This is a genomic window from Devosia sp. P1_H9 (assembly GCF_056405135.1).
Genome location: NZ_JBFUCQ010000001.1, coordinates 1 through 56,203 on the forward strand (window position 1 = coordinate 1; position 56,203 = coordinate 56,203).

At 65.3% G+C, this 56,203-nt stretch carries 52 protein-coding genes and 1 other RNA gene (1 of these 53 cut by a window edge); 9 read left to right on the forward strand and 44 right to left on the reverse strand.

The window, feature by feature from the left end; genetic code table 11:
* Positions 1-280: 280 nt before the first annotated feature.
* Positions 281-2,440, reverse strand: a complete 2,160-nt coding sequence (locus AC1DYL_RS00005) for an esterase-like activity of phytase family protein (protein WP_477171585.1) — start codon at positions 2,438-2,440, stop codon at positions 281-283.
* A gap of 161 nt (positions 2,441-2,601) precedes the next feature.
* Here AC1DYL_RS00005 and AC1DYL_RS00010 point away from each other — a divergent pair, with 161 nt between their 5' ends.
* A complete protein-coding gene (locus AC1DYL_RS00010) occupies positions 2,602-5,001 on the forward strand; it encodes an ATP-dependent helicase (RefSeq protein WP_477171586.1) in 2,400 nt (799 codons plus the stop codon).
* Positions 5,002-5,005: 4 nt separating this feature from the next.
* On the opposite strand, the gene AC1DYL_RS00015 is transcribed toward AC1DYL_RS00010, so the two are convergent.
* The 3 genes from AC1DYL_RS00015 to AC1DYL_RS00025 form a co-directional block, all read right to left on the reverse strand.
* Positions 5,006-5,458 carry a nuclear transport factor 2 family protein gene (locus AC1DYL_RS00015; protein ID WP_477171587.1) on the reverse strand — a complete coding sequence of 151 codons (453 nt, stop codon included), beginning with the start codon at positions 5,456-5,458 and terminating at the stop codon, positions 5,006-5,008.
* 82 nt (positions 5,459-5,540) lie between these two features.
* On the reverse strand, positions 5,541-6,002 hold the full coding sequence (locus tag AC1DYL_RS00020) for a DUF5680 domain-containing protein (RefSeq protein ID WP_477171588.1): 462 nt from the start codon (positions 6,000-6,002) through the stop codon (positions 5,541-5,543).
* Between the two features lie 13 nt (positions 6,003-6,015).
* Positions 6,016-6,951, reverse strand: a complete 936-nt coding sequence (locus AC1DYL_RS00025) for a DMT family transporter (protein WP_477149070.1) — start codon at positions 6,949-6,951, stop codon at positions 6,016-6,018.
* A gap of 170 nt (positions 6,952-7,121) precedes the next feature.
* Between AC1DYL_RS00025 and cls the strand changes: the two genes are divergently transcribed.
* The 3 genes from cls to AC1DYL_RS00040 all read left to right on the forward strand — a co-directional run bounded on the left by cls (position 7,122) and on the right by AC1DYL_RS00040 (position 10,242).
* Positions 7,122-8,570, forward strand: a complete 1,449-nt coding sequence (gene cls, locus AC1DYL_RS00030) for a cardiolipin synthase (RefSeq protein ID WP_477171589.1) — start codon at positions 7,122-7,124, stop codon at positions 8,568-8,570.
* Between the two features lie 19 nt (positions 8,571-8,589).
* Entirely contained in the window at positions 8,590-9,303 is a 714-nt protein-coding gene (locus AC1DYL_RS00035; protein ID WP_477171590.1) for an endonuclease/exonuclease/phosphatase family protein, read from the forward strand.
* A gap of 69 nt (positions 9,304-9,372) precedes the next feature.
* Positions 9,373-10,242 (forward strand): 50S ribosomal protein L11 methyltransferase, encoded by an 870-nt coding sequence (locus AC1DYL_RS00040; RefSeq protein WP_477171591.1) that lies wholly within the window; start codon positions 9,373-9,375, stop codon positions 10,240-10,242.
* A 242-nt stretch (positions 10,243-10,484) separates the two neighbouring features.
* Here AC1DYL_RS00040 and AC1DYL_RS00045 read toward each other — a convergent pair whose 3' ends face one another.
* Both AC1DYL_RS00045 and AC1DYL_RS00050 read right to left on the reverse strand, forming a co-directional pair.
* On the reverse strand, positions 10,485-10,619 hold the full coding sequence (locus AC1DYL_RS00045) for a hypothetical protein (RefSeq protein ID WP_257720968.1): 135 nt from the start codon (positions 10,617-10,619) through the stop codon (positions 10,485-10,487).
* 137 nt (positions 10,620-10,756) lie between these two features.
* A complete protein-coding gene (locus AC1DYL_RS00050) occupies positions 10,757-10,888 on the reverse strand; it encodes a hypothetical protein (RefSeq protein ID WP_477171592.1) in 132 nt (43 codons plus the stop codon).
* Positions 10,889-11,022: 134 nt separating this feature from the next.
* Here AC1DYL_RS00050 and AC1DYL_RS00055 point away from each other — a divergent pair, with 134 nt between their 5' ends.
* Positions 11,023-12,852 carry an aminopeptidase P family protein gene (locus AC1DYL_RS00055; protein ID WP_477171593.1) on the forward strand — a complete coding sequence of 610 codons (1,830 nt, stop codon included), beginning with the start codon at positions 11,023-11,025 and terminating at the stop codon, positions 12,850-12,852.
* Here the strand turns inward: AC1DYL_RS00055 and AC1DYL_RS00060 are convergent.
* The 31 genes from AC1DYL_RS00060 to katG form a co-directional block, all read right to left on the reverse strand.
* On the reverse strand, positions 12,849-13,103 hold the full coding sequence (locus AC1DYL_RS00060; protein ID WP_477171594.1) for a hypothetical protein: 255 nt from the start codon (positions 13,101-13,103) through the stop codon (positions 12,849-12,851). The genes AC1DYL_RS00055 and AC1DYL_RS00060 overlap by 4 nt on opposite strands.
* A gap of 75 nt (positions 13,104-13,178) precedes the next feature.
* Complete coding sequence (locus AC1DYL_RS00065; protein WP_477171595.1) at positions 13,179-13,340, reverse strand: hypothetical protein; 162 nt, start codon at positions 13,338-13,340, stop codon at positions 13,179-13,181.
* 80 nt (positions 13,341-13,420) lie between these two features.
* The gene (locus AC1DYL_RS00070) at positions 13,421-13,876 is read right to left on the reverse strand and encodes a DUF3828 domain-containing protein (protein ID WP_477149039.1); all 456 of its coding nucleotides are present in this window, start codon (positions 13,874-13,876) and stop codon (positions 13,421-13,423) included.
* Positions 13,877-13,883: 7 nt separating this feature from the next.
* Positions 13,884-15,146 carry a hypothetical protein gene (locus AC1DYL_RS00075; RefSeq protein WP_477171596.1) on the reverse strand — a complete coding sequence of 421 codons (1,263 nt, stop codon included), beginning with the start codon at positions 15,144-15,146 and terminating at the stop codon, positions 13,884-13,886.
* A 22-nt stretch (positions 15,147-15,168) separates the two neighbouring features.
* Positions 15,169-17,385, reverse strand: coding sequence for an NAD-dependent DNA ligase LigA (gene ligA, locus AC1DYL_RS00080; protein WP_477171597.1), 2,217 nt, complete (start codon positions 17,383-17,385; stop codon positions 15,169-15,171).
* A complete protein-coding gene (gene recN / locus AC1DYL_RS00085; protein ID WP_477149036.1) occupies positions 17,382-19,052 on the reverse strand; it encodes a DNA repair protein RecN in 1,671 nt (556 codons plus the stop codon). Before recN ends, ligA begins: the two co-directional genes overlap by 4 nt.
* A 106-nt stretch (positions 19,053-19,158) precedes the next feature.
* Positions 19,159-19,998, reverse strand: coding sequence for an outer membrane protein assembly factor BamD (locus AC1DYL_RS00090; protein WP_477149035.1), 840 nt, complete (start codon positions 19,996-19,998; stop codon positions 19,159-19,161).
* Between the two features lie 83 nt (positions 19,999-20,081).
* Positions 20,082-21,038 carry a UDP-3-O-acyl-N-acetylglucosamine deacetylase gene (gene lpxC / locus AC1DYL_RS00095; RefSeq protein ID WP_477149034.1) on the reverse strand — a complete coding sequence of 319 codons (957 nt, stop codon included), beginning with the start codon at positions 21,036-21,038 and terminating at the stop codon, positions 20,082-20,084.
* 108 nt (positions 21,039-21,146) lie between these two features.
* The gene (ftsZ, locus tag AC1DYL_RS00100) at positions 21,147-22,793 is read right to left on the reverse strand and encodes a cell division protein FtsZ (protein WP_477171598.1); all 1,647 of its coding nucleotides are present in this window, start codon (positions 22,791-22,793) and stop codon (positions 21,147-21,149) included.
* 182 nt (positions 22,794-22,975) lie between these two features.
* Positions 22,976-24,289, reverse strand: a complete 1,314-nt coding sequence (gene ftsA, locus AC1DYL_RS00105) for a cell division protein FtsA (RefSeq protein ID WP_477171599.1) — start codon at positions 24,287-24,289, stop codon at positions 22,976-22,978.
* A 4-nt stretch (positions 24,290-24,293) separates the two neighbouring features.
* A complete protein-coding gene (locus tag AC1DYL_RS00110) occupies positions 24,294-25,256 on the reverse strand; it encodes a cell division protein FtsQ/DivIB (protein WP_477171600.1) in 963 nt (320 codons plus the stop codon).
* A complete protein-coding gene (locus AC1DYL_RS00115) occupies positions 25,244-26,164 on the reverse strand; it encodes a D-alanine--D-alanine ligase (RefSeq protein WP_477171601.1) in 921 nt (306 codons plus the stop codon). Before AC1DYL_RS00115 ends, AC1DYL_RS00110 begins: the two co-directional genes overlap by 13 nt.
* A 399-nt stretch (positions 26,165-26,563) precedes the next feature.
* Positions 26,564-27,556, reverse strand: a complete 993-nt coding sequence (gene murB / locus AC1DYL_RS00120) for a UDP-N-acetylmuramate dehydrogenase (protein ID WP_477171602.1) — start codon at positions 27,554-27,556, stop codon at positions 26,564-26,566.
* Positions 27,553-28,977 (reverse strand): UDP-N-acetylmuramate--L-alanine ligase, encoded by a 1,425-nt coding sequence (murC, locus tag AC1DYL_RS00125; RefSeq protein ID WP_477171603.1) that lies wholly within the window; start codon positions 28,975-28,977, stop codon positions 27,553-27,555. Before murC ends, murB begins: the two co-directional genes overlap by 4 nt.
* The gene (gene murG / locus AC1DYL_RS00130; RefSeq protein WP_477171604.1) at positions 28,974-30,059 is read right to left on the reverse strand and encodes an undecaprenyldiphospho-muramoylpentapeptide beta-N-acetylglucosaminyltransferase; all 1,086 of its coding nucleotides are present in this window, start codon (positions 30,057-30,059) and stop codon (positions 28,974-28,976) included. Before murG ends, murC begins: the two co-directional genes overlap by 4 nt.
* A 14-nt stretch (positions 30,060-30,073) precedes the next feature.
* Positions 30,074-31,234, reverse strand: a complete 1,161-nt coding sequence (locus AC1DYL_RS00135; RefSeq protein WP_477149026.1) for an FtsW/RodA/SpoVE family cell cycle protein — start codon at positions 31,232-31,234, stop codon at positions 30,074-30,076.
* 114 nt (positions 31,235-31,348) lie between these two features.
* Complete coding sequence (gene mraY / locus AC1DYL_RS00140; RefSeq protein WP_477149025.1) at positions 31,349-32,434, reverse strand: phospho-N-acetylmuramoyl-pentapeptide-transferase; 1,086 nt, start codon at positions 32,432-32,434, stop codon at positions 31,349-31,351.
* A gap of 23 nt (positions 32,435-32,457) precedes the next feature.
* Positions 32,458-33,882: a UDP-N-acetylmuramoyl-tripeptide--D-alanyl-D-alanine ligase gene (locus AC1DYL_RS00145; RefSeq protein WP_477149024.1), complete on the reverse strand. Its 1,425-nt coding sequence runs from the start codon at positions 33,880-33,882 to the stop codon at positions 32,458-32,460.
* Between the two features lie 5 nt (positions 33,883-33,887).
* The gene (locus AC1DYL_RS00150) at positions 33,888-35,375 is read right to left on the reverse strand and encodes a UDP-N-acetylmuramoyl-L-alanyl-D-glutamate--2,6-diaminopimelate ligase (protein ID WP_477149023.1); all 1,488 of its coding nucleotides are present in this window, start codon (positions 35,373-35,375) and stop codon (positions 33,888-33,890) included.
* On the reverse strand, positions 35,353-37,083 hold the full coding sequence (locus AC1DYL_RS00155) for a peptidoglycan D,D-transpeptidase FtsI family protein (RefSeq protein ID WP_477149022.1): 1,731 nt from the start codon (positions 37,081-37,083) through the stop codon (positions 35,353-35,355). Before AC1DYL_RS00155 ends, AC1DYL_RS00150 begins: the two co-directional genes overlap by 23 nt.
* Complete coding sequence (ftsL, locus tag AC1DYL_RS00160; RefSeq protein WP_477149021.1) at positions 37,084-37,458, reverse strand: cell division protein FtsL; 375 nt, start codon at positions 37,456-37,458, stop codon at positions 37,084-37,086. It lies immediately after the preceding gene.
* A complete protein-coding gene (gene rsmH, locus AC1DYL_RS00165) occupies positions 37,455-38,441 on the reverse strand; it encodes a 16S rRNA (cytosine(1402)-N(4))-methyltransferase RsmH (protein WP_477149020.1) in 987 nt (328 codons plus the stop codon). Before rsmH ends, ftsL begins: the two co-directional genes overlap by 4 nt.
* A gap of 117 nt (positions 38,442-38,558) precedes the next feature.
* Positions 38,559-38,786: a helix-turn-helix transcriptional regulator gene (locus tag AC1DYL_RS00170; protein WP_477149019.1), complete on the reverse strand. Its 228-nt coding sequence runs from the start codon at positions 38,784-38,786 to the stop codon at positions 38,559-38,561.
* A 4-nt stretch (positions 38,787-38,790) separates the two neighbouring features.
* Complete coding sequence (locus AC1DYL_RS00175; protein ID WP_477149018.1) at positions 38,791-39,216, reverse strand: hypothetical protein; 426 nt, start codon at positions 39,214-39,216, stop codon at positions 38,791-38,793.
* A 125-nt stretch (positions 39,217-39,341) separates the two neighbouring features.
* An RNA gene (gene rnpB / locus AC1DYL_RS00180) (RNase P RNA component class A) lies at positions 39,342-39,725 on the reverse strand.
* 45 nt (positions 39,726-39,770) lie between these two features.
* A complete protein-coding gene (locus AC1DYL_RS00185) occupies positions 39,771-40,469 on the reverse strand; it encodes a TerB family tellurite resistance protein (protein WP_477149017.1) in 699 nt (232 codons plus the stop codon).
* 125 nt (positions 40,470-40,594) lie between these two features.
* Positions 40,595-41,317: a hypothetical protein gene (locus AC1DYL_RS00190; protein WP_477171605.1), complete on the reverse strand. Its 723-nt coding sequence runs from the start codon at positions 41,315-41,317 to the stop codon at positions 40,595-40,597.
* A 152-nt stretch (positions 41,318-41,469) separates the two neighbouring features.
* Positions 41,470-42,369, reverse strand: coding sequence for a methylenetetrahydrofolate reductase [NAD(P)H] (gene metF / locus AC1DYL_RS00195; protein ID WP_477171606.1), 900 nt, complete (start codon positions 42,367-42,369; stop codon positions 41,470-41,472).
* A complete protein-coding gene (locus AC1DYL_RS00200; RefSeq protein WP_477149014.1) occupies positions 42,366-43,328 on the reverse strand; it encodes an ArsR/SmtB family transcription factor in 963 nt (320 codons plus the stop codon). The genes metF and AC1DYL_RS00200 overlap by 4 nt, the downstream gene beginning before the upstream one ends.
* A 123-nt stretch (positions 43,329-43,451) precedes the next feature.
* A complete protein-coding gene (locus tag AC1DYL_RS00205) occupies positions 43,452-44,582 on the reverse strand; it encodes a DUF2336 domain-containing protein (RefSeq protein WP_477149013.1) in 1,131 nt (376 codons plus the stop codon).
* 314 nt (positions 44,583-44,896) lie between these two features.
* Positions 44,897-47,077, reverse strand: coding sequence for a catalase/peroxidase HPI (gene katG, locus AC1DYL_RS00210; protein ID WP_477171607.1), 2,181 nt, complete (start codon positions 47,075-47,077; stop codon positions 44,897-44,899).
* 189 nt (positions 47,078-47,266) lie between these two features.
* On the opposite strand from katG, the gene AC1DYL_RS00215 reads away from it, so the two are divergent.
* Complete coding sequence (locus AC1DYL_RS00215) at positions 47,267-48,181, forward strand: LysR substrate-binding domain-containing protein (protein WP_477171608.1); 915 nt, start codon at positions 47,267-47,269, stop codon at positions 48,179-48,181.
* On the opposite strand, the gene AC1DYL_RS00220 is transcribed toward AC1DYL_RS00215, so the two are convergent.
* Positions 48,163-48,750 carry an MOSC domain-containing protein gene (locus AC1DYL_RS00220; protein WP_477171609.1) on the reverse strand — a complete coding sequence of 196 codons (588 nt, stop codon included), beginning with the start codon at positions 48,748-48,750 and terminating at the stop codon, positions 48,163-48,165. The two genes, AC1DYL_RS00215 and AC1DYL_RS00220, sit on opposite strands and share 19 nt — an antisense overlap.
* On the reverse strand, positions 48,747-49,658 hold the full coding sequence (rarD, locus tag AC1DYL_RS00225; protein ID WP_477171610.1) for an EamA family transporter RarD: 912 nt from the start codon (positions 49,656-49,658) through the stop codon (positions 48,747-48,749). The genes AC1DYL_RS00220 and rarD overlap by 4 nt, the downstream gene beginning before the upstream one ends.
* Before the next feature lie 168 nt (positions 49,659-49,826).
* Between rarD and AC1DYL_RS00230 the strand changes: the two genes are divergently transcribed.
* A complete protein-coding gene (locus AC1DYL_RS00230) occupies positions 49,827-50,279 on the forward strand; it encodes a host attachment protein (RefSeq protein WP_477171611.1) in 453 nt (150 codons plus the stop codon).
* 36 nt (positions 50,280-50,315) lie between these two features.
* Here the strand turns inward: AC1DYL_RS00230 and AC1DYL_RS00235 are convergent, their stop codons facing one another.
* Together AC1DYL_RS00235 and AC1DYL_RS00240 are read right to left on the reverse strand one after the other, a co-directional pair.
* Positions 50,316-50,828, reverse strand: coding sequence for a hypothetical protein (locus AC1DYL_RS00235; protein ID WP_477149007.1), 513 nt, complete (start codon positions 50,826-50,828; stop codon positions 50,316-50,318).
* 85 nt (positions 50,829-50,913) lie between these two features.
* Entirely contained in the window at positions 50,914-51,351 is a 438-nt protein-coding gene (locus AC1DYL_RS00240) for a rhodanese-like domain-containing protein (RefSeq protein WP_477171612.1), read from the reverse strand.
* A 96-nt stretch (positions 51,352-51,447) separates the two neighbouring features.
* Between AC1DYL_RS00240 and ftrA the strand changes: the two genes are divergently transcribed.
* Entirely contained in the window at positions 51,448-52,419 is a 972-nt protein-coding gene (ftrA, locus tag AC1DYL_RS00245; protein ID WP_477171613.1) for a transcriptional regulator FtrA, read from the forward strand.
* Positions 52,420-52,422: 3 nt separating this feature from the next.
* On the opposite strand, the gene AC1DYL_RS00250 is transcribed toward ftrA, so the two are convergent.
* On the reverse strand, positions 52,423-53,271 hold the full coding sequence (locus tag AC1DYL_RS00250) for an alpha/beta fold hydrolase (protein WP_477171614.1): 849 nt from the start codon (positions 53,269-53,271) through the stop codon (positions 52,423-52,425).
* Positions 53,272-53,392: 121 nt separating this feature from the next.
* Here AC1DYL_RS00250 and AC1DYL_RS00255 point away from each other — a divergent pair, with 121 nt between their 5' ends.
* Positions 53,393-53,797: a VOC family protein gene (locus AC1DYL_RS00255; RefSeq protein WP_477171615.1), complete on the forward strand. Its 405-nt coding sequence runs from the start codon at positions 53,393-53,395 to the stop codon at positions 53,795-53,797.
* 2 nt (positions 53,798-53,799) lie between these two features.
* Here the strand turns inward: AC1DYL_RS00255 and tam are convergent, their stop codons facing one another.
* Together tam and ettA are read right to left on the reverse strand one after the other, a co-directional pair.
* The gene (gene tam, locus AC1DYL_RS00260) at positions 53,800-54,564 is read right to left on the reverse strand and encodes a trans-aconitate 2-methyltransferase (protein ID WP_477171616.1); all 765 of its coding nucleotides are present in this window, start codon (positions 54,562-54,564) and stop codon (positions 53,800-53,802) included.
* Positions 54,565-54,613: 49 nt separating this feature from the next.
* Positions 54,614-56,203: the 3' portion of an energy-dependent translational throttle protein EttA gene (gene ettA, locus AC1DYL_RS00265; RefSeq protein WP_477149002.1), read on the reverse strand. Its footprint extends 66 nt past the window's final position; 1,590 of the gene's 1,656 nt are visible here — the last part of the coding sequence; the start codon falls outside the window, past its right edge — the gene reads right to left on this strand; the stop codon is at positions 54,614-54,616.

Consider the following 56,203-nt stretch of genomic DNA (forward strand, 5'->3'; position numbering starts at 1 on the left):
CGTCATGATCTCGCTTCGGTGCAGCGGATGGGGGGAGAATCGCATGGGTGGGGAGCGGGGGGATAGATCGGCGCAAGATTCTCGCAACGCCTTGCCCGGCCTCACGATTGTGGCTCCGCTCACCCCCATCCATCCCCCCGTCAGAGGGGGGGGGTGCCGCATCGAGTTTGGGGGACCATCGAGCCAACCTCGGTGGCGGGTGGGTGTTCCACCCAAAAGCAAGCGGGGCCGGTCCTTTCGGAACCGGCCCCTAAGCCCCGCGAGCAGGAGGCTTGTTCGGTTATTCGATGGTGCCGACGGACCAGAACAGGGTCTCGCCCGAGGAGTCGGCGACGCCGTCGTTGTCGGTGATGACGAAGCCGGTGCCGGCTGCATCGATGGCGAAGCTCTCGACCTTGTCGACCACGTAGCCGTTGCTCAGGGCGAGGTCCGAGATCAGGTCGCGGACTTCCTCCTTGCTGACGACCGGCAACTCACCGCCGATTTCGGCGCCGACGAGGGCCGAGACGGGGACACGGTAGAGCTTCTTCAGCTTGGCCTTCTCGGCGATCTGGTTGTCGCGCTCGATGATGTAGACGTAGTCGCCGTGCGCAGTGATCTCGGAGACGCCGTTCCAGGCGCCATCGGCCGGGGCGTCGAGCGGGTAGCGGACGGCCGACCAGGCCTTGTCCTTGAGGTTATAGCCGAGCAGCTTCACCTGCCCCGCCGGATCGTCCTTCCATTCGCGCTGGATGGCGACCCAGAGGGTATCGCCGACCTTGGTGACACCTTCCGCGCCGAAGCGGATCTCGCTCGGCAGCAGCTTTTCGGGGAACGCCACTTCCTCAGCGATCTTGCCGTCGGCATCGACGTGGTAGAGCGCATGCGGTGTCAGCTTGTCGCTGCGGCCTTCCGAGGCCACCCAGAAGCCGCCCTCGCCATCGAGGGTGATGCCTTCGAGGTCGAGCTTCTGCGCGGCATCGCCGCCACGGGTGATGATGGTCTTCTTGACGATCTTCGCCGGCTTGGCGGTGGCGTCGATCTCGTAGATCGCCGGGGCAGCGGACAGCACGCTATCGCTCACGGCGTAGAGGATGCCGGGCTTTTCAGCATCGGCGACGGCGCCCGAGATGGCGGCCCAGCCGATCGGGTGACCGTCGGCATCGAGATCGGAGATCAACTGCGGATAGGCAGCTTCGCCTTCGGCTCGCTCATAGAGCATGACATGCGAACCGGCGAGGCCGTCGGCCCGCAGGTCGACCTCGTTAGCCGTAGCCAGAAGGTTACGCGACGGGATGGCGACGAGGCCTTCCGGCGAGATGCCCGACGGCAGCGACTGCAGGTATTCCGGCTCGGCGCCGGTGTCCTTGTAGATGGCAACCAGCGAGGAGCGCTCCTGCGCAACGAAGAACAGCTTGTCCTCGCCGAAGGTCGCTGCATCGAGACCCTCGGGCTCGACGCCCTTCTTGTTGCGCGCTTCCGGATAATGTCCGAGGCGAGCCGCCTCGAGTTCCATGGACGGGCCGCTCTCGTAGGCGACGGTGCCGTCCTTGTTGAAGATGGTGAAGCTGCGCGAGCCCCCCTTCCAGTCGCCTTCGTTGGCGACGACCAGGCGGTTGTCATCGAGCCATTTCACGGCGTCGGGCTCACGGGCGACGTCTTCCATCTTGCCGGTGAACTTGAGGGCGCCGTCCTTCTTGGTGTCGATGCCTTCGAGGCTGACGGTGCCAGCCGAGAAGTGCGACTTCACCGTGCCGGTCTTGCCGTCGATGATGACGATCTCGTTGTTTTCCTGCAGCGTCAGCGCGATCTCGTCGAGGCCGTTGATGGCGACGAATTCCGGCTCCGCATCATCGCCGGCCACAGCCGCGATGCCGGTGAGATCGACCTTCTCGAGGCTCTCCGGATCGAGGGCGCCACCGGTGATCGACAGGACGACGAGATAGCCGGCGGGCAGTTGCGGGATGTCGCCGTCGTTCACTTCCTCGTCGCGCTCATTCTCGATGGCGATGGCGAGCAGCGTGCCAGCGGCATTGTGAGTGATTGAATCAGGCTGGCCACCGAGATCGACGGTGGCCTCGATGGCCTTGGTGGTGAGGTCGACGACGACCAGCTTGCCGGACGGATTGGCCTTGCTCTCCGAGGTATTGACCGCGGCGTAGACCTTGGTGCCGACGATGGTCACCGAGGTGGGTTCGCCGTCGAGGGCGAGGAAGCCGGCGGCCTTCGGGGCCTTGGGGTCGGTGATGTCGACGAAGCCGATGCCACCGGCCGGGCTGTCGGAATAGACCAGCGTCATGCCGTCTTCGGACGCGGTGACGATTTCCGCCGAGGTCACCTTGGCCTCGGGGCTGTTCAGTTCGACCGGGAAGCTGGCGATGCGGTTGAACACCGGCGCGGCATAGGCGGACGTGGCGAGCAGGCCGACCGTGAGGCCAAGGAGAATGGATTTGAAATGCATTTTTGGCGTCCCCTGAAATTCAGGGCTTCGGCTTAGGCACGCCGGACTACGGCCACGTGACGGTGCCATGACAGAACTGTGACGGACCCCCGCGCATATACATCGCGTGCGTCACTCCCTATATTCGCAAACGAGAACGAAACAGGATTCGTCATTCCCATATGCCAGCCGAACCGCATCGCCTCGACCGGCCTGCTGCCGGGTCGATCACCAGCCAATTCGGCCGGGGAGCAGGCGCGCCCGATTACCTGAAGGGCCTCAACGAGGAGCAGCGCGACGCCGTGCTGACCACCGAGGGTCCGCTGCTGGTGCTTGCCGGCGCCGGCACCGGCAAGACGCGGGTGTTGACGACGCGCATCGCACATATCCTGAACTCGAAGAAGGCCTGGCCCTCCGAGATCCTGTCGGTGACCTTCACCAACAAGGCAGCGCGCGAGATGAAGGAGCGCATCGGCAAGCTGGTCGGCGAAGGCGTCGAGGGCATGCCGTGGCTCGGCACCTTCCATTCGATCGGCGCCCGGCTGCTGCGGCGGCATGCCGAGCTGGTGGGGCTGCGCTCGGATTTCACCATTCTCGATACCGACGACCAGATCCGGCTGATCAAGCAGCTGCTGGAAGCGGCCAATATCGACGAGAAGCGCTGGCCCGCCAAGCAATTCGCCGGGATGATGGACAACTGGAAGAACCGGGGCCTGCTGCCGGCCGACGTGTCGATGGCCGATCGCTCGGCCTTCGCCAATGGCCGGATACCGGACCTTTACCAGCAGTACCAGAACCGGCTGGCGACGCTGAACGCCACCGACTTCGGCGACCTGCTGCTGCTGTGCATCAAGCTGTTCCGCGAGAACCCGGATGTGCTGGCCGAATACCATCGGCGCTTCAAGTACATCCTCGTCGACGAATACCAGGATTCGAACGTCGCGCAGTACCTGTGGCTGCGGCTGCTGGCACAGGGGAAGCCCGCGCCGGAGGCCAACCTCTGCGTGGTGGGCGATGACGACCAGTCGATCTACGGCTGGCGTGGCGCCGAGGTGGACAACATCCTGCGCTTCGAGAAGGACTTTCCGGGCGCCAAGGTGATCCGGCTGGAGCGCAACTACCGCTCGACCTCGAACATTCTCGCCGCCGCCTCGCACCTCATCGCCAACAATGAGAGCCGGCTGGGCAAGACCCTGCAGACCGACGTCGGCGAGCCGGGCGAATTGGTGATGGTCACCTCGGTATGGGATTCCGATGAGGAAGCCCGGCAGGTCGGCGAGGAGATCGAGCAGTTGCAGCGCCAGGGCGAGGAGCTGAACTCGATGGCTATCCTGGTGCGCGCTTCGCACCAGATGCGCGCTTTCGAAGAGCGCTTCATAACGCTGGGGCTCAACTACCGCGTCATCGGCGGCCCGCGCTTTTACGAGCGGAAGGAAATCCGCGATGCGCTGGCTTACCTGCGGTTGGTGTGGAACCCCAACGACGACCTCGCCTTCGAGCGCATCGTCAACACGCCTAAGCGCGGGCTGGGGGATTCGACGCTCCAGATCCTCTACGACGCGGCGCGGCGCCAGGGCACTTCGCTGGTCGCGGCGGTGCGGATGCTGGTGCAGACCGAGGAGCTGAAGCCCAAGCAGCGGACTACGCTTCGGCAGCTGATGGACCAGTTCGACGATTGGGGGCAACGCGCCCGGGCGATTTCTTCGGATGACGAGATCGAGAGCGGTCCAGGGTCGCCCGTGCGCAAAGACCCGCCGCATGTCGCGCTGGCTCAGCAGGTCCTCGACGAGTCGGGCTACACCGAGATGTGGCAGAACGACAAATCTGCCGAATCCGAGGGCCGTCTCGAAAACCTGAAGGAGTTGGTGAACTCGATGGGCGAGTTCGACTCGCTCGGCGGCTTCCTCGAGCACGTCTCGCTGGTCATGGACCGCGATACCGGCGAGGCCGACGACGCGGTTTCGATCATGACGCTGCACTCGGCCAAGGGGCTGGAGTTCAACACGGTGTTCCTCCCGGGCTGGGAGGAAGGGCTGTTCCCGAGCCAGCGCACGCTCGACGAACTCGGCCGCGCCGGGCTCGAGGAAGAGCGCCGGCTCGCCTATGTCGGGCTGACCCGCGCCCGGAAGCGCTTGCGTGTCTCGGTGGCGCAGAACCGGCTAACGCACGGGCTGTGGCAGGCGGCGATCCCGTCGCGCTTCCTCGACGAACTGCCGGCGGCGGCCGTCGAGGTGAAGGACACCGGCTCGGCCTACGGAGGCTACGGCTATGGCGGGCGCTCGGGCGGCGGTCGCTTCGACACTCGCGACCCGTTTGACTCGGTCTACGAAACGCCCGGCTGGCAGCGTGCCCGGGCGCAGGCCTCGTCCCGCAAATCGGCGGGCCCGCTGACCATCGACGGCGACCTCGTCGCCCGCTCGGTCGACGACGGTCGCGGCTCGGCCTATTCGGTCGGCGAGCGGGTGTTCCACTTGAAGTTCGGCTATGGCCGGATCGAGCAGATCGAGGGCAACAAGCTGACGATCGAGTTCGAGAAGGCGGGCCGGAAGAAGGTGCTCGAGAGCTTCGTGCAGAAGCCGTAGGGCGCTATCCTTCGATCATCGCGGCATGGGCCTCGCTCACGCCGATGGCGGCAAGGCGGTCGAGCGTAGCGATGACCAGCACGGTGTCGGGGCAGATCACCAGGCTGGTCATCTTGCCCCACCTGATGTGCACTGCGTGGATGCCCGCATTCGTCGTCACGACACCATCCGTTCCCGAGTTGCGCTCGCACCACCTGACGACCGCCTGCGTGTTCCAGGGTGTTCCGCTGACCGCGATGCTGTCGATGTCGAAGTGGATGTCCGGCATGAGGCGATAGAGTCGGCCGTACCAGGCTTTCGTGCTCTCAATTGAGGTTCGCCGTCCTCCGAGTGCGCTGCCGCCGAGAAAGACGTGCTCGAACTGCTGAGCGAAGGCATCGAGCACCGGCTGCGAGTCGCCGCGATTCACCGCGTCGAACAAGGACCTGATCACCCGTCGGACGATGGCGTGGTACATTGAGACTCTCCTTGCGGCCGATCGTAGCGCAACGTCGCCGAAATTCACTGCGGCGGACTGACCTCCCCCGCCCCGTGAACGACTAGGGCCGCACCAGGCCGCCAAAGTAGTCCAGCACGTAGGCCTCCACGCCGCCGACCTCGATCACCTCGCGTCCGTGAAAGTGCGCGGCATCGCCAGTCGAGCTGTCGCGGTAGGTGCCGTGTGGTCCGGTCCATTCGAAGCCGCCGAGGAAGCGGCCCTCCGCGTACATGGCCGAAAGCGCCGACTTGATGGTGGCCCCGGCGCGGTGGGCGTCGATGAGGTCCGGGCGCAGGATGTAGCCATAGTAGTTCATCGCCCAGACCGGCTCGTCGCGTAACCAGACAGTTTCCTGTCCGAGAAAATCGGTGCCGCCGAAATAGCTGTCGCGATAGGACCAATCGCCATCGGCGAAGGTGAGGTCGTGCGAGCCGGTGCGGCTCGAGGCGACCTTCGCGCCGCCGCCGACGTAAGTCTGGCGCTTGGCGAGAACGATGAACCGGTCGAGGGTGGCAGTGTCCATTGGGCTTCGATCCTCATTGTGGCGGACTGACTTCCCCGGCCTTCCTCCGTTCGATCCCCAGCTTGTGCTCGCGGTAGATGATGAACAGGCCCGAGCCGACGACTATCAGGCCGCCGACCAGCATCTCGATCGTCGGGATGTCCTTGAAGAAGATGTAGCCGATGATCACCGAGAGGATCAGCGAGGCATATTCGAACGGGGCGACCACCGACATGTCGGCGTGGCGGTAGGACTCGGTGAGGAGGATCTGGCCGATGCCGCCGAAGATGCCGGCGCCGACCAGCAGCGCGAACTGCTCTGGGGTCGGCATCAGCCAGCCGAACGGCATCGAGCAGAGGCCGATGATCGAGGAGGCGATCGAGAAATAGAGCACGATGGTGGCGGAGCGCTCGGTCTGGACGAGCTTGCGCACCAGCATCATGGCGGTCGCTGCAAAGCAGGCGGCGATCAGCGCCGAGACGGCGCCGAGTGTGGCGCTGCTCATGTTCTCGAGCCCGCCGGAGAACACCGTGAGGCGCGGCCAGATGATGATGATGACGCCGACGAGGCCGACCAGCACCGCACTCCAGCGATAGAGCCGCACCACCTCGTGATAGAACACGGCGCTGAACACCACGATCAGCAGCGGTGTCGCGTAACTGATGGCGATCGCTTCGGGCAGCGGCAGCTGGGTCAGCGCATAAAAGCCGAAGGCCATGCCGCCGGTGCCAACGAGGCCGCGCCACAGATGGCTGACCGGGTGACGGGTCTTCAGTCCGACACCGAGCTCGCCGCGGGCGATGAGATAGACGAGGATCGGCAGGATGGCGAAGAACGAGCGAAAGAACACCAGTTCCCCGGCCGGGATATCGTCGGAGGCCTTGATGAGGCTCGACATGCCCAGGAACACGCACACCGAGCTGAGCTTGAACCCAATCCCCGCCATGGCGTTATCGGGGGGCGTGGGCATGAGCGTCGACACGAGGGCAAATCTTTCGAACGGCGGGAAAGCGGACGATAACGATCCGCCCGCTACATTCGCGAGCTTCGCCGTGGCGTGCAACAGTTGATCGCGTGGCGAAGGGGACTGGCTATCCGAACGGCGTTGGATTTTAGTCTTAGCTCGATCGTGGGGCGCCTATGACCGACATGACCGAAGCGGTCGAGACCGTTGTCGAGAGCATCCCCATCATCGCGATGGTGCTGGCGGGCCTGTATGCCATCGCGCTGATCTGCGCCGTGCGCGAGATCAGCGTGTCGCGGACCTCGCAGGGCTCGATCGCGTGGCTGGTGTCGCTGGCGTTCCTCCCGTTCCCCACCACCATCATCTATCTGGTGTTCGGCTGGAAGCACTTCGACAGTTACGCCCAGACCCGCATGCAGGTGCGCGCCTCGCGTCTGATCCGCAGCGAAGATCTGGCCGTGATCGACCGAGAGGCCGGCGCTGAATGGCCGGTGCAGCGTCGCGCTGCCGGCATGCCGTTCCTCGCGGGCAACAAGGCTGAACTGCTGGTCGACGGCGACGCGACCTTCGAGTCGATCTTCGAGGGGATCGCGGCGGCCAAGACCTACATCTTCGTGCAGTTCTACATCCTCAGGGCCGACCCGTTGGGTCAACGGCTGGCGGCGGCCCTGCTGGAAAGCGTCAGGAAGGGCGTGGCGGTCTACATGCTGTACGACGACGTCGGCAGCAGCGGACTGTCCAGGGAGTACAAGGACCGGCTGTGGGCCGGGGGCGTAAGGATCTACGGCTTCAACCACCGCCACAAGTTCCTGAGGCTGTTCGGACCCATGCGGATCAACTACCGCAACCACCGCAAATCCGTGGTGGTGGACGGCAAGGTCGCGTGGACCGGCGGGGCCAATATCGGCGTCGAGTATCTCGGCGAGGACACCCGCTACGGTGCCTGGCGCGATACCCAGCTCAAGCTGGAAGGACCGGCTGCTTCGTCCGTGGCGCTGATCTTCCAGGAAGACTGGCTCTGGGCCACCGGCGAAGTGCTGGAAGTGCCGTTGCCGAACCCGGTGGAGGAGCCCGGTGACGTTTCGGCACTGGTGATGGCAACCGGGCCCGCCGACAAGCTCGAGGCCTGCGCCATCGCCTTCGTCGACGTCATTGGCCAGGCGCAGAAGCGGCTATGGGTGGTGAGCCCGTATTTCGTGCCGGACACCGACATGCGCACCGCGCTCTATGCGGCGATCCTGCGCGGCGTCGACGTCCGCATCATGCTGCCGGCCAAGCCCGACCACATGCTGGTCTGGCTTGCGAGCAATGCCCATGCCGACGCCATGGTGGAACACGATATCGCCATCTACCGTTACGAGAAGGGGTTCCTGCACCAGAAGGTGCTGCTGATGGATGACAAGATCGCCACCGTTGGCACGGTGAACTTCGACAATCGCTCGTTCGCCATCAATTTCGAGATGACGGTGTGGATGCCCGACGGCAACGTCATCAGAGCCGTGGAGAAGATGCTGGAAGCCGATTTCGCCAACTGCCGGCAGGTGACCAAGGAGGAGGTGCTGAAGCGGCACCCGATCCCGCGCTTCATCTCGCAGGCCGCCCGCCTGTTCTCACCCATCCTGTAGGCCCCAGTCCCCGGTTCAAATGGTCAAGTTCGCCTCATACAATATCAGGAAGAGCATCGGCACCGACCGGCGCCGCCAGCCCGAGCGCATCATGAAGATCCTCGCCGAGGTCGATGCCGACATCGTGGCGCTGCAGGAAGTGGACCGCCGGTTCGGCGAGCGCGCGACGACGATCTCCCCCGACCTGATCGTCGACTTCACCAACTACATGCCGGTGCGCTTCGGCATCCGCGAGCAGAGCCTTGGCTGGCACGGCAACGTGCTGCTGGTGAAGAAGGGCATCGAGGTGCGCAACCCGCAGCGCATCGAACTGCCGGCGTTCGAGCCGCGCGGCGCAGTGATGGCCGACGTAATCATCGGCGGCATCGCCATGCGCGTCGTCGGCATGCACCTGGGTCTGCTCGGCAACTCGCGTATGAAGCAGGCCGACGCCATCGTGGCGCACCTCGAAAAGCTCGAGGAGCACATGCCCACCGTGATCATGGGCGATCTCAACCAGTGGGCCGAGGACGGTAAGTGCCTGCAGGCGTTCGGTCGGCACCACGACGTGATCCCGCTCGGGCCGAGCTTCCATTCCCGCCGCCCGATGCTGCAGCTCGACCGCATCATCACCAGCCGCGACTTCCGGCTCGAGGCAGCGGGCGTGCACCAATCGGCACTGGCTCGCACCGGCTCGGACCACCTTCCGGTCTGGGCGACGCTATCGCTGGATCGCGCGGAAGCGGCTGCTTAAGGCTGACGGTTGCCAGCCATTGACTTACGGCGCTGCTGCCCCGAAACAGCGGCGAACAGGACATTTCCCATGACGCTCTCGCAACTCTCTACTCCGCTCACCAAGGACCAGGCCTATGCGCTGGTCGACGCCGTGATGGCGCGCGAGGACATCGCGGTGACCGCCTCGGCGCACGAGGACGCGGACAGCGGGGAGTGGGTGTTCGAGGCGACGTGCACCAGCGAGCCCGACCTCGAGGCGTTCAACGCCATTGCCCGCGAAACGCTGGGCGGCGACGTGAGCTTTGCGGTGGAGGCGATCGACCCGACCGTCAACTGGGTGGCGAAGTCGCTCGAGGGGCTGCAGCCGGTGGTCGCCGGCGGCTTCTACGTGCATGGCAGCCACGAAGAGCACCCTGCCCCATCAGGCCTCACCGCCATCCGCATCGACGCGGCGCAGGCCTTCGGCACCGGACATCATGAGACGACGACGGGCTGTCTCGAAGCCATCGACAAGGCGCTGAAGCGCAAGCGCTTCCGCTCGATGCTGGACGTGGGCACCGGCACCGGCGTCTTGGCGATTGCGCTGGCGAAGCGCACGCACCTGCCGGTTCTGGCGAGCGATATCGACCCAATCGCCGTGACGACCACGGTGGAGAACGCGCGCGACAATGGCGTCGGCCGCTACATCATCGCCATCGAGGCGACGGGCCTGGAGCATCGGCAGATCGCCGCCAGCGCGCCATACGACATGATCGTCGCCAACATCCTCGCCGGACCGCTGGTCGCGCTGGCGCCGGGGATGCGGAAGATGGCGGGCATAGGCGCTACGGTGATCCTCTCGGGGATTCTGAATACCCAGGCGAACCGGGTGATCACTGCGTATTCGCGGCAGGGACTCGTACTGCGACAGCGCATCGTGAAGAAGGAATGGACGACGCTGGTGCTGGAGCGGGTTTGAGGCGCTGCTGAAGCGTTACGGGCTTCCCACCCCCACCCTTAATCCCTCCCCACAAGGGGGAGGGAGAAGCAAGAACCGCGGCAGCGCAGCGAACTCGATCGGCTTCCCTCCCCCTTGTGGGGAGGGAATGAAGGTGGGGGTGCGGAGCCACCGACGTTCGGGCAAAGCAAAGTCCCCGGACCTTGCGATCCGGGGACTCCTCAAAACGGATAGTCCAAACCCCGCGCCAACGCGCGTCGGTCTTAGTTCGGGCGCTTGGTGAGCGCGCCGAGCAGCAGGTGCTCGCGGCTGCGACCGACGCTACGGGTGGCCTCGCGGCCCCGCGCTTCGATGACGCTGCCGAGCGCCTTGCGGAAATCGTTCTTGCTCTCGGGCATCGTGTTCTCCCGGTTCCTTCTCAAGTGGCCATTCTGCCACGATCAGTAGATAGTCCGGACCGATCGGTCCGGTAAGTCCTTGTTGCGAAAGGCAGCCATGCCAAAGATGCAGGGCGCGTTAACAACGGATGAATCGCTCAGATCCGCTGGTCGTCGAAAGCCGCCTTGTGCGCTTTCAGGTACTCGGTGATGTAGCGCTGCGCGGCTTGCGTGCGGCCTTCCATCATCGATTCGAAGACGCGGCGGAACAGGGTCTTTCGTTCATTCATGTCGATGCTCCTTAAGAGCCCCGGCGATCCAATGCCTGCCTACCGCTGAACCGGGAATGAACGCGAACCGCGGCTTGGGAACTGCAATTGGCTCTGTTAGGGTCCGCGCCATTCCTTTTCCCGGCAAATTCATCATGACCGACAGCGCCTTCGCCCCGACCGTCTACCAGACCTTCGACAGCCGCACCGACCCCAAGACCGTCGCCCCGCGCCTCAAGGCGCTGCGGGCTGAGATGCGCGACGCGGGGATCGATGCGTTCCTCGTGCCGCGCACCGATGCGCATCGCGGCGAGTCGGTGCCGGCGAGCGAGGCGCGGCTGGCCTATGTGACCAGCTTCACCGGTTCGGCAGGCCTCGCCATCATCGGCAGCCGCAAGGCGGCGCTGTTCGTCGATGGACGCTATACGCTGCAGGCGCCGGCGCAGACCGACACCAAGCTGATCACCGTGCTGGAAGCGGCGCAGGGCGGACATTCGCCCAAGATCGCCGAGTTCGTGCCCAAGGGCGGCAAGCTCGGGTTCGACCCGTGGCTGCATACCCCCAGCGAGATCGCCGACCTCGAAAAGAAGCTCGCCGCCAAGGCGACGCTGGTGCCGGTGTCCAACCTGATCGACCGCACCTGGAAGGACCGCCCTGCCCCGCCGAACGCGCCGATCGAGTTCCTCGGCCACAACCGCGCCGGCAAGACCGCGCCGGACAAGCTGGCCGAGATTCGCGCCAGCATGGGCGAGGACAGTGCCGATGCACTCGTGCTGACGGTGCCGGAATCGATCAACTGGCTGTTCAACCTGCGCGGCCGCGACGTGCCCAACGTGCCGGTGGTGCTGTGCTTCGCGCTGGTGCCGAAGTCCGGCATGCCGACCCTGTTCTTCGACAAGGACAAGATCACCCCCGAACTCCGGCAGGGGTTGGAAGGGTTGGCGAAGGTCGCCGACGTGAAGACCATGGTCGCGGCGCTGCGCAAGCTCGGCGCCGGCGATAAGCGCGTGATGCTCGACCCGGCGACGGTGCCGGTAGCCGTGGTGCAGGCGATCAGCGGCGTCAGCGAGGCCACGCTGGTCGAAAAGCGCGATCCGGTGCTGCTGCCCAAGGCGAAGAAGAACGACGCCGAGCTCGCCGGCATGCGCGAGGCGCATAAGCTCGACGGCGTGGCGATGGCGAAGTTCCTCCACTGGTTCGACCATGAGGCGCCGACGGGCAAACTCGACGAGATCGGCATCGCGACGGCGCTGGAGAGCTTTCGGCGCGAGGAATCGAGCCTCGTCGACATCAGCTTCGACACCATCTCCGGGGCGGGCTCCAACGGCGCCGTGATCCACTATCGCGTCGACGAGAAGACTAACCGGCAGCTGAAGCCGGGCGAGCTGATGCTGGTGGATTCGGGCGCGCAGTATCTGTCGGGGACGACGGACATCACCCGCACCATGTTCACGGGCAAGGCGACGGCCGAGCAGAAGGACCGCTTCACCCGCGTGCTGCGCGGCATGATGGCGATTTCGATGGTGCGGTTCCCCAAGGGCACCAACGGCAGCCAGATCGACGTGCTGGCCCGGCAGTTCCTGTGGGAGGATGGCATCAACTACAACCACGGCACCGGCCATGGCGTCGGCGCCTTCCTCTCGGTGCACGAAGGTCCGATCGGCATATCGAGCCGCTACTCAGTGCCTTTCGAAGCGGGAATGATCACCTCGAACGAGCCGGGCTACTACAAGGCGGGCGCTTACGGCATCCGCATCGAGAACCTGCTGGTGGTGCAGGAGAGTGAACTCGGCGAGGGCAAGTTCCTCGAGTTCGAGACGCTGACGCTGGTGCCGATCGACCTGCGGCTGATCAACGAAAAGCAGCTGACCGGGCCCGAAAAGGCCTGGCTCAACGCCTACCACAAGCGCGTGTTCAAGGAGATCGGGCCGCTACTGAAGGGCGAGGTCAAGGGGTGGCTGAAGGAGGCCACGCGGGAGATCTAGTTCACGCCGAACGGATCGTATTGCAGCAGCCAGGACAGCAACCAGTTCTGGCTGCCGGCGAGGGACGCCACATCATCGACCTTCCACCCATCGGCTTCGCGCACCATGGCGACGCTGATGAGGCTCAGGTGGTCGAAGTTGTGGAAGCTGACAGTGGAGACGGCGCGATCGCCGGTGATCACTGGCTCGCCGATGACGACGTCCATCAGCAGCGAGTTCTGACCCTCGATGAACGGATCGAACGCCAGCATGTCGGGCGCATCGGGATCGACGGCGGCGCCCTTCTGGTCGACGCTCTGGCGCTCGAGGTTGGCGGCATAGAGGTCCTAGAGGCGCAGCGAGTAGAACTTCTCGAGCCCGTCCTCGTGCTTCTGGCCGGCGCTGTAGGGCTGGTAGATCGCCTCCACCAGCGACTTCGGACTGTCATAGGCACTCGATGCGCCCGTGAAGCCGAGGATCAGCAAAAGACTTGCAATGATGCGCCGCATGACCGCCCCGTCGTGCCCGATTTCGATGGTCTCGGGCTAGCAAGCGGTTTGGGCGCATTAAGGGCTGCGCCGTGCCGCAATCATGGCAGCGGCGCCTGCAGGATATCGAGCAGATCGTAGCTGTAGTCGGCGCTGCCGCCCCAGACGTCGTCGACCTTCCAGCCGTCCTCGTTGACCAGGAGGAAGCCGAGTTCATTGGGAGTGCCCATGTTCTCGAACGTGACCCTGACCACAGCCCTGCCACCGGCATAGTAAGCTTCTCCGACCTCTAGCTTATCGAGCTGGAAGTCTTGGCCGTTCACGAACGGATCGAAATCGATTCGGCCAATCTCGCCGTTCGCTTCCGCGGCATCCTTGTCGTAGAGCGAGTTGAGGCGCTCAGAGCGAAAGGGGCGCGGGTCATCAGGGTAGATCTGCGCCGGCCCATAGACCGCATACACCGCTTCAACTGCCGCGCGGGCGTCGGTGGAGGACTGGGCGAGCGCCGGCTGCCCCAGCAGCACCAGCGCGGCAACGGCGATCAATAGGCGCATCATGAACCCCTCAGTTGAACCAGAAGGCGTAGCCGATCAGGGCGTCGCCGAAGACCTCGTTGGCGGCGCGGAACGACTCGGCGCTGGCGATGGGGCCGTCCTTGAGGAACGGCAGCGCGTCGTAGCCGGTGATCAGCATAACGAGGTCGGTCTTCTTGGCTGTCTCGAAATAGGCCTTTAGGTCGAAACCCTTATGGAAGCGCCAGTGCGGGATGAGCAGCTTGCCGTCGAGCACCTGGTCGGCGGTGTCGAGCGTCGCCATCCAGGCTTTCACCTGGGCGTCTGTGATCTTTGCGTCGGGTGTGATGCCCGTTTGCTTGGGGCTGGGTAGCAGCTCGCGGTTGTCGTCGGTCTCGGCGAGGATGGCCTCCCAGTTCCGCCGCGACAGCGCCGTGATGTCCTTGAAGCGCGCGAGGACGCGCTTCAGCCGGTCGGGTTCGACCACCGGCCAATTGAGGTGATGGATGGCGGCCAGCGCATCGGCGATGGCGTTGTCGGAGGCCGGATCGAGCATTAGCGAGCCGGTGGAAGTGGTGTAATCCTGCATCGGCAGGCCGGCGCGCGGGAAAAGCCGGTGGAAGGTGGTGTCGAAGAGCTGGCGGAAATCGTGGGCGAGGAGGAAATCCGCCTGCGCCGCGAGGATCTGCGAGTAGCCCGCCAGCCAGATCGCATCGGCGCGATCGAAGCCGACGGTGGAATCCGGTGGGGGCGGCGTGACGGGCGCCGGAGCATTGGGCTCGGACGGGCCAGGAACGGTCACGCCACCGAACATCGCGTTCAGCACGTTGCCGATGCTCTCCGACTCGCTGCCGGCATCGTCGCCGTCGAGATCGATGCGGACCTTCAGCACCTCGACCGGCACGACATAGTCGCCGGTCTCGCCTGCGGCGAGCAGCGCGTCGCGGGCGGCATCCATGTCATCGACGAGGAGCTGCAGGATGGCGCGGAACTTGTCGTAGTCGAGCGGCTCGGGGTTCGGATTGACCGGCACCGGCATGGCCAGCGGCGCGCCCATGATTGGGCCGGCATCGGGCGAGGCGAAGCCGTGGCGGTAGAGGCCCTGGGCGAAATGCTCGACGCCCTGGATGAAGCTGAGCAGGCCGACGCCGAAGCGCCCTTCCATGTCCTGCCGCTCGTAGAAGGGCTTCAGCTCGGTGAGCCCCTGCCCGATCGTTCCGGCATAGAGATGCTTGCGCGAGATGTCGCCGGCCTCGCCCGCGAGGGCCGGGAGTGAAAGCGCCGCACAGAGTGCGACAATCGCAAGTCTCAGCATCCCGATCCTCCAGGGCGTTGGGCTATTTGGCAGCCAACTCAAGCCATTGATCTTCGTCGAGAACAAGGATGCCGAGTGCCGTGGCATCCTTGAGCTTGGAGCCGGCACCGGGGCCGGCCACCAGGATGTCTGTGTTCTTCGACACCGAACCAGCCACCTTGGCGCCCAGCCGCTCGGCCATCGCCTTGGCTTCGCCGCGGGTGAGCTTTTCGAGGCTGCCGGTAAAGACGACGGTCTTGCCCGCCACCTCGCTGGTGGCCGAGACGGTGACGACATACGGCTTCGGGTGCACCTGCAGCAGCAGCGCATCCAGTACGTCGTCGTTGCGCTCGTTGCCGAAGAAATCGATCAGCGCCTCGATGACGGTGTCGCCAATGCCGTCGACCGACGGGAACACCGAGTGCGGGTCGTCGGCGTAAGCGGCCGTTTCCTTGCCGACGCGGATCAGTTCCTCGATGGTCGAGAAGGTCTTGGCCAGCACCGCCGCCGTGGTCTCGCCGATGTGGCGGATGCCGAGGGCGAAAATGAAGCGATCGAGCTCCGGCTCGCGCCGCGCGTCAATGGCAGCGAACAGCTTCTCTAGTCCTTCGAAGCTGCGGTCCTCGACGCTGCGGACGTTCTTCCGGGTCTTGCCCGACGCTTCCTCTCTGAGCCGCGCCTGCTCGTCACGCCGAGCGGCAAAAGCCTGCTGCACTTCCGGGCGGCGATCGCGCAGCGTGAAGATGTCGGCAGCGGTTTTGACGAGGCCGGAATTGAAGAACAGGTCGATGTTCTCGGCGCCCAGCCCCTCGATATCCATGGCGCCGCGCGAGACGAAGTGGCGCAGCCGCTCGACCGCCTGGGCGGCGCAGATCAGCTCGCCAGTGCAGCGGCGGCGCGAGTCTTCCTTGCCGGTCTTCTCATTGAGCTCGCGGGTCGCGGGCGAGCCGCAGACGGGGCAGACATGCGGGAACTCGTACGGCACCGCGTCGGCCGGGCGCTTTTCGAGCACCACGCGGACGATCTGTGGGATCACGTCGCCGGCGCGTTGGATTACCACCGTGTCGCCGATGCGGACGTCGATCGGCTCATCGCCGCGGATCGGCGCGCCAGTCGAGTCGATGCCGGCGATGTAGTCTTCGTTGTGGAGGGTGACGTTCTCCACCACCACGCCGCCGACGCCGACCGGCGCGAGGCGCGCGACAGGTGCGAGAGTGCCGGTGCGGCCGACCTGGATGTCGATGGCACGGACGGTGGTGAAGGCCTGCTCGGCGGCGAACTTGTGCGCCACGGCCCAGCGCGGCTCGCCGCTCGAAAAGCCCCAGCGGCGCTGTAGCTCGAGATTGTCGACCTTGTAGACCACGCCGTCGATGTCGTAGCCGAGCGAGGAGCGGAGTTCCTCGATCTTCCTGTATTGGGCGACCAGTTCGTCGATCGAACTGGCACGCACCATCAGCGGGCTGATCGCAAAACCCCATTCGCCGAACTTCTGTACCGCCTCATATTGCGTCGGCGCCGGTTCGACGGTCGTCGCTCCCCAAGCGTAGGCGAAGAACTTGAGGTTGCGGCTAGCGGTGATCGACGGATCCTTCTGGCGAAGCGAGCCAGCCGCGGTGTTGCGGGGATTGACGTATTCCTGCCCGCCGACGGCAGCAGAGCGCGCCTTAAGCGCCTCGAACTCGGCCATGGTCATGTAGACCTCGCCGCGGATTTCGATACTCGCGGGCCAGCCCGAGCCTTTGAGCTTGTGCGGAATGTCCTTGATGGTCCGGAGATTGGCGGTGATGTCTTCGCCCACAGCGCCGTCGCCGCGCGTGGCGCCCTGGACGAACACGCCGTTCTCATAGCGCAGCGAAGCCGAAAGCCCATCGATCTTGGGCTCGGCGGTGAAGACCAGCTTCAGGTCCTTGTCGCGCTCGAAGAAGCGGCGGCCGCGCTCGATGAAATCGACCACGTCCTCGTCGGTATAGGCCTTTGCGAGGCTGAGCATCGGCACGGCGTGCCGGACCTTGCTGAAACCCTCGACCGGCGCGCCGGCGACCTTGTCGCTGAGGCTGTCCGGCCGCTTGAGCTGTGGGAAGGCGATCTCGAACGCCTGGTAGCGGCGCTTCAGCCCGTCGTATTCGGCATCGGTGATCTCGGGGGCGTCGTTCTCGAAATAGGCCCGGTCGGCCTCGCTCAGCAGCTCGTGCAGCCGGTCGAGCTCCGCCTTGGCCTCCGCCTCGGAGAAGCTCTCGATCTCACGTTCCGCCTCGCTCACGATACCTCCGAAATCAACTTCCCGGCCGCGGCGCGCGCCTCGTCGGTGACCTTGGCGCCGGCCAGCATGCGCGCCACCTCTTCCTGCCGCGCCTTGCCGTCGAGGCGACGCACGTGGGTGCGAACGAACGCCCCCTCCTCGATCGCCTGCTTCTCGATCAACAGGTGGCTCTGTGCCCGCGCCGCAACCTGCGGAGCATGGGTGACGGTGAGCACCTGCACCTTGCCAGCGAGTCGCGCCAGCCGGCGGCCGATGGCATCGGCCACCGCACCGCCGACACCCGTGTCGATTTCGTCAAAGATCAGCACCGGCGCCGAGCCGCGATCGGCCAGCACCACTTTGAGCGCGAGCAGGAACCGGCTGAGTTCGCCGCCCGACGCCACTTTCAGGATCGGGCCGGCCTGGGTGCCGGGGTTGGTCTGCACATGGAAGGCGATCTGGTCGTGGCCGGAGGCAGCGACGCGCGCGGGATCGACCTGGCGGTCGACGATGAACTTGGCGGCGCCGAGCTTGAGGTCAGGCAGTTCGGCCTCCACGGCCTTGGTGAGGGCCGCAGACGCCTTCTCGCGCGCCTTGCTGAGGGCGGTTGCCGCGGCGGCATAGGCGCTGCGGGCAGCCTCGGCGGCGACTTCCAGCGCCTTCAGCGACGTCTCCCCGCTCTGCAGCATGTCGAGATCGTTCTGGTACTTGGCGAGTATCTCGCCCAGCCCGTCGCAGGTGGTGTGGTGCTTGCGGGCGGCAGCACGCAGCGCGAACAGCCGTTCCTCGACCTTTTCGAGATCGGCCGGATCGAACGCCATGTCGCGCTTCAGCAGCTCGAGCGCATCCGAGGTGGCATCGAGCGACACGAGGGCCGTGTCGAGTGCCTCGACGATCGGCTGGAATACCGCCGCGCCGGCATCCGCCTTGCGCACCAGACGCCGCATCAGCCCGGCGAGCACCGGCCCGGGCGCGGTCGGGCCGTTGAGGATCTCATCGGCGTCGCGGACCTCTTCGGCGGCCTTCTCCAGTGTCATCAGACGCTGGCGGCGCTCGGCGAGGACTTCCTCCTCGCCCGGCTCCAGATGCATCTCGCCGAGCTCGGTGACGACGTGGCGGGCATATTCCTCGCGCGCCATCGCCTCGGCGATCACGGCGCGCTGGCCGGCTACGGCCGCCTCGGCCTCGATTAGCGCCTCGTAGGTGCTCCAGACGGCGCTGGCGAGGGTTTCGTGGCCACCGAAGGCATCGAGCGCGGACCGGTGAGTCGCGACGTCGATCAGCGCGCGGTCGTCGTGCTGGCCGTGGATTTCGACGATTAGCTTACCGACCGCCTGTAGCAGCCCGGCGGAGACCGGCTGGTCGTTGATGAAGGCGCGGGTGCGGCCGTCGGCCAGCTGGACGCGGCGGAGGATGATGTCCTCGTCGTCGGCGATGGCGTTTTCGCGCAGCGCTTCGCGAGCCGGGTGGTTGCGGGGCAGCTGCAGCACCGCCACCACCTGCCCGCTCTCGGCCCCTGTGCGCACCAGCGAAGCATCGCCGCGGCCACCAAGCGCCAGCGTCAGCGCGTCGAGCAGGATGGACTTGCCGGCGCCGGTCTCACCGGTAAGTGCGGTGAGGCCGTCTTCGAGCGTGAGATCGAGCTGGTCGATCAGGACGATGTTTCGAACCGAAAGCGCATTGAGCATTCGGGAGTGGCCCCTCGGTGGTCGACCGGCCGAACGGGGCCGAACAAACTTGCGCCGTACAGCCTAGCTCAAAGGGGAACAAACAGGCAACGAAATTGTTGCCCGCTTAGCTCTTCTTCAACTGCGCGAGGCTGCTATTGGCGTTGATCTGCGGCGTGACGCCCTGCTTGGCGAGCAGATCGAACGCCTGCTTGTACCAGCTGCTCTGCGGATAGTTGTGACCGAGCACGGCCGCGGCAGTCTGCGCCTCGGAGACGAGGCCGAGCGCCAGGTTGGCTTCGGTCAGGCGGAACAGCGCCTCTTCGATGTGGGTCGAGGTCTGGAACTGCTCGGCGACCACGCGGAAGCGGTTGATCGCGGCCGGGTAATTGCCGTTGCCGAGATAGTAGCGGCCGACCGACATTTCCTTGCCAGCGATCTGGTCGACGCCGACAACCATCTTGTCCTGCGCGTCCTTGGCGTACTTGCTGTCCGGATAGTTTGCGATGATCAGGCTGTAGGTCTCGATGGCATCCTTCGAGATCTGCTGATCGCGCGTGATGTCCTTGATCTGCCCGAAGTACGAGTTGCCCTTCAGGTAGAGGACGTAGGGCATTTCCTTGGAGGTCGGATAGAGCGCCATGTAGCGGTCGGCGGCGAGAATCGCTTCCTCGAACTTGCCGATGCGATAGTTGCCGTAGACCTCCATCAGCTTCGCCTTCTCGTTGAACTCCGAGAACGGATGCTGGCGCTCGAGCTTTTCAAGCGTGGCGACGGCGGTGACGTAGCGCTGCTTCTCCATCTCGTCGAGCGCCTGCTGGTACAGGGTCTCGGGCGGGATGATCGCTTCTTCCTTGATCTTGGGCTGGCCAAACAGGTTGCAACCGGCGAGCAGCACCACAACGCAGCCCATCAGCACGAAGCGTGAGAACCGGCTCGAAAAACCTGCATGCTGAGAGATCGTCACGACCTGCCCCATCCCTTAACGCATCACCTGAAACTGGCAGGCGAACTACTGACAAAAAAGATCAAAACTGTGGCGCTGGCCGATCAACCGACCGAACGCAGATAGGACTGCACATTGAGTCCTTCCGGCATGTCGTCGAGCGCGTCGAAGGCTGCCGGCAGCTGGTCGGCAGTGACGATCTCGTAGTTGGCCTCGCTGGCGAAGAGCCCGTGCAGAACCAGGGCGTTCAGGGCGTGACCGCCCTTGTAGGAACGGAACCGGCCATAGATCGGCAGGCCGCAGAGCGCGAGGTCGCCGATGGCGTCGAGCAGCTTGTGGCGGACGAACTCGTCCTCGTAGCGCAGGCCGCCTGGATTGAGAATCCGATCTTCGTGCACGGTGATCGAATTTTCCATCGAGGAGCCGAGCGCGTAACCGGCCTGGCGGAGAATCTTGGCATCGCGGACGAAGCCGAAGGTCCGGGCGCGCGACACGTCCTCGTAGTACTTGCGCGGCGTCCAGTCGAAGATCATCCGCTGGCGGCCGATGACGCGGCTGTCGAAATCGATCTCGAGGTCGAGCATCCGGCCATTGTATGGCTCGAGCGCTGCAGAGGCCTCGTTGTTGCGCACCAGCACCTGGCGCATGATCTTGATGTAGCGGCGCGGCGCCGGCTGCACCATCAGGCCCACTTCCTGGATGCCCCGCACGAAGGGCGCGGCGCTGCCATCGAGGATCGGGCACTCGGCGCCGGTGAGGATCAGGTGGGCATTGTCGACGCCCATGCCCGAAAGGGCGGAAATAACATGCTCGACGGTGGCGACGGAGACGCTGTCGCCGAGATCGAGAGTGGTGCAGAGCGTGGTGCGGGTGACCCGCGAGAAGTGCACCGGCACGGGACCGACGCGGCGACCGTCATCGAGCAGGCGGGTGATCGTATAGCCACTATCGGGAAGTGCGGGCTCGATGGTGAGCGTGACGGGAGCGCCGGAGTGGACGCCGAAGCCGCTGAACTCTAGCGCTTCCGCCAAAGTCCGCTGCCGCGCCGAAAGTTTCTGCATGCTCTTAGGACTCCATGCCCCAACGTAAACCGGGAGCAGTCATAGACAATAAAAACCCGGCGCGGAAGCCGCGCCGGGGGCGTGTACTGGGCCTTTCCCCTACGGCTATCAGCCGTGTTTACGGAGGAAGGCGGGGATTTCGATGTGCTCTTTCTGGGCCGGCTGGGCCGGTGCCCGACCATGCTGGTCGAGGTTGCCGCGAGCGCCCTCGGCACCACCGGAAACCCGCGCATTCCGGGCGCCTCCGGCTTCGATGGCGCTGCGTGCAGCCGCATCGTCAGCACTCTGCTCGACCGTCGGCTCGGCCCGCGTCGGCTCGTTCGACTTAAGGCTAATGCCGACATTCGAGGCCAGACGCTTGAACAGGGCGCGCGCGTTGCGCGGTTCCGTTTCCTGCTTTTCTTGCTCGTTCAGTGACCGCCTTGCAACAGCCGGAAGCTCCTCGGTACGCGGCATCCGGCGCTGTCCGTCGGGACGTTCGGCGCTGGACGGCACGTAAGCGCTGGGAATTGGCGCCTCGATGAGTCGCGGAGCTTCTTCGAGATGAGTGTGCGTCGCCTGCGGAATGTACGGCTCGACCGTGATGCCGTCGTCTTCCTGATAGTCCTGGTAAGTCGGCTCGGCGTAGGAAATGGCCTCGGCCACCGCCTGCTCTACCTGCGACTCAAATTCCGGCTCCGGCTGGGCTTCCGCCACGACCGTGCGTTCCGGCATTGCCTGGCGCATCACCGCAGCCTGCAGCGGCACGCGCGCCGGGTTGGCTTTCATCGGCTCGAGCGCCTGCACCATCGTTGCATCGGTGCCGGTAGCAACGACTGCCACGCGGATCGTGCCGCTCATATCGGGGTCGAAGGTGGCGCCGAGGATGATGTTGGCGTCGGCGTCGACTTCCTCGCGGATGCGACTGGCCGCCTCGTCGACTTCGTAGAGGGTGAGATCCGGACCGCCGGTGATGGAGATGAGGAGGCCGCGGGCGCCCTGCATCGACACGTCATCGAGCAGCGGGTTGGCTATCGCCGCCTCGGCAGCATGCCGTGCACGATCCTCGCCGGAAGCTTCGCCCGTACCCATCATCGCCTTGCCCATGCCGCGCATTACGGCGCGGACGTCGGCGAAGTCGAGGTTGATCAGGCCTTCCTTGACCATCAGGTCGGTGATGCAGGCGACGCCGGAGTAGAGCACCTGGTCCGCCATCTTGAAGGCGTCGGCGAAGGTGGTCTTCTCGTTGGCAACGCGGAAGAGGTTCTGGTTCGGGATGACGATCAGCGTATCGACATGCCGGTGCAGCTCATCGATGCCGTCCTCGGCAAGGCGCGAGCGCCGGTTGCCTTCGAACTGGAAGGGCTTGGTTACCACGCCGACGGTCAGGATGCCCTGCTCGCGCGCCGCACGCGCCACCACTGGGGCTGCACCGGTGCCGGTGCCGCCACCCATGCCTGCGGTGATGAACACCATGTGCGCGCCGCTGAGGTGATCGTTGATCTCGTCGTAGCTTTCTTCGGCCGCTGCCCTACCCACTTCCGGGTGGGAACCGGCACCGAGACCCTCGGTAACCGAGACGCCCAGCTGGATGATCCGCTGTGCGCTCGAAAGCGCCAGGGCCTGTGCGTCGGTGTTGGCGCAGACGAAGTCCACTCCGGAAAGGCCCGACGCAATCATGTTATTGACCGCGTTGCCGCCAGCCCCGCCGACACCGAAAACGGTGATGCGCGGCTTCAATTCTTGAATGTCCGGGATGGTGAGGTTGATGGTCATGAATGGCCCCATGCGTGGCGTGTGAGACCAGTATTAGTCGCCAATTCGTTAATCAGACCCTAACAATGCCCTCAAAACCGTTAACGTGATGGCAATTTGCAAGCCGGCCTAACGGCTTGGTTACGTTACGTTAAGCATGAAGTTGAGGCCGGCGGGGCCTCAGGGTGCAACTCGGCAGAGACTCAGAAGCTGGTGCGCAGCCAACTGCCGACGCGGGCGAGGTAGCCATCCGTGCCCGTCAGGCGGACCGAGCGGTGCGGCTCCACGTATTCCTGGGCGCAGACCTGCGGATAGATGAGCATGCCCGCAACCGTAGCGAATGCAGGGCCCTTGGCCATTTCGGGCAGGCCGGAAATGCCCATCGGGCGACCGTTTCGGACGTTGCGGGCGAGCACCCGACGCGCCACTTCGGGCAGGCCGGTGAGTTCGCTGGCGCCGCCGGTGAGAACGAATCGCCGGCCGCAGATGTCCATCATGCCGGTGGCCTGCATGCGGTCCTTGATCGCGGTAAGGACTTCCTCGATGCGCGGACGGATGATGCGGGTGATGTGCGAGCGGGGAATCTGCCCCGGCGCTTCGTCGCGAGTGGCGCCGACCGGGGTGATGGCGATCATGTCGCGCTCGTCGGCCTGGCCGGGCAGCACCGAGCCGTACATGGTCTTCAGCCGCTCTGCATCGGCGATTCCGACCGACAGGTGGCGGGCGATGTCGAGGGTCAGGTGATGCCCGCCGATGGCGATGGCGTCGGCATAGACGAGCTGGCCTTCAGCGAACACCGATACGGTGGTGGTGGCGCCGCCGAAGTCGATGCAGGCGACGCCGAGAGAGCTTTCGTCGTCGACCAGCGTGGCAAGGCCCGACGCGTAGGGAGTCGCCATCAGCGCTTCGATCTGCAGATGGCAGCGATGCAGCACCAGCTCGATGTTGCGCATGGCGAGGGTTTCAGCCGAGACCACCGCGACATCGATCGACAGCTTTTCGCCGACCATGTTCTTGGGATCCTTGATGCCTTTCTGGCCGTCGAGCGTGTACCCGATGGGCAGCGCATGGACGATCGAGCGCTCCGGGCGAACGGAACGGTCGTTGACGGCGCGCAGCACACGCTGGATATCCGCCCGCTCGACTTCCTGGCCGCCGAGGTTGACGCCGGCCGAAAACGTCTCGGAGCCAAGACGGCCCGCGGTGACGTTGACGATGACCGACTGCACGGTGACGCCTGCCGCCCGCTCCGCAATGCCGACGACGGTGCGGACGGCTTGCTCGGCCTTGTCGAGGTCGGAGATGACGCCGCTCTTGATGCCTGAGGACGGGCCATAGCCGAAGCCGATGACTTCGACATTGTGGGTGCGGCCCCGTAGCGACTTGCCTTCGGCGCGCGGCACCAGGCGGGCAATGACGCAGCAGATCTTGGTCGAGCCGATATCGAGCACCGTCACCAGCGAGGTGCGGCCCGGCTGTACCGGCTTGAGGCGGGCGGTCAGTGCATCGGTCATCATGGTCTTACTGGGCCCCGGCTTCGGCTTTGCGTTCGGCCGGGGTCTCGTAATCCGACGAACCCTTGACCGTATGCTTGTTGCTTTTCTTGTTCGCAGCGATCTCTGCGGCTGCGAGTTCACCCGGCTTCAACGTCACGATGCCCGGCACGCGCAGGTCGATCAGCGTCACGTCGCGATCGAGCAGCGCGTAGTCGGCCTGGTACATTTCCAGCCGGCTGAGAGCCTGCGCCACGCCGCTTTCCGGCAGTTGCACGCGCAGGCCGTTGCGATAGATCAGGTCCCAGCGGCGGTCGCCGATACGGCTCAGCGCAGCGAGCTGCTCCTCGAGCTTTGCGTGGCGCGCCAGCACGCGAACCATGGCGACGGCATCGTCGGCGGCGCCCTCCCCGATCACCAGCGGCAGATCGGTGTAGGAGCTGATATCGGTGCCGATCTTCTTGCCGGCATCGTCGATCAGCCACGTGGTGTCGCCGACGCGCCAGCGCGCTACGGGCACCTTCTCGACGATCGAGACGATGACGCGGTTCGGATAGACCTTCCGCACCGTGGCGGACTGTACGGCGCGCAGCCATTCGAGCCGGGCCTGCGCCTTCTGGGCGTCGAAGGTCAGCGTCGAATTGCCGGTGCCGACGGTGAGGAGCGTGATGATGTCCTTGTCGTCAGTCAGCGTCTGGCCGGTGATCTCGATGGCGTCGATGCCGAAGCCGGCCTGGGCGAACTCACCCTGGACGAAGCGATAGACAGTGACGCCGGCCGACCCGATCGCGTCACGCGCCTCGAACACGCCGACGATGAACAGCAGCGCCAACAGCGCGCCGATGCCGCGGACGATCAGCTGCTTGTGCAGCACCCAGACGTGGCTGGCCTTGACCAGGGCACGCCGGCCGGAACGGGAAATCGGGACTGGAAGGTGACGAGGATCGACGGGTTGGGCGTTGGCGAAACCCTTTGCCCCTACCTGTTGCAACTCGCATCCTCCACCATCCAGGCAACCAGATCCTCGAACGAGTGGCCGGCAAAGCGGGCCTGTTCGGGAACCAGCGACGTTTCGGTCATGCCTGGTTGGGTGTTGATTTCGAGGCAGACGAGCTCGCCGTCCGGCCCTGCCTGGTCGTTGTAGCGGAAGTCGCTCCGCGACACGCCCCGGCACCCAAGCGCAGCATGCGCCTTAAGGGCCATCTTCTGCACTTTGTCGTAAATTTTCGGTTGAATTTCAGCGGGAATGACGTGCCGGGAGCCGCCATGGGCGTACTTGGCTTCATAATTGTAGAAGCTGAGGTCGGTGACGATCTCCGTCACGCCCAGCGCCACGTCGCCCATCACGGCACAGGTCAGTTCGCGGCCGGGAATGTAGCGCTCGACCATCACGTCTTCGCCGGAGTTCCAGTCCTCGCGCAGCAATTCCTGCGGCGGGTGCGACTGGTCGGCCTTGACGATGAACACGCCGAAGCTCGAGCCGTCCGCGATGGGCTTCACCACGTATGGCGGCGCCATAACGTGGGCACGGGCGACTTCGGCCCGGTTGGCGATGGTGTGATCGGTGACCGGGATGCCGGCCGCCTTGAACATGATCTTGGCCTGGTGCTTGTTCATCGCCAAGGCCGAAGCGAGCACGCCAGAATGCGTGTACGGGATGCGCAGGAACTCGAGCACGCCCTGGATCGTCCCGTCCTCGCCGAAAGGCCCGTGCAGGGCGTTGAAGGCGACGTCCGGCTTGAGCTCGCGCAGCCGCTCGGCAATATCGTAGCCGACATCGACCTCGGTGACGTTGTACCCAGCGTTCCGCAGCGCCCGGGCGCACTCGGCTCCCGACTTCAGCGACACCGGCCGCTCATTGGCCACCCCGCCCATCAGGACGGCAACGTGCTTGGTCATAGGATTGGCCGATGTCCCTGTGTCAGATCAAACAACTCGCTAAGCCCGCATCCATTGCCTATCGCCGTCATCGTGCGCTGGACTCCCAGCAGTGTTACGGTGAAGCGTACGCCATAGCTGGGCCACCTCTCGGTTTCGTCACGCTTCCAACCTTTGACAGCCAGATCGCCAATTTGCCCCGAGGAAAAACCGCGCTCGATCAACGTTGCCCCTATCAACTGAACCGCCCTTTCAGACGACATGTTGGTCGCACACGCAGGCGGCGCTTCGAAATACTCCGACCACACGAAGAAGGCAGCGGCCGCCAGAAAGCAAATAACTGTCGCCGTAGCTGCCAACCTCAAGAATGGCCGCCCCGCCGCCCGCTTTGGGTGAACCAGTAAGGACACCGACACGCACCTAAACCGCCCCGGTGAACGGCTGGCCGTCCATGAATTCGCGGACTTCGCGGCCGGGCAGGAAATGGCCCATCCGGCGAACTTCCCATTTCAATTCGATGCCGTGCTTGTCGCGCACTTTCTGGCGGATGCTCTCGCCGACGGTTTCGACCTCGAACGCATCCGCTTCGCCCATGTTGATGAGGAAGTTGGAGTGCATCTCGCTCATCTGGGCGCGGCCGAAGGTGAAGCCACGGCCGCCGGCCTCGTCGATCACCTTCCAGCTCGAGTGTCCCTCGGGATTCTTGAAGGTGGAGCCAGCGGTCTTGGCGCGGGTCGGCTGCGTGCTTTCGCGCCGCTCCGTGACTGTGCGCATCTCGGTGAGGATCTTCTCGGGATCGCCCGGAAAACCCTGGTAGATCGCCGAGGTGAACACAGCGCCGCGCGGCCCGTTCGACTTGCGGTAGAGATAGCCCATGTCGGCATTGGTAAGCGTGACGATGTCGCCCTGCCGGGTTACCGCGCGCAGCTCGACCATGCGGGCGCGCGTCTCGGTGCCGTAGCAGCCGGCATTCATGTAGAGCGCGCCGCCAATGCCGCCGGGAATGCCGCGATAGAACCACAACCCGTCGATCCCTGCCTCGGCCGAGGCCGTGGCAACCTTCACGTCGGGGACGGCAGCGCCGGCGCGAACGCGGTGGCCGTCGAGAATGTCGATGGCGCCGAACCCCTTGGCCGGCAACCGGATCACCACACCGTCCAGGCCGCCTTCGCGGATCAGGAGGTTCGAGCCGAGCCCAACCACCGTGACGCGGATTTCAGCCGGCAGGTGCTTGAGGAAAAACGCCAGGTCCTCTTCGTCGACCGGGCGGAAGAACAGTTGCGCCGGTCCCCCTACCCTCAGCGTCGTCATTTCATCGAGCGGCTGGTTGGCGATGAGCTGGCCGCGGACTTCGGAGGTCCAACTGCCGAGTGTCGGGATCAGGTCAGGCCACTGGGGAACGTGAACGTTCATGGCAGCTCGGGCTCCTTGCCGATCAGCGCGCCAAGTTCGGCGGGCAGCGAGGCCGCCCACTGCGTGATGTTGCCGGCGCCGAGACAGACGACATAGTCGCCCTCGGCGGCGCGCGAGGCAATCAGCGGTGCCAGGGCTTCGGGACGATCGATGACGCGGGCGTCGCGGTGGCCGCGGGCGCGGATGCGCTGCACCAGCTCCTCGTGGGTTACACCCTCGATCGGCGTTTCGCCAGCGGCGTAGATCGGCGCGACGATGACCGTGTCAGCATCGTTGAAGCAGGTGGCGAAATCGTTGAACAGGTCGTGGACGCGCGAATAGCGGTGCGGCTGCACCACGGCGATGACGTCGCGACGGGTCGACTGTCGGGCTGCCTTCAGCACTGCGGCGATCTCGACAGGGTGATGACCGTAATCATCGATCACGGTGATGCCGCCCACGACGCCGGTGCGGGTGAAGCGGCGCTTGACGCCGGAGAAACCCTTGAGGCCCTTGCGGATCGCCTCGGCCGGCACCTTGAGCTGGTCGGCCACGGCGATGGCCGCGGTGGCGTTGAGCGCGTTGTGCTCGCCCGGCATCGGCAGCTCGAGGCCTTCGATGCGCAGGTGCGTCATGCGGATGCGGTCGCGGATTTCAACGGCGAAATGGCTGATGCCGTCCCTGATCTCGAGGTCGACCAGCCGCACATCGGCCTGCGGGTTGCGGCCATAGGTGATGACGCGGCGATCGCGGATCTGCCCGATCAGCGCCTGCACCTCGGGGTGGTCGATGCACATCACGGCGAAGCCGTAGAACGGCACGTTCTCGACGAAGTTGAGGAAGGCCTGCTGCACCCCGGAAAAGTCGCCGTAATAGTCGAGGTGCTCCGGGTCGATATTGGTGACGATGGCGACGTCGGCCGGCAGCTTGACGAAAGTGCCGTCGCTCTCGTCGGCCTCGACCACCATCCACTCGCCGTCGCCGAGGCGGGCATTGGTGCCGTAGGCATTGATGATGCCGCCGTTGATGACGGTGGGATCCATGTTGCCGGCATCGAGCAGTGTCGCGACCAGCGTGGTGGTGGTGGTCTTGCCATGCGTGCCGCCAATGGCGATGGCGTTCTTGAATCGCATGATCTCGGCGAGCATTTCGGCCCGGCGCACCACCGGCAGGCCGCGGGCGCGAGCGGCTGCAAGCTCCGGATTGCCCTTCTTGATCGCCGACGAGATGACGACGACAGCCGCGTCCTTGAGGTTCTCGGCCCTCTGGCCGACCTCGACCTCGATGCCCATCTTCCTGAGGCGCTGCACGTTGGGGTTCTCGGCGCTGTCAGAACCGCGGACCTTGTAGCCCTGGTTGTGCAGGATCTCGGCGATGCCGCTCATGCCGATGCCGCCGATGCCGACGAAGTGCACCGGTCCGATGTTGCGCGGCATCTTCATTGTGGTTGTTTCCCCTTGGCCACGAGGCGTTCTGCCGCGTCGGCGAGCTTGGTGACGGCGTCGGGCTGACCCAGCGATTTGGCGGCCGCTGCGGCCCGCTCCAACACGCCGGGATCACCGAGAAGTGAGGCCAAGCGAGTGCCAAGCGATAGTGGCGTAAGCGTGGCCTGCTCGGCGATCCAGCCGCCGCCCGCGGCCTCCATCACCAGCGCATTGTTCTTCTGGTCGGCGTCGATCGCACCCGGCAGCGGCACCAGGATCGCCGGCCGGCCGATTGCCGTGAGTTCGGCGATGGTCGAGGCGCCGGAGCGCGAGATGACGAGATGCGACGCGGCCATCCGTTCCGGCAGGTCATCGAAGAACGCCGCGAGCTCGACATTCACCTTGGCCTGCCGATAGGTCTCGGCCACGCGATCCAGGTCTTCGGCTCGGCACTGCTGCACGAGGCGCAGCCGCGAGCGCAATTCCTGCGGCAGTTCGGCGATGGCCGGGGGCACCAGATCGGCGAAAATGCGAGCGCCTTGGCTGCCGCCAAACACCAGCAGGCGAATGGCGCCGCCGGGTTCGAGTTCGGGATACAGCACCTTGACCACCGCACGGACACGGTCGCGCAGCGGGTTGCCCACGAGGATGGTCTTGTCGGCGAACGCCTCGGCCTTCGCCGTGCGGGCGAAGCTCAGGGCAATCACCCGCGCCATCTTCGCCAGTGCCCGGTTGGCACGACCCATTACCGAATTCTGCTCATGCAGTATCCCGGGGATGCCGCGCAGGTTGGCCGCAACGAACGGCGGGAATACCGGATAGCCGCCGAAGCCGATCACCGCATCCGGCTTGATGCTGCCGAACTTGCCGAAGGCGACGGCGATGCCGCCAAGAATGGTCACGCCGGCGCTGACAAAGCGGATCGGGTTGCCGACCGATGGGGTCGCCGACGGCACGATATGGGTGGCGCTGGCCGGAAAGTCGCTGCCATAGCTCGCGACGCGATGATCGGTCATCAACTGGATGTCGTGACCACGCCGGCGCAACTCCTGCGCCAGCGCCATTGCCGGGAAGAGATGGCCTCCCGTACCGCCTGCCATAAGGATGAATCTGCTCATTCGGCGGGGGATAGCACTCCGCTACGATAGACGGGAAGCCCGGTTGCGAGGCGCTCCTCCGGCTTCTTGCGGGTGAAAGCGAGCATCAAGCCCATGGCGAAGGCAATCGCAAGCATCGAGGTACCACCGTAGGAGACGAACGGTAGCGTCATGCCCTTGGGCGGAATGAGGTTGAGGTTCACCGCCAGGTTGATCGAGCACTGCAGCCCGAACTGGATGGCGAGGGTCGATGCGGCGAGGCGCGCGAACAGGCTCGACTGCTGCTGCGCCCCGATCAGCGCCTTGACCACGATGAAGCCGATCAGCGTCACGAGGCCGAGGCAGAACAGGATGCCGAACTCGCCGGCGGCGGCCGAGAACACGTAGTCGGCGTGGGCGTCGGGGATCACTTTCTTTGCCAGCGATTCACCCGGGCCGCGGCCGAACCAGCCGCCCTCGAGCAGCGAGTTCAGCGCCTTGTCGACCTGGTAGGTGTTGCCGCCCTCGGGATTGACGAAGCTGTCGATACGCTTGGCGAAATGCGGGAAGAACATGTAGGCGGCGAACAGCAGCCCTACCCCCGCGGCGCCCAGCCCGAAGATCACGAACCATGAGATGCCGGAAAGGAAGAGCAGCACGCCCCAGGTGGCGAGGATCAGAGCCGTCTGCCCGATATCGGGCTGCAGCAGCAGACCCGCGACGATCGTCAGCATCACGCCGGTCGCCATAAGGCGCGCCGGCACGCCGGGCCGCTTCATGCTCTCCGAGAACAGCCATGCCCCGATGACCGCAAAGGCCGGCTTCACGAATTCGGACGGCTGCACGGTATTGCCGGCAACCGACACCCAGCGCTTGGCGCCCTTGACCTCGACGCCGAACTTTAGCGTCAGCCAGAGGAGGATGATCGAAACCACCAGCACACCAAGCGCGGCGATCCGCGCCGCGCGATGCGGCAGCAGCGATGTCGCGATCATCACCGGAACGGCAAGCGCCGCAAAGATCGCCTGACGGATGATGAAATGCCACGGACCGAGGCCGAGGCGCTCCGCCACCGGCGGGCTCGCTGCGAAGCTCAGCAGCACGCCGACCAGCAGGAGGAGGATCAATCCCGCAAGCAATGACTTGTCGATCGTCCACCACCACTCGGCGATGGGGGTCTTACGCTCGCGTGAAAACATGTCCCGACGCCGCCCTCACCCGGACAGCCTCCCGTACGCACAACTAGATGCAAATTGTAGCGTCGGCTTGGTTACCAAGTTCGGAACGGATTCGCGTTTTGCGAGTCGGAGCGGCTAGCGCAGCTTCAGCGAGCTCAGCCCGATCAGCGCCAGCACGAAGCTGATGATCCAGAAGCGGATCACCACCTGGCTTTCGGTCCAGCCCATCATTTCGAAATGGTGGTGGATCGGGGCCATCTTGAAGACTCGCTTGCCGGTGAGCTTGAACGAGACCACCTGGACGATCACGGAGACGGCTTCGAGGACAAACAGGCCACCGATGATGGCGAGGACGATCTCATGCTTGGTGGCGACCGCGATGGTGCCAAGCGCGCCGCCCAGCGCCAGCGAGCCGGTGTCGCCCATGAAGATCTGGGCCGGCGGGGCGTTGAACCACAGGAACCCTAGGCCCGCGCCGATGAGCGCGCCGCAGACTACCGAGAGTTCGGCGGTTCCGGGCACCGGATTGAGGAACAGGTATTCCGAGAAGGTGGCCGAACCGACGAGATAGGCGATGAGGCCGAAGCAGGCGGCGGCGACCATCACCGGGACGATGGCGAGGCCATCGAGCCCGTCGGTGAGGTTCACCGAGTTGCCGGCGGCAACTACGACGAAAGCGCCGAAGAGGACGAAGAACCAGCCGAGATTGACCGCGAGACCCTTTACGAACGGGAAGAACAGCGAGGTCGAGGTTGCGGGATCGCCGAGAACGGAGATGAAGTAGCAGGCCACGGCGCCGATGATGGCTTCGAGGATCAGCCGCTGCCGGCCGGAGAAGCCGGCATGCGACATGCGCTTTACCTTGAGGTAATCGTCGTAAAGGCCGATGGCGCCGAACGAAACCGTGACGCCGAGCACCACCCAGACATAGCCGTTGGAGAGGTTCGACCAGAGCAAGATCGAGATCACTGTCGCCGACAGGATCATCAATCCGCCCATCGTGGGCGTGCCCTTCTTGGTCAGCAGGTGACCGGCGGGGCCGTCCTCGCGGATCGGCTGGCCCTTGCCCTGGCGGATGCGCAACGCCGAAATCATGCCGGGGCCGAACAGGAACACGAAGAACAGCGCGGTCATCACCGCGCCCGCCGTCCTGAAAGTGATGTAACGGAACACATTGAAGGCGGCGAGGCTATCGCCCAACTGCCCGAGGAAATACAGCATCCTGTCGGTGTCCCACCCGTCGCCTAGGCGTTCTGGAAGCGCTCGCGGATCTTCTGCACCAACGGTGCAAGCCGGACGCCTTTCGACCCTTTGACCATAACTGCGTCGCCATAGGCAAGCGCGGAGAGAACGGTATCGGTGATCTCCTCCGCGGTTGGCATATGCGTCACACCGGGGATATCGCGGTCGCTCTCGGCGCGATGGCGCAACTCATCGGCGAGTGCGCGCATCGCCGAGCCGACGAGGAAAATCTGCCTGGCGCCGGTCTTTAGCACGGCGTTAGCGAGGCCGGCGTGGAGTTGCGGGCCCTGCGGGCCCATCTCCAGCATGTCGCCGAGAACCAGGACCTTCCGGCCATCAGGCGCCCTGACACCGGCGTAGAGTTCCATGGCTGCAGTCATCGAGGCGACGTTGGCGTTGTAGCTCTCGTCGACGAGCAGCAACGGCTTGGCATCGGGCCCCAGGCGAAGCGTGAGGCCCCTGCCCTCCGGCGCGCCGAATTTGGCCAGGGCTGCGATCGCCTTGCGCGTCCCCTCGCCCGAGAGGTGCGCCACGGCGAGCGCCGCGACCGCGTTGGCCACCATGTGGCGACCGGGCACCTGGAGGTGCAGATTGAAGCGTTCGCCCGCATGGTCCACTTCCGCAAGCGTCGCGCTGGCGCTGCTATCGACCCGGCCGATATGCCAATCGGCGCTGTCGTCGAAGCCATAGGTGACGATCCGTGACACGCCGGCCGCCCGGGCATGGGCGAAGAGGATATGGAGGTGCTCATGGTCGGCGTTGAGCACTGCGGTGCCCCCCGGCTCGAGCCCCAGGAAGATCTCCGCCTTGGCGACGGCGATATCTCCAACGGAGTTGAAGAACTCGAGATGCGCGGCGGCGACGGTGGTGATTACCGCGATGTGCGGGCGAACCAGCTTCACCAGCGGCGTGATCTCGCCCGGGTGATTCATGCCGATCTCGAACACGCCGAACTGCGCCTCGCGCGGCATGCGCGCCAGCATCAGCGGCACGCCCCAGTGGTTGTTAAAGCTCTTGATCGAGTAGTGCGTCTCGCCCGAGGCGGCGAGTACGGTGCGGATCGCTTCCTTGGTGGTGGTCTTGCCGGCGCTGCCGGTGACGGCGATGATCTGGCCACGGTTGCGGGCGCGCGCGGCGATGCCGAGTTGCTCCAGCGCCTTCAGCGTATCGAGCACGACGATCAGATTCTTGCCGCCGTGAGCGGCGTGGTAGGCTTCGGAGACCAGCGCCGCGGTGGCGCCGGCTTCCAGCGCCTTGCCGACGAAATCGTGCCCGTCATGGGTATCGCCGCGGATCGCGACGAACAGCGCTTCCGGGGCGATTTCGCGGGAATCGATGGAGATCGAGGAGATCGGGCCGTCCGACAGGCCCTCGGGCCGGCCGCCGGTGGCTTTGACGACCTCGGCGACGGTCCAGAGCGGTCGCATCGGCGCTAGAGTCCTTTCAGCGTCTCCAGCACCACTTCGTGGTCGGAGAAATGGTGCTTGGTGGTGCCGATGATCTGATAGTCCTCATGGCCCTTGCCGGCAATCAGCAGCACGTCGCCGGGCTGCAGACGGCCAATGGCAGTCTCGATGGCCCGGCGGCGATCGCCGACCTCGAGGGCATTGGGCGCCGCCGCCAGTATCTCGGAGCGGACGGTAGCCGCGTCCTCGGTGCGCGGGTTGTCGTCGGTGATGATCACGTCGTCGGCGAGGCGGTGGGCGACGTCGCCCATGATCGGGCGCTTACCCTTGTCGCGGTCACCGCCGGCCCCAAAGACGAGGCGGAGCTTCGACTTGGCATATGGGCGGAGTGACTCCAACGCCGTCTCCAGCGCCACGGGCTTGTGCGAATAGTCGACGAAGATGGCGGCGCCGTTATGCTCGGCGACGAGTTCCAGCCGGCCCTTGGCGCCCTTGAGGCTTTCCAGCGCTTTCACCGCCCGATCGGCCGGCGCACCGGTGGCGATGGCGAGTGCGAGCGCTACGGCGGCGTTGTTGACCTGGAACGCGCCGGTCAGCGGCAGATAGAAGCTCACCGGCTCGCCGACCATGCGGCCGATGACGCGCTGGCCATAGCCCTCGTTCTTGATCTCCGTGATCTCGAGGAACGCGCCTTCCTTGCCGACGGTCATCAGCGTGGCCCCGCGATCGAGCGCGGCGAACAGGAACGGCGTGTGCTCGGGGTCGTCGACGTTGACCACCGCCGCGCCGCCTTCGGCGATCAGGTCGGTGAACAGGCGGAGCTTGGCGTCACGGTAGGTGTCCATGTCGCGGTGATAGTCGAGATGGTCGCGGCTGAGATTGGTGAAGGCTACCGCGTTGAAACGGATGCCGTCGACGCGCCGCTGGTCGAGGCCCTGGCTGGAGGCCTCCATGGCGACGTGGCCAATACCTTCGGCGCGCAGCTCGCCGAGATCCCGATGCAGCGACAGCGGGTCCGAGGTGGTGAGTTCGCGCGGCCGGATGCCGGCCTTGGTCTCGACGCCGACCGTGCCGAGGCTGGCCGCCTCGATGCCGCAGGCCGTCCAGATCTGGCGCACGAACGAGACGATCGAGGATTTACCGTTGGTGCCGGTAACAGCAACCGAGATTTCCGGTTGCGGCGCGAACTGTCGCGCGGCGGCCTGGGCGTAGGCGGCGCGCACATCGTCGACCAGCACAACGGGGATACCGGGATCGGCATCCGGCTGCCGGTCACTGATCATCACGCTGGCGCCCCGCCCCACGGCCTGCGCCGCAAAGCCATCGCCATGTACGCGTGTTCCGGGCAGCGCGAAGAACGCCTCGCCCGGGACGATCGCCCGGCTGTCGGCGTTGATGCCTTCAACTTCAAGCGGCGGAATAGAGGGGGCACCGGCCCCCTTGAGCAGGTCTGCGAGCGCGAAGGGCACGTCCACGCCTTCTTCTAGGACTTCAGCGAAGTTCGACTGGGACAAGGTTCGTATCCAACATTTCGCTGAAGTCTGGGCTGATTCCAAGCATCGGTGCAGCCCGCTGTACAATGCGGCCGGTGACTTCACCAGCATTCCAGCCTGCGGTGACGCCGCTCTGGGCGTTTTCCGCGTGCGGCTCATCGACCACGATCACCATCGCATAGCGCGGGTTGTCGAGGGGAAAGGCCGAGGCGAAGGCGTTGAAGTTGACGTTGGAGGTGTAGCGGCCGTTGACCACCTTTTCGGCGGTACCCGTCTTGCCGCCGACACGATAGCCGTTGGCAATCTTGTTCATGCGCGAGCCCGAGCCGCCCGCGCCGATGGCGTTGAGGCGCATCAGGTAGCGGACCTCGGCGCTGGTATGGGGCGAAATCACGCGCTCGTAGAGCTGGCGGGCCTCTGCCTCGGTGCGCTTGTAGATCGTTGGCGGCACCATGTTGCCGTCGTTCACGAAAGCGGCGACCGCGCGCGCCATGTGCAGCGGCGACACGGACAGGCCGTGGCCGAAGCTCGAGGTTGCGGCGACGATCTCGGAGAACTTCTCCGGCACCTTGGGCTTGCGCATTTCCGGCAGCTCGAACGGCACCGGCTTATCCATGCCGATCTTGCTCAGGAAGGCACGGAAATCATCCTTGCCCAGCTGCTGCATGATCTTGATGGTGCCGATGTTGGACGAGTATTTGTAGACTTCCGGCAGCGTCAGGATCCGGTGCTTGCCGTGGAAATCGTCGATGGTGAAGCGACCGAAGCGCACGCCGAAGCGAGCATCGAACTGGTCGGTGATCTTCACCTTGCCGCTGTCGAGGGCGCCAGCCAGGGTGATGGTCTTGAAGGTCGAGCCGAGTTCGTAGATGCCGGAGGTGATGCGGTTGAAGCGGTCGTTCTTGACCCCGTTATAGTCCTGGAACAGGGTCGACGGATTGTTCGGGTCGAAATCCGGCAGCGACGCCAGTGCGACGACCTCGCCGGTTTTGACGTCCAGCATCACACCCGCCGCGGCGACGGCCTTGTAGCGGACCAGCGCATCCTGCAGCTGCTCGTACATCACGTGCTGAACGCGCAGGTCGATCGAGAGGTTCACCGGCGCCAGCTCGTTGCCGCGGGCGAGGCCGATCGACTGCAGCATTGCGAGGCTGTCGTCGTCCATGTGCTTTTCGATGCCCATGGTGCCCTGGTTGTCGATGTTGACGGCACCCAGGATGTGCGACGCCTCCTGCCCCGACGGGTAGAAGCGCTTGCTCTCGGTGACGAACTCAATGCCCGGGATGCCGAGCTGGAAGATCTTCTCTTCGATCGCCGGAGTGAGCTCGCGCTTCACCCAGACGAACCCCTTGTCGCCGGTGAGGCGCTTGCGCAGCCAGTCCTCGTTGAGGTCGGGGAGTACGGTGCGCAGCTTCTGCACCGCCTCTTCGACGTCGATGATGCGGCGCGGCTCGGCAAACAGCGACGGCACACGGATATCGACGGCCATCTCCAGGCCATTGCGGTCGAGGATGGCCGGGCGGCTGGCAGTGATGACATCGCGGGCAACGCCTTCGATGGTCGAGTCGGTGACGGTGGCGCCAAGCTGGATCAGTCGGCCGCCGACCGTGCCGAAGACCAGCACCAGCGCCACGATGACCCAGCGGATGCGAGCCTTGGTGAGATTGCCGCGTGCCTTCCGCCCGCCGTCGAGCGAGATGGTCTCGGCGCCTTCGGTGATGATCGCCATCTAGTTGGCCTCGATCAGCTGTTCGATCGGGTCGATGCCCGCGTCGAGTGAGGAGAGCAGCGCATCGAGCGCTTGCGTGTCGGGAGCGGCGGGCCGCATCGGCAGATTGTCCATCCGGCCGAACTGTTCCTGATTGGTCGGGATCAGCGCCAGCGCTTCCTGGTGGCGGGCGACGATCGGAGCGACGTGCGCCGGCTGGTTCAGGTAGGACCAATCGGCGTTCAGCAGACTGAGATCGCCCTCCTGGCGCTCGATCTTGCGCTCCAGCGCAACCTTGGCGCTGGCGATGTCCTCGACGGAATATTTCAGCGCGTAGACCCCGACCAGCCCCACAAGGCTGGTGCAGACCATCACCGCGTTGAGCATCTTGATCATGCGGCACCTCGAGACATCGGCACGCCTAGCCCGGCGTAGCTCACCGTCCGCGCCGGCGCAGCAGTACGGCTGCCCGAGCGCAGCGTTGCCGAGCGAGAGCGGGGGTTACGGGCGATCTCGGCGGAAGACGCCTTCTGCGCCTTGCCGGCCCGTGCCCAGCGCGGCGCCTCGAGCACCACCTGCGGCAAGTGCCGCGACTGTGTCGGCGCGCCCTTCTCGGGATCGAAGAAGCGCTTGACGATGCGATCTTCCAGCGAATGGAAGGTGACGACGGCAAGCCGGCCGCCTTCCGTCAGCAGCCGCTCGCTGGCGAACAGGCCCTCGACGAGCTGGTCGAACTCGCCGTTCACCGCGATGCGGAGCGCCTGGAAACTGCGAGTGGCGGGATGCGCGTCGCCGGGCTTGCGGCCGATGGTCTTTTCGATGAGCCGGGCGAGCTGCGTCGTGGTCGAAATCGGCGCGGTGGCGCGCGCGGCAACAACGGCACTGGCGATGCGGCGCGACTTGCGCTCCTCGCCGAAGGCAAACAGCAGGTTGGCGAGGTCGGCCTCTTCGAGGGTATTCACCAGATCGGCGGCGGACTCTCCATCGGAGGACATCCGCATATCGAGCGGGCCTTCCTGCATGAACGAGAAGCCGCGCTCGGCCTGATCGAGCTGCATCGACGAGACGCCGATATCGAGCACCACACCGTCCACTGGGCCGCCGGCCAGTTCATCCAGATTGGAAAACGTGCCGGCGATGAACTTGAATCGACTCGGGAAATCGGCGTTGAGCGCCTCGACATGCGGGAGCACAGAGGGATCACGATCGAGTGCGACGACAGAGGCGCCGGCTTCGAGCAGGGCGCGGGAATAACCCCCTGCTCCGAACGTGCCGTCGAGGATGCGGGCACCCTCCAGCGGCTGCAGCGCTTCGAGCACCTCGGCCAGCAGCACCGGCACATGCGGCGCCTGCTGCTCGCTGCCCTTCGGCTTGCTCATCTTCCGCCCGAACTCCACTCCGGCAAAGCCGGCACGCACAATAAACCCAAAGGGGTATCGGCGCACTTTGCCGAGTTCGGATTAAGATTCTGTTGAGCTTATCCGCCGCCGCGGCGGCTAGTTGTCGCCGCCCTCGTACTGGAACACCTGCTCAAGCGGCGCGCCAAAGGCCCGGGCGATGCGGAAGGCCACTTCGAGCGACGGCGAATAGCGCCCCTGCTCGATCGCGACGATGGTCTGGCGGGTGACGCCGACCTTCTCCGCCAATGCAGCCTGGGTCATCTCGCCAGCGTTGAAGCGCAGCGCGCGGATGGTGTTGGCGATCTGGGGCTGTCCCTTGCCCATGGCGTCAGCCGATCCGGTAGTAGACGAGCCGGGAAGCGGCATCGACCACGCCCGCCAGCATCAAACCGACGAACAGGACATAAACCGCGACGGCCGGTTCATAGCCCCAAGCCAGCGGAAACAGGCTCAGGGCCCCGATGGCCGAAGCGACAACGTACGCGTTCCGCATGCCCTTCAGGCCGACTGCTTTGTCCCGCTCATCCGCCCGCTCGTCCTTGAACTCCTCCCGCCGGGCGATGGAGACAAGGATGGTCATGAGGATCATCGCCGCGATGTTGAACAGCACCACAAACAGGATAGCCCAGAGCAACCGGGCGGCCACCTCGGCGATCGATGTGGCGGGGTCGGTCACCGCCTCGAAGATCACCCAGGCGCCGATAACGACGGCCCCGAGGATATTCACCACGGCTTCCCATTCCTTGTAGCTCATCTCGGCCTCCGGCTCGTTACAACGGTGATGCCTATGTAATGCGAACCTGACATTGTGTCAAGTTTTTCATACATCACGTCGCAAATAGCGGACTCCCGGTCGGATCAGCGCCATGGAGAAGGGCAAGTGCCAGTTGACCTATAAGCCGGGTTCTGTAGGGCCGGCGCCTCACGGCGCTGACGTGGTGACCATTCATCTTTGACCGGCATTACTGCCGGCCTTATGCAACCAACCCGGATGACAGGCCTCGAAAACCGGCTGGGGCGAACCCCGCGTCATCCCTATTTGGTCTTGCTCCCGGTGGGGTTTGCCGTGCCGTCCCTGTTGCCAGGTCCGCGGTGCGCTCTTACCGCACCCTTTCATCCTTACCCATGCCGAGGCGTGGGCGGTTTGCTTTCTGTGGCACTTTCCCTGGGGTCGCCCCCGGCGGCCGTTAGCCGTCACCGTATTTCGATGGAGCCCGGACTTTCCTCTCCCACGGAAACAGGAGCGGCCACCCGGTCAACTGGCGAGGCGCATATGGGGGGTGGGGCAAGGCCCCGTCAAGCGCGCAGTCAGGCGGCGCGCTTCATGATCTGGTTGTAGGCGTTGTTGATCGCCGCCATGCGGGCGGTCGCCATGTCGATCATTTCCTCGGGCACGCCCTTGGCGATCAGCCGATCGGGATGATGTTCCGCGACGAGGAGTCGATAGACCCGCTTCACCTCGTCCCGCTCGGCGCTCGGCGCGAGACCGAGGACGACATAGGGGTCGGCGCCGCGATCGAACAGCACGTGCTGCGAGGTCAGCTGCTCGAAGCGCGCATCGTCGAAGCCGAAGATGTCGCTGACATTCTTCAGGTAATCGAGCTCGGCCTCGTGGATCAGCCCGTCGGCCGAGGCGATGAAGAACAGGCTGTCGAGCACATGCTCGAGCGTGTCAGGACTGTCGATGAAGAAGCGGCGGACCTTCCTGGCATAGGCCTCGTAGCCGGCGACGTCCTGCTGGGCGAGCTTGAAGAGCTTGTCGACCTGCTGCTCGATGCCTGACGGAATCTCGACGGTGCGCTGGAACGCGCGCAGTTCCGAGGCCGTCACCACGCCATCCGACACCGCCATCTTGGCCGAGAGCGCGATCAGCGCCAGCGTGAACGCGGCGTCGCGCCCGCCCGGCAGCCAGGTGTCGGGATCGAGCGCGTTGATGAATGAGCCGACGATGCCGGTCCGCTCCGAAGCCGACCCTACGAAGGCGCTAAGACGCTGCCAGACCGACATATGCCTCTCCGATCTCGGCGCACAATAGCGGCCGAACGGGAAAATAATAGCCGTGAGACATGCGGCGGATTGCATCGTCGGGCCCCCATGGACGTTTCGGCCGCCTTGTGAGGCGGCCGCAGGTTTCAGAAGAAGAAGAACTCGTCGTCCGGCAGCTGCTTCTTCTTTTTGTTGGGGCCCTCATCGAGGTAGAACCCATCCGGATCGTAGTCATCCGAGGTCTGCGACAACAGGCCCTTGCGCTCGAGATAGTCGGCGAGCGAGCCCGAATCCCATTCCTCGAGCTGATCGCCTGTCACGACCTCGTCGTCGCTGAGCGGGAACGGCTCGACAGCGGCGTTCTCCTGCTGCTTCACCTTGTTCTCGTCGAGAATCAGCGGCTTTTCTGCAGCCGGCAGCGACGCTACCTCGGTCGCCTTGGGCCGGGCGCTGCGCGGCAGCGGCATCGGCGGGTTGGCTTCGGCGGGCGCTACGGTCGCGACCTCGGTCGGCGCCTTGATCGGGGTCGTCGGCGAGACCGGCTTCAGCGTGACGGGCTTCTGCGGCGCAGGCGTCACGGCGGCATTGTCGCCGTCCGAAATGTATGAGGGCAGCTTCTTGCCCTTCGCCAGCAGCTTGTCGACCGGATCCTCGGTCGTGACGCTGGCGGTCTCGATCGGATCAGTCGCCGCGGGCTTGGCTGCCGGAAGCTTCAGGGCTGGCTTGGTCGCGGTGGCATCTGCAGCGGTCACGGCAGTCGCCGTGGTGCTGGTCGGGTTGCCGACGACCATGTTCGCGGCAGGCACCGCGAGGATGACGACTAGACCGGCCCAAGCCAGTCCGCCCTTCACCTTGCCATCGAGTTTCATTGGCTGCTGTCCTTCAAACTTGCCCCCGTCCCCAAGCCCGACGGAAGCCAATTAACGTGGCCATTTTGTGGATGGCCGGGGCAGTGCCCCAGGATGAACGCTGCCTGAACGGACCTGAACGGACGCTGAACACGTCGTCAGCGCCCCCTGGCTCAGTCGGGTCGCGCCCCCAGCAGCCGTGCCAGTGCCAGCACCAGGTTGGAGCGGTTGAGGGTATAGAAGTGGAACTCGGTAATCCCATTGTCGACCAGTTCCAAGACCTGCTCGGCGGCGACCGCTGATGCAACCAGCGCATGGGTCTCGGGATCCTCCTCCAGCCCCTCGAAGCGTTCGGCGACCCACCCGGGAATCGACGCGCCGCAGCGCGCCGCGAAGCCCGAGATCTGCTTGAACGAGTGGATCGGCTGGATGCCTGGCACGATCGGCGCGGTGATGCCGGCGGCGCGCGCCCGCTCGACGAAGCGGAAGTAGTCGTCGTTGTCGAAGAACATCTGGGTGATGGCACGGGTCGCCCCGGCATCGAGCTTGCGCTTCAGGTTGTCGATGTCGGTGTCCCAGTCCGGGCTTTGCGGGTGCTTTTCCGGGTAGGCCGCGACGGAGATGTCGAAATCGCCGATCTTGCGAATGCCGGCGACGAGGTCGGCGGCGTTCTTATACCCGTCGGGATGCGGGGTGAACGGCTGGCCGATGCCCTCGGCCGGATCGCCGCGCAGCGCCACGATGCGGGTGATCCCCGCTTCCTGGTAGCCACGTACCACAGCATCCACCTCGTCACGCGTCGCGGCGACGCAGGTCAAGTGCGCCGCGGCATCGACGCCGGTCTCGGCCTTCACCCGGCTGACCATGCGAAGCGTGCGCTCTCGCGTCGAGCCGCCGGCGCCATAGGTGACGGAGACGAACCGCGGATGCAGCGGCGCAAGCTTGTGGATCGAATCCCAGAACCGCTCTTCCATGACGTCGGTCTTGGGCGGGAAGAACTCGAACGAGACCTGGAATTTCGGCCGCACGTCCGGGCGCATGCGGCTCGGGCGGTCGGTATAGTCGGTACTCATATGGGCTTGTCCGTCTCGTCGGTGAGCCGCCAGAGGCACACGGTAAGGCCTTCGGTCGGATTGGTGGGTGGGAAGGATTTGAGCTCGCTGACCGCCAGATCGGTGGCGCGCGCCCAGCCGGCCATCTGTGCCTCGCTGAGACCGAGGCGGCGATGCGCGTGGTGGGTGCGGAGGAACTCGAGCCCGTGCGGGGCGAAATCGACGATCAGCATCTCGCCGCCCGGTTTCAGGGCGCGGCGCGCCTGCGCCAGCACCCGGCCCGGATCGTCGAAATAGTGCAGCACCTGGTGGATGACGATGACGTCGGCGCGGCCAGCGCTGGCATCGAGATCGGCGATATCGCCGAGCCGCACCTGCGCATGGCCGATCGAGCACTGAGCGAGCTTGGCCCGGGCAACGGCAATCATCTCGCGACTCGCATCGATGCCGATGCCGCGGCGGTAGTGGCCCGCCAGCAGTTCGAGCATCCGGCCGGTGCCTGTGCCCAGATCGATGAGGGTGTCGACCACCCTGCCCTGCATCGCCTGAACGATGGCGGCCTCCACCGCCTCCTCGGGCACATGCAGCGAGCGCAGCAGATCCCAGCTGTCGGCAACCTTGGCGAAATAGGCCGCGGCTTGCTCGGCCTGGTTGAGCCGAACGGACTCGAGGCGCTGGCGGTCACGCAGCCGATCGGCATCCTCGGGCGAAAGCCGGCCGATCAGCCAGCGCGCCAGATCGCCGCCCGGCCCTTCCGGCGCGAGCCCGTAATAGGCCCAAGCGCCTTCGGCATTGCGGGTGATCAACCCGGCGTCGGCCAGAAGCTTCAGGTGACGCGAAACCCGCGGCTGGCTCTGGCCGAGGATCTCGGTGAGGTCCTTGACCGATTGCTCACCATCGGCGAGCAATGCCAACAGCCGCAGCCGGGTCGTTTCCCCCGCCGCGCGCAGCACCCCCACCAAGTCCGCCGTGTCGTTCATTGGGCCTCACGAGATATAAAGATATCTTTATATGCGTTGCGCGGCTTGGTCTAGAGGGTCGTTCCCAGCGAAAAACGGCGGCCCTTGCGGACCGCCGTTGAAGAGTTGGACAGAGTGTAGGTATCAGGCGGCGCCGACGACGTCCTCGTTGGGCAGGCGGCGGCGGAAGGCGTGGGTGCGCCAGAGCTCGAAGATGCCGACCGCTTCGTCCTTGCTGAGCGCTTCGAAGCGCCTCCGGACGTTCTGCAGGTCGGCCTGGCTCGGCAGATCCCGCCAGGGCATCGAGGCGATCATCGCCTCGAACAGGTCGGGCTGGATGCCCAGGGCACGAAGCGCCACGGTGATCGCCACATAGTCCTGCATGGCGAGCCACTTGACGAAAACTTCCGGGCCGACGCGCAGCAGCATGGTGAGCGCGGCGGCGGTGTGGTGGCCGTAGCCGAAGCGGGCGAAGCGGATCAGCGCGCGCTCATCGAGCTGCTTGCGGTCCGAGAGCGCCTTCACCTGGTTATAAGCGACCTTCCACTCCTGGCTGGAGAAGCCGGCGCGGTTGCGCATGCGGTTGTAGACCACAGCCTGCACCTTGCCGACAGTGACCGGATCAACCCGCGGATCGATGCGCGACATGGTCTCGCGGACCCGATCGCCGACCGCCTCGATCTTGCCGCCGAGGCTCTTCCAGTCGAGATCTTCGCGACCGCGCAGGTCGGCCGCGATGGCGGCATCCGATGCGGCGCGTTCGGCGAGACGCTCGAGCGCCTGCTGGCCGATCTCGGCATTGGTGTTGCGCACCAGCTTGATCACCGAGGCGGTCTCGCCGTGCTCGACGATGGCTTCGCCGACCCTCTCGGGAACCTGCGTGCGGCCGGCAATGGCCACGCGGTGCTCCTCGGACTGGTTGGCGATGATCTCGATCAGGTCGTCGTCGCTCAACACGTTCGAGAATTCGAGCAGCGGCTGCGCCACCTCGATCTCGTCATTGGCGAGCTTGACCACCACGTTGCCCGGCGCGCGGTCGAGCGGCGCGAGGAGCTTGGCCACATAGGCCCGCGCCTCGGATTCAACCAGTTCAGCCAGCTGGCACAACACCTCGTCGTACTGCGCGACCTGCTCGTCATCGCAGCGATCCGACACGTAGGAGTAGAGCTGGGCCATGTTGCGGAACAGCTGGTCGCGTTCCACGATATTGGAGTCACCGTTCAGGACCCTGAACGTCGAGAAGGCGCGTGTGGTGCCCTCTTCCATCTCAGTCATGTCACTTCCCTCCGGCTTCTGCCGTATGGAGGGCAGATTGGCCCGGCAGTTAAGTGCGCGCACTGAAGGTAAGGGCGGAAATTTGATTCAAATTGCGCGGAGTTTGGTCTTCGAACGCTAACCATCCCCACCGGCCTGCCTTCTCCCCGTGTGGGAGAAGGTGGCGCAAAGCGCCGGATGAGGGGTCCCGTGACACGAAGTGTCGCGCGACCGGAGCGAAGCGAAGGGCGACTGAGTTCGCGGAGAGAGACCCCTCATCCGCCCTTCGGGCACCTTCTCCCACAAGGGGAGAAGGCGCTGACTGAAAAATCGAGTTAAGCGAGGTCGAACCGGTCGGCGTTCATTACCTTGACCCAGGCGGCGACGAAGTCCTTGGCAAACTTCTCGGTCGCATCCGACTGGGCGTAGACCTCGGCCAGGGCGCGCAGCTGCGAGTGCGCGCCGAAGATCAGGTCGACGCGGGTGGCGGTCCAGCGCACTTCACCGGTCTTGCGGTCATGGCCGGCATAGACATTGTGCGTCTGGTCGGCAGGCTTCCACTCGGTCGCCATGGACAGCAGGTTGACGAAGAAGTCGTTGGTCAACTGGCCCGGGCGGGTGGTGAGCACGCCGTGCTTGTCCGCACCGATGCCGAGGACGCGGAGGCCACCGAGCAGCACCGTCAGTTCCGGCGCGGTGAGGCGGAGGAGCTGGGCCTTGTCGACCATGGCTTCCTCGGGCTGCATGAACTGGCGGCCGCTGAGGTAGTTGCGGAAAGCATCGGCGCGAGGCTCGAGGGCGCGGAAGGAGAGGACGTCGGTCTGCTCCTGCGAGGCGTCCATGCGGCCGGGGGTGAACGGCACGGTGACGGGGTTGCCAGCGTCCGCCGCCGCCTTTTCGATGCCGGCGCTGCCCGCCAGCACGATCAGGTCGGCGAGGGAGATGCGCTTGCCGGCCAGTTCTACCTCGTGCTGGATATCCTCCAGTACGCTCAGCACCTTGTCGAGCCGCTCGGGCTGGTTGACGGCCCAGTCCTTCTGCGGAGCGAGGCGAATGCGGGCGCCGTTGGCCCCGCCGCGCTTGTCGGAGCCACGGAAGGTCGAGGCTGAAGCCCAGGCAGTACCAACCAGCTCCGCGACCGAGAGGTTGGTGTTCAGAATCTCGGACTTGATCCTGGCGATATCAGCGTCCGTGACCAGTGGGTGGTCGACGGCGGGGATGACGTCTTGCCAGATCAGGTCCTCGGCCGGAACCTCGGGGCCGAGATAGCGGACCTTCGGACCCATGTCGCGGTGGGTGAGCTTGAACCAGGCGCGCGCGAAGGCATCGGCGAACTGCTCAGGATGCTCGAGGAAGCGGCGCGATATCTGCTCGTAGGCCGGATCGACGCGCAACGCGAGGTCGGTGGTGAGCATGGTGGGGACGCGCTTGCCGGTGCCGAAGGCTTCGGGGATCGAGGCCTCGGCGCCCTTGGCGGTCCACTGCTTGGCACCGGCGGGGCTGGTGGTCAGCTCCCACTCGAAGGCGAAGAGGTTTTCGAAGAAGTAGTTCGACCAGCGGGTGGGCGTCTGGGTCCAGATGACTTCGAGGCCGGAGGTGATGGTGTCGCCGGAATGGCCGATGCCGTGGCCGCCCTTCCAGCCGAGACCCTGGTCTTCGAGCGCACCGGCTTCCGGCTCCGGCCCGACGAGCGACGGATCACCTGCGCCGTGGGTCTTGCCGAAGGAGTGGCCGCCGGCGATCAGCGCGACGGTTTCCTCGTCGTTCATCGCCATGCGGGCGAAGGTTTCGCGGATGTCACGCGCTGCCTTCAGCGGATCCGGGTTGCCGTTCGGGCCTTCCGGATTGACGTAAATGAGGCCCATCTGCACCGCGCCCAGCGGCTCGGCCAGCTCGCGCTCGCCCGAATAGCGCTCGTCGCCGAGCCAGGTGCCTTCCGGCCCCCAGAACAGCTCCTCGGGCTCCCACACATCGGCGCGGCCGCCAGCGAAGCCGAAGGTCTTGAAGCCCATCGATTCGAGGGCGACGTTGCCGGTGAGGATCAGCAGGTCGGCCCACGAAATGGCGTTGCCGTACTTCTGCTTCAGCGGCCAGAGCAGGCGCCGGGCCTTGTCGAGATTGGCATTGTCGGGCCAGCTGTTGAGCGGGGCGAAGCGCTGCTGCCCCTGCCCGGCGCCGCCGCGGCCATCGGTGATGCGATAGGTGCCGGCGCTGTGCCAGGCCATCCGAATAAAGAGGCCACCGTAGTGGCCGAAATCGGCCGGCCACCAGTCCTGCGAGTCGGTCATCAGGGCGGTGAGGTCGGCCTTCAGCGCGGCGAGATCGAGTGTCTTGAACGCCTCGGCGTAGTCGAAATCCCGCCCCAGCGGATCGGCGAGGCCGGAGTTCTTGTGCAGCACCTGGACATCGAGTTGCGTGGGCCACCAATCGCGGTTGGAGTGGCCCCGGCCTTTGCGACCGCCGCCACCATGGGGGACCGGGCACTCGCCGCTATTGCCTTCATTCGATGCGTCCATGTCAGTCTCCGTTCGCCCGAGGCGATATCCATTTGCGGTCTTCGATAGGGTTTCCGGGTGACGCCGCAGTGACCATTCGCGCGCTTCGGCGCGACGGTCGCGAGTCACACACTGGAACACTTGTATTGTGGACCAAGCGAGGTGCATAAGGCCAATTGATTGCACTACTCATCGTGATAACGTGTCCTTATGATCGTCACCCTGAGACAGATGCAGTATGCCGTCGCGCTGGCGGAAACCGGGCATTTCGGCCGGGCCGCCGAGCGTTGCCACGTCACCCAGCCCGGCCTCAGCCAGCAGATCCGGCAGCTCGAGGAACTGTGCGGCGCCCCATTGTTCGATCGGCTCGGCAAATCCGTGCGGCTCACGCCACTGGGCCGCGAGTTCGTAGAGCGGGCGCGGCCGATTCTCGAGCAAACCGAGGGGTTGATGTCGTTCGTCGCCGGTCAGCGCGGTAACCCGGCGCGACCGCTGCGGCTGGGGGTGATCCCGACGGTGGCTCCCTACCTGCTGCCACACGTGTTCCCTGCCCTGCAGCGCGACCTGCCGGAGCTGAGCTTCACCGTTTCAGAGAGCCGCACCGACGCGCTGATCGACAGCCTCGCCGACGGCAGCCTCGACCTGGCGCTGATCGCCAGCGAGCCCAGGGCCGGCGGGCCGCGGCTCACCGCGGCGCCGCTATTCGCCGATGAGTTCGTGCTGGCCACTGGTGCCGGCGACAATACCGTCGACCCAGTTGCGCTGGCCGACATCGACGGCGATCGGGTGCTGCTGCTCGACGAGGGTCATTGCTTCCGTGAACAAGCCATTGCCGCCTGCTCACTCGACCCCGATGCGGCGCGGCGCACCTTTGCCGCCACGTCGCTCTCGACCATCGTCGAGTTCGTCGCCAACGGTCAGGGCATCACCCTGTTGCCGGAGATTGCGCTGAAGAAAGAGGCGACGGGCGACCGCATCCACATCCACCGCCTGGAATCGCCGGGCGCGCGGCGGCTGTTGTCTCTGGTGTGGCGCGAGGCGACGCCGTTCGGCGCGGTGTTCGAGCAGGTTGCCGAGACGATCAGGCAGGCGCGTCCGGCGGTCGTTCAGCCCTCGATCGGGTAAGGCGACTGCCGCCAGGTGCGGACCTTCACAGCATCAGCCTGCCGGATCACGCCTTCGCGCTCCACCCAGCCGACGAGGCCGCGCTTGCCCATCGCTGCCTTGACGAAACCGAACTCGATATCGGCCCTGCCCTCGATATGCGCGGCGATCGTCTTGCCGGTCTTGCGGCAGGGGTCGTTGTCGCCATCGATGCGGATGGCGGCGCCGGACGGGAACATCATCAGGCTGCGCGGCGGCAGTTGCGTCAGATGCGGGATGCCGGAGAGGATCAGGTTGGCGCCGACCCATTCACCGAGGATGTGAGGCAGGCCGAGAGACGTGGCTACCTCCGCCAGTTCCTCGGCGCTGAGGATCGAGATCTGCCGCTCGTTGCGCATCGGCGTGCGGCGGGGATACCAAGGCTCGCGGGCACCGCTCAGTCGCACCGCTCCCTGGTGCCGGTCCCCGACGACACCCTCATAGGTGAGGGTCAGTTCGGGATGCGCCGTCGACTCGACCGCCTCGCTCTCGACGACGAACGTACCGTCGACCAGGCCGGTGAGGGTCAGCGCCGGAAGCGGCTCGCTCATGCCGCCACGCGCCGTCGCCGGCGCACCACCGAGTCGAGCGTATAGACCACCAGCGACACCCAGATCAGCCCGAAGCTGACGAGTCGCACCGCGTTGAGGTGCTCGCCGAACAACGTGATGGCGAGGAGGAATGTGATCGACGGCGCGATGTACTGTAGCATGCCGACGGTCGTCATCTTCAGCCGCTGCACCGCGAAGGCAAAGAGCAGCAACGGCAACGCCGTGGCCGGCCCGGTCAGCGCCAGGAGGATCAGCGAATACGGATCGCCGTGCCAGCCGATGCCGCCATCGCGGACGAATGTGTAGCCGAGATAGGCGATGGCGATCGGCGCCAGCACCAGGGTTTCAACGAACAGGCCTGGCGCGGAACTCACCTTGGCAGTCTTGCGCAGGTAGCCATAGGCCGCGAAGGTCAGCGCCAGGCTGAGCGCCACATAGGGAATGCCGCCGATTGCGACGGCCTGAATAGCGATGGCGACCGCAGCAATAGCGATGGAAACCATCTGCCAGCGGTTGAGCCGCTCGCCGAGCAACAACACACCGGTCGCCACATTCACCAGCGGCAGGATGAAGTACCCGAAGCTCGCCTCGAGCACCTGCCCGCTCTCGACCGCGAACACATAGATCAGCCAGTTGCCGCCCAGGATCAGCGCCGCCATCACCATCGAGCGCACGGTACGCGGGTCGCGCAGCGCCGTCTGCACCTCGACCATGCGCCCGCCCAGCATCATGATGATGCCCAGCACCAGCAGCGACCACAGCGTCCGGTCGGCAACCACGGTCGCCGCCCCCACGTGATGCAGCAGGTTGAACAGCAGCGGCAGGAATCCCCACAGCACATAGGTCGCGACGCCAGCGGCGAGGCCGCTGTCCGGACGGTGGGTTTCGGAGCTGGTGACGGACGCCAACGCGTGTCCTTCCGAGCCTCAGGCGGCCCTGTGAGAGCCGCCTTCTAGCAGCGGCCCCGAGGGCGGACAAATCAGAGTTTGTGATTGGCGGCACAACACGGCTTGATGGTGATCAAACCAATCGCCACGTCCTGCGTTAGTCCTTCGTACCATCACAAGGAGAGCGCCATGAAAGCCAAGGTCACCTGGATCCTCATCGCCGACGGGGCCACGGCCAAGGTCTTCGAGCATTGCGGACCTGGCAAGGGACTGAAAGCCATCGACGATCTGATGTTCGAACAGGAACCGCTGAAGGCCGGGGAGATCATGGCAGACCGCCCTGGACGGAGCATTTCATCGATGGGCGCCGGCGGTCGCAGCGCCATGGAATACTCATCCAATCCGGTGGCCGTGCGCGAGCGGCGCTTCGTCGAAAACGTCGCCGAGGAACTGGAGCGCAAATACCAGCGGCACTCCTTCGATCAGCTGATCATCGCCGCCGCGCCGACCGCGCTTGGCGATCTGCGGCCCGCACTCAGCAAAGGCCTCCGCGACACTGTTGTCGCCGAGCTGCCCAAGGACCTGACGAACATCCCAACGGCGCAGCTTGGCCAGCATTTCGATAGCCTGCTCGCCATGTAGAAAGTCGAGGGGCGGCCCSCGGGCCGCCCCTTCCAGTTATTCGGTGAACTGGACCGTGGCCAGCATCTGCCCGGCGCGGAATGCCGCCGAGGTGCCACCTTCGGGCACGCTCCAGTATACGAACTGGCTCGAGCCGAAGCCCGGCTGCACATAGTAGAAATTCTGGAACAGCAGCGCCGCATCGGTCGTCTTGACCTGGTATTCGATGACGTTCCAGGCTTTGCCGCCGATGTTCTCCAGCCGCTCGCTGACGACGGTGACGTTCTCCGGCTTGCCGTCGAGCGCCGCCGCTGCCGCGTTGGTGAGGATGGCCTCGCGGAACTGCGAGACGGGCCAGGCGCCAGTCTCGTTGATGACCGCGAAACCAATGGTCTCGTCGCTGGAGTAGTAGAGGAACTCCTGATCGCCGGCCGGCGTCTGCACCGCCCAGCCGGTGGTGTCGATGCAGGCGCTGACCTTCACCTTCGTGCTGGTGACCGTTTCGCAGGCCATCACCGGCGTCGTGAGCACCAGCGCCGAGGCGATGGCGCCGAGGATAATTTTGTTCATGTGCGAGCCCTTCCCAAGAATAATTCGGGCGGAGCTTGTGGCTGGAGTCGCCTTGCTGGCAAGCGGATTTGCGCGACGGGAGACGTTATTCCGCCGCCTGCCTGGCAATCGCGATGCTGCCGACCGCTTCGCCGCTCGCGAGCACGAAGCCTTCGTCCAGCCAGCCGGTCACTCCGCCGATCATCTCCTTGACCGGGCGGCCCAGTTCGGCCAGCCGCAGCGCCCCCTTGTTGGCGCCGTTGCAGTGCGGGCCGGCGCAATAGGTGACGAACAGCGTCCCCTCCGGCCATTCGGCCATCCGGCGCGCGGTGATCTTGCCATGCGGCAGGTTGAGCGCCCCGGGCACGTGCCCCTGCGCATAGAGAACCGGGCTGCGCACATCGAGCAGCACGAAATCCTGCGCATCGCGGCTCAGCGCATCGTGCACGTCCCAGCAGTCGGTCTCGAAGCTGAGCCGGCGGGAAAAGTGCAGCAGCGCCTCCGGCGAGGCAGCGGCGGGGACAAGGGCGACATTGCTTGGCATTTGGGCCTCCTCGGCGTTGGAATGGCGTGAACTTGCCGGAAAACGGCGTGACTGGTGAGTGGCGGGAATGCCAATATGCGGTAAGATACCGCCATCATGGATAAGCCCAACCGCCACGTCGCCATCCTCGCTTACGACCAACTCTGCATGTTCGAGTTCGGCATCGCGGTCGAAGTGTTCGGCCTCGCCCGACCGGAGTTCGCGCATCTCGACTGGTACACGCACGAGATCGTCGGCATCGAGCCGAGCCCCTATCGCGCCAGCGGCGGCATCAGCGTCGCGGCCAGCCACGACTTGAGCCGGCTTCAGCATGCCGGGCTGATTGTCGTGCCCGGTTGGCGCGGCGCGAAAATGCCGGTGCCCGAACCGCTGGTCGAGGCACTACGGACGGCCCACGCTCGCGGCGCCCGCATCGCGACCCTCTGCTCGGGCGTATTCGTCCCAGCCCGCGCCGGACTGCTCGACGGCCGCCGCGCCACCACGCACTGGCGCTATGCCGAAACGCTCCGCGCCGAGTTTCCGGGGATCGAAGTCGAGCCCGACATCCTCTACTCCGAGGACGGAAACCTCCTCACCGCCGCCGGCTCGGCAGCCGGCATCGACCTCTGCCTCCACATCGTTCGCCAGGACTTTGGCGCCGAGATCGCCAACACCGTGGCCCGGCGCCTCGTCCTCCCCGCCCATCGCGACGGCGGCCAGGCGCAGTTCGTCGCCCGCCCCGTGGCCAAGGAACGGCGGGGCCGCATCGGCCCGCTGCTCGATACGTTGCGCGGACGGCTGGACGAGGACTGGAGCATCGCCCGGATGGCAGCGCTGGCAATGCTCTCCGAGCGCACGTTGATTCGACACTTCAACGAAGCCACCGGCCTCAGCCCGTTGACTTGGCTCATCACCGAGCGCGTCGAGCGCACCAAGGAACTGCTGGAGACCACCGACTTCGGCCTCGACGCCATCGCCGAGGCCAGCGGCTTCCGCAGCCAGGAGACGTTGAGACATCACTTTCGGGCCAAGACTGGCGTGAGCCCCAGCGCGTTCAGGCGCAGCTTTGGGCGGATCGCCGCCGCGTAGCGGCTAGTCGTCGGCCTCGTCGCCGTCACCCTCGCCTTGTCCAGTCACAGCTTCGAGGAACTCGAACAGGATCGGATCGAACAGGTCGGGCCGTTCGAGGCTTGGGAAATGCGCCGTGTCCTCGAGCACCACCGCGAAGGCGTTCTCCAGTTCCTCGGACAGGTCCTCGTGGATCGCAATGATGTCGGAGCAATCGAGCTCACCGACCACCAGCAGCGTCGGCGCGGTGATTGCCGAGAGGTTGTGGAACGCCGCCTCCGGACGCTCCTCCTTGGTGAGCGGCGCGTGGTTGAGGTGGATCTCGTTCATGGCGAGGAACAACTCGCGCACCGGACCCGTAACCCGCCCGGATTCCCCATAGGGCCCATCAAGCCATTCATGCGCCTGGATGCGGTTGGCGGTCGCGATGTTGCCGTGCTCCTTGGCGTACTCGAACGCCTCCTCGAGCTGCTCGACTTCCTCGTCGACCTCGTAGCCTTCGGCCCCTGTCACCGCCGTGCCCATCAGCACCAGCGCGACGGTCCGGCCCGGATGCTCCAGCGCGAAATCGATCGCGAGGCCACCGCCCATTGAGGAGCCGACGAAGATTGCCGCGTGGACGCTCAGCCGATCGAGCACGGCCTCGAGGTCGACCAGGTGATTGAACGGCACGTCGGCCGTTTCGGTCTCGCCGAAGCCGCGCCGATCGTAGCTGATGACGTGGTAGCCCTCGGCCGCCAGCTGGCGCATCTGCTCGGACCACATGCGGCGGTCGGCCACCCCGGCATGGAGAAATACCACGGGAATGCCGAAGCCGGCGGCCTCGCCGCGGATCAGCGCGCCGTCAAAGTCGATTTCGAAGGGAGAGGTCACGTTGGGCTCCGTTTCGCAAAGTTTTCGCCTAGCACCCGTCGCCGCCGCTGGCCAGAGGGACGATCTGGCAGCGGTGTCGCGGCTGTCGTAGGCTCGGACCGGGGCAGCGCTGGAGGGAGCCATGCCGCAGCTGATGTTGCATCACGTGTCGATCCTGACGAGCGACGTCGAACGCTCGCTGGCCTTCTATCGGGATGTCCTCGGTCTGAAGCCCCTGCCCCGGCCGGATTTTCCGATCCGCGGCCCGTGGCTCGCGTGCGGGGATCGGCAGGTCCACCTGGTTCAGCACCCCACCGGCACCTATCGAAACGGCGAGATCGACAACAACGACACGCACTTCGCCCTGCGCACCGATGACTTCGAGGGCGTGGTGCGCCAGCTCGAGGCACATGGTTTCTCCGAGCACGCGCCGGAGGGCGCCCCCAAGCGCATCATGATGAAGCGCGCCGGAGCAGCCGGGTTCACGCAGCTCTATGTACTCGATCCGGACCGCAACGTTGTCGAAGTGAACGCCGCGCCGATCTGAGCCTACTTCACCGCCACAATGAACAGCCGCGGGAAGCGCAGCAGGACCTTGCCGTCCACCGTGCGCGGATAAGCGCCGGCGATCAGCTCGAGGTAGCGCGCCAGGAACTCCTCGCGCTCTGCCGTCTCCAGCGGATCGATGAACGGACGGAGGCCGGTGGCCTTGACCCATTCGACGATGGCTTGCGGACCATCGAGCACGTGGTTGTAGTTGCTGTGCCAGATATCGAGGCGGCGGGCCGTCGGGCGCAGCGCGTCATAGTAGACGCGCACCGGCAGCAGCGGGGCGCGGGCGGCCTGCTTCAGGCGCTCGGCCCATGGACCGTCGGCAGCCACCTGCCGCATCAGTTGGTGCGAAGGCTCTCCGATATTGTCGGGCATCTGCACCGCCAGCACCCCGCCCTCGGCTTGCGCGGCGGCGATGCGGGTGAGCGAGACGAGGTGCTTGGGCACCCATTGGTAGATGGCGTTGGCAAAGACGAGATCGGTTTCCGGCTCCGGCACCCACGTGTTGGCGTCGGCCACATCGAACGTCGCCTGCGGCACACGCTGCCGGGCTTCGGCGAGCATGTTGGGCGAGTTGTCGAGCCCAATCACTTGCGCCGCGGGAAACCGTTCGACCAGCAGCTCGGTGGAGTTGCCCGGCCCGCAGCCCATGTCGACCACCCGCTTCGGCGCCGTCAGCGGCACCTGCGCCAGGAGGTCGCGCGCCGGACGGGTCCGCTCGTCCTCGAACTTCAGGTAGGTGGAGGGGGACCAGTCAGCCATTCTCAAACTCCAAATGAAAAGGCCGGGCACTGGGCCCGGCCTGTTGCGCTCAGCGCGTCAGCTTCTTGTACGTCACCCGATGCGGGTTCACGCTGTCCGGCCCCAGCCGCCGGATCTTGTCCTGCTCGTAGTCCGCGAAGTTGCCTTCGAACCACTCGAAGTGGCTCTCGCCCTCATAGGCCAGCATGTGGGTCGCCAGCCGATCGAGGAACATGCGGTCGTGGCTGATGATCACGGCGCAGCCGGCGAATTCCTCGAGCGCCTCTTCGAGGGCAGCGAGGGTTTCGGTGTCGAGGTCGTTGGTCGGCTCGTCGAGCAGCAGCACATTGGCGCCCGACTTCAGCATCTTGGCCAGGTGCACGCGGTTGCGCTGGCCGCCTGAAAGGTTGCCGACCTTCTGCTGCTGGTCGGCGCCCTTGAAGTTGAAGGCCGAGGTGTAGGCGCGCGAGTTCATCTCGCGCTTGCCCAGCATCAGGATCTCATTGCCGCCGGAGATTTCCTCCCAAACGGTCTTGTTGGCACCGAGCGTGTCGCGGCTCTGGTCGACATAGCCGAGGTTGACGTTGTCGGCGACGGTGATGGTGCCGCTGTCGGGCTTTTCCTGCCCGGTCAGCATGCGGAACAGCGTGGTCTTGCCGACGCCGTTCGGCCCGATGATGCCGACGATGCCGCCCGGGGGCAGCTTGAAGGTGAGGTTGTCGATCAGCAGGCGATCCCCGTAGGACTTGGAGATGCCCTCGATATCGATGACGTTCTGCCCGAGCCGTTCGCCGGGCGGAATGATGATCTGCGCGGTCTGCGACTGGGTGCGCGCCTCGTTGATCTTGACCAGCTCGTCATAGGCCTTGATGCGCGCCTTGGACTTGGCCTGCCGCGCCTGCGGCGACTGCCCCATCCATTCCTTTTCCTTCTCGAGCACCTTCATGCGGGCGGCGTCCTCGCGCTCTTCCTGGGCGAAGCGCTTGGTCTTGGCTTCGAGATAGGCCGAGTAGTTGCCCTCGTAGGGCACGCCCTTGCCGCGGTCGAGCTCGAGGATCCAGCCAGTAACGTTGTCGAGGAAGTAGCGGTCATGGGTGATGATCAGCACGGCGCCGGCGAAGTTGCGCAGGTGCTTTTCCAGCCACGCCGTGGTCTCGGCGTCGAGATGGTTGGTCGGTTCGTCGAGGAGGATCAGGTCGGGGTTGCTGAGCAGCAGCGCGCAGAGCGCGACGCGGCGCTTCTCGCCGCCCGAGAGCTTGTCCACCTGGGCGTCGCCCGGCGGGCAGCCCAGCGCCTCCATGGCCACTTCCACCTGGGATTCGAGATCCCAGAGGTTTTGGGAGTCGATCACGTCCTGGAGCTTGGTCGCCTCGTCGGCGGTCTCGTCGGAGTAGTTCATCATCAACTCGTTGTAACGGTCGAGGATGTCCTTCTTCTCTTTGACGCCGGTCATGACGTTGCCGAGCACGTCGAGCGCCGGATCGAGCTGCGGCTCCTGCGGCAGATAGCCGATCTTGGCGCCATCGGCGGCCCAGGCCTCGCCGGTGAACTCGGTGTCGATGCCGGCCATGATGCGCAGCAGCGTCGACTTACCCGAGCCGTTCGGGCCCAGCACGCCGATCTTGGCATCGGGGTAGAAGCTCAGGTGGATGTTATCGAG

Bases quoted from the DNA above. Each gene is read 5' to 3' on its own strand.
- AC1DYL_RS00215 (WP_477171608.1), top strand. From the start codon at position 47,267: ATGATCGTCACCCTGAGACAGATGCAGTATGCCGTCGCGCTGGCGGAA.
- AC1DYL_RS00020 (WP_477171588.1), bottom strand. From the start codon at position 6,002: ATGGACACTGCCACCCTCGACCGGTTCATCGTTCTCGCCAAGCGCCAG.
- AC1DYL_RS00045 (WP_257720968.1), bottom strand. From the start codon at position 10,619: ATGCCCGAGAGCAAGAACGATTTCCGCAAGGCGCTCGGCAGCGTCATC.
- AC1DYL_RS00155 (WP_477149022.1), bottom strand. From the start codon at position 37,083: ATGGCGATCATCACCGAAGGCGCCGAGACCATCTCGCTCGACGGCGGG.
- cls (WP_477171589.1), top strand. From the start codon at position 7,122: ATGACCGACATGACCGAAGCGGTCGAGACCGTTGTCGAGAGCATCCCC.
- AC1DYL_RS00065 (WP_477171595.1), bottom strand. From the start codon at position 13,340: ATGCGGCGCATCATTGCAAGTCTTTTGCTGATCCTCGGCTTCACGGGC.
- AC1DYL_RS00135 (WP_477149026.1), bottom strand. From the start codon at position 31,234: ATGTTTTCACGCGAGCGTAAGACCCCCATCGCCGAGTGGTGGTGGACG.
- AC1DYL_RS00015 (WP_477171587.1), bottom strand. From the start codon at position 5,458: ATGTACCACGCCATCGTCCGACGGGTGATCAGGTCCTTGTTCGACGCG.
- ftsA (WP_477171599.1), bottom strand. From the start codon at position 24,289: ATGATGACCGATGCACTGACCGCCCGCCTCAAGCCGGTACAGCCGGGC.
- AC1DYL_RS00220 (WP_477171609.1), bottom strand. From the start codon at position 48,750: ATGAGCGAGCCGCTTCCGGCGCTGACCCTCACCGGCCTGGTCGACGGT.
- ftrA (WP_477171613.1), top strand. From the start codon at position 51,448: ATGGATAAGCCCAACCGCCACGTCGCCATCCTCGCTTACGACCAACTC.
- ftsZ (WP_477171598.1), bottom strand. From the start codon at position 22,793: ATGACCATCAACCTCACCATCCCGGACATTCAAGAATTGAAGCCGCGC.
- murB (WP_477171602.1), bottom strand. From the start codon at position 27,556: ATGAACGTTCACGTTCCCCAGTGGCCTGACCTGATCCCGACACTCGGC.
- recN (WP_477149036.1), bottom strand. From the start codon at position 19,052: ATGCTCAATGCGCTTTCGGTTCGAAACATCGTCCTGATCGACCAGCTC.
- AC1DYL_RS00010 (WP_477171586.1), top strand. From the start codon at position 2,602: ATGCCAGCCGAACCGCATCGCCTCGACCGGCCTGCTGCCGGGTCGATC.
- ftsL (WP_477149021.1), bottom strand. From the start codon at position 37,458: ATGATCAAGATGCTCAACGCGGTGATGGTCTGCACCAGCCTTGTGGGG.
- AC1DYL_RS00175 (WP_477149018.1), bottom strand. From the start codon at position 39,216: ATGAGCTACAAGGAATGGGAAGCCGTGGTGAATATCCTCGGGGCCGTC.
- AC1DYL_RS00075 (WP_477171596.1), bottom strand. From the start codon at position 15,146: ATGCTGAGACTTGCGATTGTCGCACTCTGTGCGGCGCTTTCACTCCCG.
- AC1DYL_RS00190 (WP_477171605.1), bottom strand. From the start codon at position 41,317: ATGAAACTCGATGGCAAGGTGAAGGGCGGACTGGCTTGGGCCGGTCTA.
- metF (WP_477171606.1), bottom strand. From the start codon at position 42,369: ATGAGTACCGACTATACCGACCGCCCGAGCCGCATGCGCCCGGACGTG.
- AC1DYL_RS00005 (WP_477171585.1), bottom strand. From the start codon at position 2,440: ATGCATTTCAAATCCATTCTCCTTGGCCTCACGGTCGGCCTGCTCGCC.
- rsmH (WP_477149020.1), bottom strand. From the start codon at position 38,441: ATGAGCAAGCCGAAGGGCAGCGAGCAGCAGGCGCCGCATGTGCCGGTG.
- AC1DYL_RS00240 (WP_477171612.1), bottom strand. From the start codon at position 51,351: ATGCCAAGCAATGTCGCCCTTGTCCCCGCCGCTGCCTCGCCGGAGGCG.
- murG (WP_477171604.1), bottom strand. From the start codon at position 30,059: ATGGCAGGCGGTACGGGAGGCCATCTCTTCCCGGCAATGGCGCTGGCG.
- lpxC (WP_477149034.1), bottom strand. From the start codon at position 21,038: ATGCAGAAACTTTCGGCGCGGCAGCGGACTTTGGCGGAAGCGCTAGAG.
- AC1DYL_RS00235 (WP_477149007.1), bottom strand. From the start codon at position 50,828: ATGAACAAAATTATCCTCGGCGCCATCGCCTCGGCGCTGGTGCTCACG.
- mraY (WP_477149025.1), bottom strand. From the start codon at position 32,434: ATGCTGTATTTCCTCGGGCAGTTGGGCGATAGCCTCGCCGCCTTCAAT.
- AC1DYL_RS00230 (WP_477171611.1), top strand. From the start codon at position 49,827: ATGAAAGCCAAGGTCACCTGGATCCTCATCGCCGACGGGGCCACGGCC.
- AC1DYL_RS00185 (WP_477149017.1), bottom strand. From the start codon at position 40,469: ATGTCGGTCTGGCAGCGTCTTAGCGCCTTCGTAGGGTCGGCTTCGGAG.
- AC1DYL_RS00050 (WP_477171592.1), bottom strand. From the start codon at position 10,888: ATGAATGAACGAAAGACCCTGTTCCGCCGCGTCTTCGAATCGATGATG.
- AC1DYL_RS00060 (WP_477171594.1), bottom strand. From the start codon at position 13,103: ATGCTGGCGTTCGATCCGTTCATCGAGGGTCAGAACTCGCTGCTGATG.
- AC1DYL_RS00205 (WP_477149013.1), bottom strand. From the start codon at position 44,582: ATGACTGAGATGGAAGAGGGCACCACACGCGCCTTCTCGACGTTCAGG.
- AC1DYL_RS00255 (WP_477171615.1), top strand. From the start codon at position 53,393: ATGCCGCAGCTGATGTTGCATCACGTGTCGATCCTGACGAGCGACGTC.
- AC1DYL_RS00070 (WP_477149039.1), bottom strand. From the start codon at position 13,876: ATGATGCGCCTATTGATCGCCGTTGCCGCGCTGGTGCTGCTGGGGCAG.
- AC1DYL_RS00055 (WP_477171593.1), top strand. From the start codon at position 11,023: ATGACCGACAGCGCCTTCGCCCCGACCGTCTACCAGACCTTCGACAGC.
- AC1DYL_RS00200 (WP_477149014.1), bottom strand. From the start codon at position 43,328: ATGAACGACACGGCGGACTTGGTGGGGGTGCTGCGCGCGGCGGGGGAA.
- AC1DYL_RS00170 (WP_477149019.1), bottom strand. From the start codon at position 38,786: ATGGGCAAGGGACAGCCCCAGATCGCCAACACCATCCGCGCGCTGCGC.
- AC1DYL_RS00040 (WP_477171591.1), top strand. From the start codon at position 9,373: ATGACGCTCTCGCAACTCTCTACTCCGCTCACCAAGGACCAGGCCTAT.
- AC1DYL_RS00035 (WP_477171590.1), top strand. From the start codon at position 8,590: ATGGTCAAGTTCGCCTCATACAATATCAGGAAGAGCATCGGCACCGAC.
- murC (WP_477171603.1), bottom strand. From the start codon at position 28,977: ATGAAGATGCCGCGCAACATCGGACCGGTGCACTTCGTCGGCATCGGC.
- AC1DYL_RS00115 (WP_477171601.1), bottom strand. From the start codon at position 26,164: ATGACCAAGCACGTTGCCGTCCTGATGGGCGGGGTGGCCAATGAGCGG.
- AC1DYL_RS00145 (WP_477149024.1), bottom strand. From the start codon at position 33,882: ATGCGACCGCTCTGGACCGTCGCCGAGGTCGTCAAAGCCACCGGCGGC.
- AC1DYL_RS00025 (WP_477149070.1), bottom strand. From the start codon at position 6,951: ATGCCCACGCCCCCCGATAACGCCATGGCGGGGATTGGGTTCAAGCTC.
- katG (WP_477171607.1), bottom strand. From the start codon at position 47,077: ATGGACGCATCGAATGAAGGCAATAGCGGCGAGTGCCCGGTCCCCCAT.
- tam (WP_477171616.1), bottom strand. From the start codon at position 54,564: ATGGCTGACTGGTCCCCCTCCACCTACCTGAAGTTCGAGGACGAGCGG.